At 31.6% G+C, this 57,671-nt stretch carries 50 protein-coding genes (2 of these 50 cut by a window edge); 4 read left to right on the top strand and 46 right to left on the bottom strand.

The window, feature by feature from the left end:
* The 13 genes from speB to AC27L2_RS07985 all read right to left on the bottom strand — a co-directional run.
* Window positions 1–338 carry the 5' end (the start) of an agmatinase gene (gene speB / locus AC27L2_RS08045; RefSeq protein ID WP_487211234.1) on the bottom strand. Its footprint begins 553 nt before the window's first position, so only the first 338 of its 891 coding nucleotides appear in the window; the start codon lies at window positions 336–338; the stop codon falls past the left edge of the window.
* Window positions 339–398: 60 nt separating this feature from the next.
* Complete coding sequence (gene yajC / locus AC27L2_RS08040; protein ID WP_487211233.1) at window positions 399–713, bottom strand: preprotein translocase subunit YajC; 315 nt, start codon at window positions 711–713, stop codon at window positions 399–401.
* A 3-nt stretch (window positions 714–716) separates the two neighbouring features.
* The gene (gene tgt, locus AC27L2_RS08035) at window positions 717–1,865 is read right to left on the bottom strand and encodes a tRNA guanosine(34) transglycosylase Tgt (RefSeq protein ID WP_487211231.1); all 1,149 of its coding nucleotides are present in this window, start codon (window positions 1,863–1,865) and stop codon (window positions 717–719) included.
* A gap of 78 nt (window positions 1,866–1,943) precedes the next feature.
* A complete protein-coding gene (locus AC27L2_RS08030; protein ID WP_487211230.1) occupies window positions 1,944–3,176 on the bottom strand; it encodes a hemolysin family protein in 1,233 nt (410 codons plus the stop codon).
* Window positions 3,173–4,051, bottom strand: coding sequence for a decaprenyl-phosphate phosphoribosyltransferase (locus AC27L2_RS08025; RefSeq protein WP_487211229.1), 879 nt, complete (start codon window positions 4,049–4,051; stop codon window positions 3,173–3,175). The genes AC27L2_RS08030 and AC27L2_RS08025 overlap by 4 nt, the downstream gene beginning before the upstream one ends.
* A 14-nt stretch (window positions 4,052–4,065) precedes the next feature.
* Complete coding sequence (gene mutL / locus AC27L2_RS08020) at window positions 4,066–5,919, bottom strand: DNA mismatch repair endonuclease MutL (RefSeq protein WP_487211227.1); 1,854 nt, start codon at window positions 5,917–5,919, stop codon at window positions 4,066–4,068.
* A gap of 17 nt (window positions 5,920–5,936) precedes the next feature.
* A complete protein-coding gene (locus AC27L2_RS08015) occupies window positions 5,937–6,407 on the bottom strand; it encodes a dihydrofolate reductase (RefSeq protein WP_487211226.1) in 471 nt (156 codons plus the stop codon).
* Between the two features lie 251 nt (window positions 6,408–6,658).
* Window positions 6,659–7,579, bottom strand: a complete 921-nt coding sequence (thyX, locus tag AC27L2_RS08010) for an FAD-dependent thymidylate synthase (RefSeq protein WP_487211225.1) — start codon at window positions 7,577–7,579, stop codon at window positions 6,659–6,661.
* A 14-nt stretch (window positions 7,580–7,593) separates the two neighbouring features.
* Window positions 7,594–8,757, bottom strand: a complete 1,164-nt coding sequence (locus AC27L2_RS08005; protein WP_487211223.1) for a glycerate kinase — start codon at window positions 8,755–8,757, stop codon at window positions 7,594–7,596.
* Window positions 8,750–9,265: an HIT family protein gene (locus AC27L2_RS08000; RefSeq protein ID WP_487211221.1), complete on the bottom strand. Its 516-nt coding sequence runs from the start codon at window positions 9,263–9,265 to the stop codon at window positions 8,750–8,752. Before AC27L2_RS08000 ends, AC27L2_RS08005 begins: the two co-directional genes overlap by 8 nt.
* A gap of 60 nt (window positions 9,266–9,325) precedes the next feature.
* Window positions 9,326–11,422, bottom strand: a complete 2,097-nt coding sequence (gene fusA / locus AC27L2_RS07995; RefSeq protein ID WP_487211219.1) for an elongation factor G — start codon at window positions 11,420–11,422, stop codon at window positions 9,326–9,328.
* Between the two features lie 30 nt (window positions 11,423–11,452).
* A complete protein-coding gene (locus tag AC27L2_RS07990; RefSeq protein WP_487211218.1) occupies window positions 11,453–11,836 on the bottom strand; it encodes a hypothetical protein in 384 nt (127 codons plus the stop codon).
* 3 nt (window positions 11,837–11,839) lie between these two features.
* Window positions 11,840–12,259 (bottom strand): YtxH domain-containing protein, encoded by a 420-nt coding sequence (locus AC27L2_RS07985; protein ID WP_487211217.1) that lies wholly within the window; start codon window positions 12,257–12,259, stop codon window positions 11,840–11,842.
* A 184-nt stretch (window positions 12,260–12,443) separates the two neighbouring features.
* Between AC27L2_RS07985 and AC27L2_RS07980 the strand changes: the two genes are divergently transcribed.
* Together AC27L2_RS07980 and AC27L2_RS07975 are read left to right on the top strand one after the other, a co-directional pair.
* Window positions 12,444–13,484, top strand: coding sequence for an NAD-dependent epimerase/dehydratase family protein (locus AC27L2_RS07980; protein ID WP_487211216.1), 1,041 nt, complete (start codon window positions 12,444–12,446; stop codon window positions 13,482–13,484).
* 78 nt (window positions 13,485–13,562) lie between these two features.
* Complete coding sequence (locus tag AC27L2_RS07975) at window positions 13,563–14,609, top strand: 1,9-bis(guanidino)-5-aza-nonane synthase (RefSeq protein ID WP_487211215.1); 1,047 nt, start codon at window positions 13,563–13,565, stop codon at window positions 14,607–14,609.
* Between the two features lie 101 nt (window positions 14,610–14,710).
* On the opposite strand, the gene mdh is transcribed toward AC27L2_RS07975, so the two are convergent.
* The 6 genes from mdh to AC27L2_RS07945 form a co-directional block, all read right to left on the bottom strand.
* Window positions 14,711–15,676: a malate dehydrogenase gene (gene mdh, locus AC27L2_RS07970; protein ID WP_487211214.1), complete on the bottom strand. Its 966-nt coding sequence runs from the start codon at window positions 15,674–15,676 to the stop codon at window positions 14,711–14,713.
* Between the two features lie 91 nt (window positions 15,677–15,767).
* Complete coding sequence (locus tag AC27L2_RS07965; protein WP_487211213.1) at window positions 15,768–16,181, bottom strand: ATP-binding protein; 414 nt, start codon at window positions 16,179–16,181, stop codon at window positions 15,768–15,770.
* Window positions 16,182–16,239: 58 nt separating this feature from the next.
* Window positions 16,240–18,162 carry a hypothetical protein gene (locus AC27L2_RS07960; protein ID WP_487211212.1) on the bottom strand — a complete coding sequence of 641 codons (1,923 nt, stop codon included), beginning with the start codon at window positions 18,160–18,162 and terminating at the stop codon, window positions 16,240–16,242.
* Between the two features lie 24 nt (window positions 18,163–18,186).
* A complete protein-coding gene (locus tag AC27L2_RS07955; protein ID WP_487211210.1) occupies window positions 18,187–19,167 on the bottom strand; it encodes a fibronectin type III domain-containing protein in 981 nt (326 codons plus the stop codon).
* Window positions 19,154–20,551, bottom strand: coding sequence for an MBL fold metallo-hydrolase RNA specificity domain-containing protein (locus AC27L2_RS07950; protein ID WP_487211209.1), 1,398 nt, complete (start codon window positions 20,549–20,551; stop codon window positions 19,154–19,156). Before AC27L2_RS07950 ends, AC27L2_RS07955 begins: the two co-directional genes overlap by 14 nt.
* 45 nt (window positions 20,552–20,596) lie before the next feature.
* Window positions 20,597–21,652: an AI-2E family transporter gene (locus tag AC27L2_RS07945; RefSeq protein ID WP_487211208.1), complete on the bottom strand. Its 1,056-nt coding sequence runs from the start codon at window positions 21,650–21,652 to the stop codon at window positions 20,597–20,599.
* A 142-nt stretch (window positions 21,653–21,794) separates the two neighbouring features.
* Between AC27L2_RS07945 and pta the strand changes: the two genes are divergently transcribed.
* Window positions 21,795–22,778, top strand: coding sequence for a phosphate acetyltransferase (gene pta, locus AC27L2_RS07940; protein ID WP_487211207.1), 984 nt, complete (start codon window positions 21,795–21,797; stop codon window positions 22,776–22,778).
* A gap of 219 nt (window positions 22,779–22,997) precedes the next feature.
* Here the strand turns inward: pta and AC27L2_RS07935 are convergent, their stop codons facing one another.
* The 8 genes from AC27L2_RS07935 to AC27L2_RS07900 all read right to left on the bottom strand — a co-directional run bounded on the left by AC27L2_RS07935 (window position 22,998) and on the right by AC27L2_RS07900 (window position 31,092).
* On the bottom strand, window positions 22,998–24,320 hold the full coding sequence (locus AC27L2_RS07935; protein ID WP_487211206.1) for an asparagine synthase-related protein: 1,323 nt from the start codon (window positions 24,318–24,320) through the stop codon (window positions 22,998–23,000).
* Window positions 24,321–24,334: 14 nt separating this feature from the next.
* Window positions 24,335–25,969 carry a methionine synthase gene (locus AC27L2_RS07930; protein WP_487211205.1) on the bottom strand — a complete coding sequence of 545 codons (1,635 nt, stop codon included), beginning with the start codon at window positions 25,967–25,969 and terminating at the stop codon, window positions 24,335–24,337.
* The gene (locus AC27L2_RS07925; protein ID WP_487211204.1) at window positions 25,966–27,087 is read right to left on the bottom strand and encodes an NAD/NADP octopine/nopaline dehydrogenase family protein; all 1,122 of its coding nucleotides are present in this window, start codon (window positions 27,085–27,087) and stop codon (window positions 25,966–25,968) included. Before AC27L2_RS07925 ends, AC27L2_RS07930 begins: the two co-directional genes overlap by 4 nt.
* A gap of 187 nt (window positions 27,088–27,274) precedes the next feature.
* Complete coding sequence (gene arsM / locus AC27L2_RS07920) at window positions 27,275–28,102, bottom strand: arsenite methyltransferase (RefSeq protein ID WP_487211203.1); 828 nt, start codon at window positions 28,100–28,102, stop codon at window positions 27,275–27,277.
* Window positions 28,074–28,805, bottom strand: coding sequence for a 23S rRNA (guanosine(2251)-2'-O)-methyltransferase RlmB (rlmB, locus tag AC27L2_RS07915; RefSeq protein ID WP_487211202.1), 732 nt, complete (start codon window positions 28,803–28,805; stop codon window positions 28,074–28,076). Before rlmB ends, arsM begins: the two co-directional genes overlap by 29 nt.
* Before the next feature lie 12 nt (window positions 28,806–28,817).
* Window positions 28,818–29,336, bottom strand: coding sequence for a hypothetical protein (locus tag AC27L2_RS07910; RefSeq protein WP_487211201.1), 519 nt, complete (start codon window positions 29,334–29,336; stop codon window positions 28,818–28,820).
* Window positions 29,337–30,599, bottom strand: coding sequence for a histidine--tRNA ligase (hisS, locus tag AC27L2_RS07905; RefSeq protein ID WP_487211200.1), 1,263 nt, complete (start codon window positions 30,597–30,599; stop codon window positions 29,337–29,339).
* Window positions 30,600–30,618: 19 nt separating this feature from the next.
* Window positions 30,619–31,092 carry a PTS sugar transporter subunit IIA gene (locus tag AC27L2_RS07900; RefSeq protein ID WP_487211199.1) on the bottom strand — a complete coding sequence of 158 codons (474 nt, stop codon included), beginning with the start codon at window positions 31,090–31,092 and terminating at the stop codon, window positions 30,619–30,621.
* A 142-nt stretch (window positions 31,093–31,234) separates the two neighbouring features.
* On the opposite strand from AC27L2_RS07900, the gene AC27L2_RS07895 reads away from it, so the two are divergent.
* A complete protein-coding gene (locus AC27L2_RS07895; protein ID WP_487211198.1) occupies window positions 31,235–32,935 on the top strand; it encodes a short-chain dehydrogenase in 1,701 nt (566 codons plus the stop codon).
* 102 nt (window positions 32,936–33,037) lie between these two features.
* On the opposite strand, the gene AC27L2_RS07890 is transcribed toward AC27L2_RS07895, so the two are convergent.
* The 19 genes from AC27L2_RS07890 to hisC form a co-directional block, all read right to left on the bottom strand.
* The gene (locus AC27L2_RS07890) at window positions 33,038–34,915 is read right to left on the bottom strand and encodes a pectate lyase family protein (protein WP_487211197.1); all 1,878 of its coding nucleotides are present in this window, start codon (window positions 34,913–34,915) and stop codon (window positions 33,038–33,040) included.
* A gap of 75 nt (window positions 34,916–34,990) precedes the next feature.
* Window positions 34,991–36,529 (bottom strand): right-handed parallel beta-helix repeat-containing protein, encoded by a 1,539-nt coding sequence (locus AC27L2_RS07885; protein WP_487211195.1) that lies wholly within the window; start codon window positions 36,527–36,529, stop codon window positions 34,991–34,993.
* Between the two features lie 91 nt (window positions 36,530–36,620).
* Entirely contained in the window at window positions 36,621–37,520 is a 900-nt protein-coding gene (locus tag AC27L2_RS07880; RefSeq protein WP_487211194.1) for a T9SS type A sorting domain-containing protein, read from the bottom strand.
* A gap of 45 nt (window positions 37,521–37,565) precedes the next feature.
* Window positions 37,566–38,600 carry a PorV/PorQ family protein gene (locus AC27L2_RS07875; protein ID WP_487211193.1) on the bottom strand — a complete coding sequence of 345 codons (1,035 nt, stop codon included), beginning with the start codon at window positions 38,598–38,600 and terminating at the stop codon, window positions 37,566–37,568.
* A gap of 20 nt (window positions 38,601–38,620) precedes the next feature.
* Window positions 38,621–40,828: a T9SS type A sorting domain-containing protein gene (locus tag AC27L2_RS07870; protein WP_487211192.1), complete on the bottom strand. Its 2,208-nt coding sequence runs from the start codon at window positions 40,826–40,828 to the stop codon at window positions 38,621–38,623.
* 50 nt (window positions 40,829–40,878) lie between these two features.
* On the bottom strand, window positions 40,879–44,313 hold the full coding sequence (locus AC27L2_RS07865; protein ID WP_487211191.1) for a TonB-dependent receptor domain-containing protein: 3,435 nt from the start codon (window positions 44,311–44,313) through the stop codon (window positions 40,879–40,881).
* Between the two features lie 258 nt (window positions 44,314–44,571).
* Window positions 44,572–45,171 (bottom strand): HAD family hydrolase, encoded by a 600-nt coding sequence (locus AC27L2_RS07860; RefSeq protein WP_487211190.1) that lies wholly within the window; start codon window positions 45,169–45,171, stop codon window positions 44,572–44,574.
* The gene (gene araA / locus AC27L2_RS07855; protein WP_487211188.1) at window positions 45,168–46,664 is read right to left on the bottom strand and encodes an L-arabinose isomerase; all 1,497 of its coding nucleotides are present in this window, start codon (window positions 46,662–46,664) and stop codon (window positions 45,168–45,170) included. Before araA ends, AC27L2_RS07860 begins: the two co-directional genes overlap by 4 nt.
* Window positions 46,657–47,379 (bottom strand): L-ribulose-5-phosphate 4-epimerase, encoded by a 723-nt coding sequence (locus AC27L2_RS07850; protein WP_487211187.1) that lies wholly within the window; start codon window positions 47,377–47,379, stop codon window positions 46,657–46,659. The genes araA and AC27L2_RS07850 overlap by 8 nt, the downstream gene beginning before the upstream one ends.
* 1 nt (window position 47,380) lies before the next feature.
* On the bottom strand, window positions 47,381–49,081 hold the full coding sequence (locus tag AC27L2_RS07845; protein WP_487211185.1) for a ribulokinase: 1,701 nt from the start codon (window positions 49,079–49,081) through the stop codon (window positions 47,381–47,383).
* A gap of 18 nt (window positions 49,082–49,099) precedes the next feature.
* Entirely contained in the window at window positions 49,100–50,854 is a 1,755-nt protein-coding gene (locus tag AC27L2_RS07840; RefSeq protein WP_487211184.1) for a sodium:solute symporter, read from the bottom strand.
* A 26-nt stretch (window positions 50,855–50,880) separates the two neighbouring features.
* On the bottom strand, window positions 50,881–52,014 hold the full coding sequence (locus AC27L2_RS07835) for an aldose epimerase family protein (RefSeq protein ID WP_487211183.1): 1,134 nt from the start codon (window positions 52,012–52,014) through the stop codon (window positions 50,881–50,883).
* Window positions 52,015–52,315: 301 nt separating this feature from the next.
* Window positions 52,316–53,194 carry a sulfurtransferase gene (locus AC27L2_RS07830; protein WP_487211182.1) on the bottom strand — a complete coding sequence of 293 codons (879 nt, stop codon included), beginning with the start codon at window positions 53,192–53,194 and terminating at the stop codon, window positions 52,316–52,318.
* Between the two features lie 62 nt (window positions 53,195–53,256).
* Window positions 53,257–53,883 carry a bifunctional phosphoribosyl-AMP cyclohydrolase/phosphoribosyl-ATP diphosphatase HisIE gene (gene hisIE / locus AC27L2_RS07825; protein WP_487211181.1) on the bottom strand — a complete coding sequence of 209 codons (627 nt, stop codon included), beginning with the start codon at window positions 53,881–53,883 and terminating at the stop codon, window positions 53,257–53,259.
* Window positions 53,880–54,635 (bottom strand): imidazole glycerol phosphate synthase subunit HisF, encoded by a 756-nt coding sequence (gene hisF / locus AC27L2_RS07820; RefSeq protein ID WP_487211180.1) that lies wholly within the window; start codon window positions 54,633–54,635, stop codon window positions 53,880–53,882. The genes hisIE and hisF overlap by 4 nt, the downstream gene beginning before the upstream one ends.
* A complete protein-coding gene (gene hisA, locus AC27L2_RS07815) occupies window positions 54,625–55,344 on the bottom strand; it encodes a 1-(5-phosphoribosyl)-5-[(5-phosphoribosylamino)methylideneamino]imidazole-4-carboxamide isomerase (RefSeq protein WP_487211179.1) in 720 nt (239 codons plus the stop codon). The genes hisF and hisA overlap by 11 nt, the downstream gene beginning before the upstream one ends.
* Entirely contained in the window at window positions 55,338–55,925 is a 588-nt protein-coding gene (gene hisH / locus AC27L2_RS07810) for an imidazole glycerol phosphate synthase subunit HisH (protein WP_487211178.1), read from the bottom strand. The genes hisA and hisH overlap by 7 nt, the downstream gene beginning before the upstream one ends.
* A complete protein-coding gene (hisB, locus tag AC27L2_RS07805; protein WP_487211177.1) occupies window positions 55,922–56,803 on the bottom strand; it encodes an imidazoleglycerol-phosphate dehydratase HisB in 882 nt (293 codons plus the stop codon). The genes hisH and hisB overlap by 4 nt, the downstream gene beginning before the upstream one ends.
* Window positions 56,800–57,671, bottom strand: the 3' portion of a protein-coding gene (gene hisC, locus AC27L2_RS07800) for a histidinol-phosphate transaminase (RefSeq protein WP_487211176.1). It continues 178 nt past the right edge of the window; 872 of the gene's 1,050 nt are visible here — the last part of the coding sequence; its start codon lies beyond the right edge, outside the window; the stop codon is at window positions 56,800–56,802. Before hisC ends, hisB begins: the two co-directional genes overlap by 4 nt.

Raw genomic sequence — 57,671 nt, 5'->3', positions numbered from 1 at the left:
TCGCCGCCGAGTGTTACAACAAATTTTCCTTCATCAATATGTTTTGCAACTTCTTTATGGATTTTTTGCAATGCTTTTTCAATTGATAATTTTTGAAGATTCATAGGTTCAAGCGTACAAATTCCTTTTTCAAAACAAAGTTCTCTTTTCTGTTCTTCATCATAGAATTCAACATAATGAGAAGCTTTTAATATTTCTTCAGGTCCTTTGCTTGTTCCTTTCCCATAGCTTACTGTTTTTTCAAGCGGAACAGGAAGAACAACTATTTGAGAATCATTATAGTTAGAATATTTTTTTTCGATGCCAAGAAAATTTTGTTTTATTCCAAGTTCTTTCATATAACTCCTTTAATTTTTTTAGACTGTCTTAATCAAACTTATGATTAAGACAGTCATTTTTTAATCTTTGAGAATTGTTACAATAGCAGAACGGTCGAATTTCATTTTAACATTATTGCCAACATCAATTAAAACAGTTTTTTCATCAAGCTGGGCTACGGTTCCATAAAGTCCACTGCTTAATATTACTTTATCGCCTTTCTGAACTGAAGCTAAAAGTTTTTCTCTTTCTTTTGCTCTTTTTTGTTGTGGACGAATAATCATAAAATAAAAGATAAAGAATATAGCACCAAACATAATTAAGGTGCTAATTAGACTTCCTGCTCCGCCTCCTTGTCCATTTGGCGGAGGTGCCATTGCTAATAATAAATCCATTTTTTACTCCTCTTTTGATTGAACATTGATTGAAATTATTTTTGTTATTTCATCTTTCCATTCAGAAAATTTACCTTCTTTTATCTTTTCCCGAGCAGTTCTGATTAGATTTAGATAAAAAGTTAAATTATGAATAGTTGCTAACTCCAAAGCTAAGATTTCTTTTGCATTAAATAAATGCCTTAAATATGCTTTTGTAAAATTTTTACATGTATAACAATTGCATTCATCATCAAGTGGGCTGAAATCATCCTTGTAAGCCGCATTTCGAATTGTGACAATTCCTTTTGAAGTAAATAAATATGCATTTCTTGCATTTCGTGTAGGCATCACACAATCAAACATATCAATACCTCGAGCAATTGCTTCAAGAATATTTTCGGGTCTTCCAACTCCCATTAAATATCTTGGCTTATTTTCAGGAAGAAAATCTGTTGTGAAATTTACAATATCATACATTGTTTCTACTGGTTCTCCAACAGCCAAACCGCCAATTGCATAACCATCAAATTCAAGTTTGGTTAAATCTTTTGCCGAAGCTTCACGTAAATCTTTATAAACACTTCCCTGAACAATTCCAAATAAAAATTGTTCATAACCATAAAGAGGATTTGTAGATTCAAATGCTTCTTTGTTTAGGATTGCCCATTTTGATGTTAACTCTTTTGATTTTTTTGCATAATCATATTCACATGGATAAGGAGTACATTCATCAAGAGGCATCATTATATCCGAGCCAATGCTTCTTTGAATTTCTATTACTTTCTTAGGAGTAAAAAAATGAATTGAGCCGTCGAGATGAGAACGGAATTCAACTCCATCATTTTTCAGTTTTCTTAAATCAGATAAGCTGTAAACCTGAAAGCCGCCGCTGTCTGTTAGTATTGGCAAATCCCAATTCATAAATTTATGAAGACCTCCTGCCGCTTCTAAAATTTGTGTGCCTGGTCTTAGGTATAAATGATAAGTATTGGAAAGAATAATTTCTGCTTTTACCTCTTCTTTCAAAATTCTTTGAGTTATTGCTTTCACTGTTCCTTGAGTTCCAACAGGCATAAATATAGGTGTTTGAACAATGCCATGTGCCGTTTGGAATTCTCCTGTTCTTGCTTTTGAATTTTTGTCTTGATAATTGATTTTAAAATTTAACAATCCTTTCCTGCAATTTTTGTTTTCAAAGATAATGATTTTTTAGTTCAACTTATTGTAAGGAATGATATGATGGTTATGTTATTCTCTTGTTTCGAGTTCAACAATAATTTTTAATAAGTCAATTTTAGTTTTGCTCGATTTCAGAATTAAAATTGTAAAGTGGTCAATTTTAAATGATTCTCCTTTAAGTGGAATTCTTCCCAATTTCGTGGTGATATATCCTGCTATTGTTTCATAATCACCTTCTTCAATTCCAAAATTATGTTCTTCATTAAGATAATCAATTTCAACTTTGCCGCTTAAGATATATGTATTGTTATTTATCTTTTTAACAATTTTTTCTTCTACATCATATTCATCTCGTATTTCGCCAAATAATTCTTCAATTAAATCTTCCATTGTAACAATTCCCGCAGTGCCTCCAAATTCATCAACTACAACGGCAATGGAAAATTGTTTATCCAAAAATTCATTCAGCATTTCCAAACTCTTTTTTGTTTCAGGCACAAAAACAACTTCTCTGATTACTGATGAAAGACTTTCCGGCATTTTGAAAAAATCTTTAATCAAAACCATGCCTTTAATGTTATCAAGATTTTCTTCATAGACAATTAATTTAGAATAACCAGATTCAATAAACTTATCAAGAACTTCATCAACGCTGCTTTTTATATCAACGCCAACAATATCAGTCCTTGGCGTCATGGCTTCATAAACTTTTTGTTCTTTTATTTCAATTATTTTATAAATGATATCCGATTGTTCTTCATCAATTTTTTTTGCTTTTGTGCTTTCTTCAATTAAATCCTGAATATCTTCTCTGTCAACAACATTTAGAATTCCTTCTTCTTCCATTTTATTCATGCGGTTAATTACAGAGGATATATTACTTGTGATTTTTGATAATGGATAAATTAGAAACGAAATAATTCTTAATGGTATTGCAGAAATTAAAATCAATAAATCTGCTAATTCAGTACCAATATATTTTGGCATCAATTCACCAAATATTAAAAGCAATGCAGTAGAAATAATAAGTATTTCGAATTCTTCCAGATGTAAATAAGTAAGGAGGTAAAAAGAGATAATCGAAGCAAAAGCAATATTGGTAATATTGTTTGAAATTAAGATTGTAGAGAAAAAAGAATCGGGATTTTTCAGAAAATAATATGCGTTCTTAGCATAGATATTTCCTTTTCTTGCACGAAGCTCAATTTTAATTTTGTTAGCAACAATATAAGCTATTTCAGATGAAGAAAAGAAAGCACTTAAGAAAAGTAAAATTATAAGCAATATTATATCGTTAATCATATTTTCAAATAAATTATTGATAATGTAAAAATTGTATACAATGCCAAATTAAAAATCATTGGTTTATCTGTAAGCAATACTTCAACTATATTTTCTCCTTTATTTTCCTTAAAAGCAAGATACATGTACCTAAAAATTCCAAAAAGCACAAAGATTGTTGTATAAATTAATTTTTCTGTGCCAAATTCTAAAACAGCTCTTGCAGATACAGTATATAGTGCATAAGAAATAACAACTCCAGATGCAGTAACAGAAACCATTTGGTCAATAAAACTAAGTGTGTATTTATCGAGCACTTCTCTTTGTTCGTTAATTTTCTGATAACTCACGAATTCAATTCTTCTTTTCATTATTGCTAAAAATAAAGATAGAAATAAAGTTGTTAATATTAACCAGTTAGAAATATAAACAGAAATTATTAATCCACCGCCAATAACTCTAAGCATAAAGCCAGCAGAAATACAAAATACATCAATGATGACAAAATTTTTCCATCGGATTGAATAAAAAATATTAATCAAAACATAAATTAAAATTACAATTACAAACTCGTTCCATATTAAGAAACAAAGCAAGAAAGTTATTAAGAAGAGAAGAGTTAGAATTAATTTTGCTTCAGAATATGTAATCAAGCCTGCGGCTAATGGTCTGTTTTTCTTTATTGGATGAATTTTATCTCTTTCAATATCCATCAAATCATTAAAAACATAAACCAAGCTCGATGCAAATGAAAATGTTATAAAAGCTACAATAACTTTTGAGAAATAATCATAATCAAATAAATGTTTAGAAAAAACAAGAGGGACAAAAACAAAAACATTTTTCAGCCAGCTTGTTATGCGAATCTGTTTCAGAAATAATTGAATTTTCTTCAAAGAAAAACTCATAATTATGTTCTGCCGAATCTTTTGTCGAATTCTTCTATTGGGATTTTAATTATAATTGGTCTGCCGTGCGGGCAAACATAAGGCATCGAAGTAGCAAAAAGTTTATCAACAAGAATTCTCATTTCTCTTTCATTTAATTTATCGCCGGCTTTTATTGCTGCTTTGCAAGAAAAAGATTTGGCAAGATTATCCTTTACATCCAATCTTTTCTCCTGTTGGTTCTTTCTATACTCATGAAGAATTTCGAGAAGTGTATCAACCTCATGTTCTGCTTTTAAATCTGGTGGTATTCCTGCAATTTCAATTACATTTTTTGATTTGAACTTTATTATGAAGCCAAGATTTGTAAGATAAGGTTCCAAATCTTTTGCAAGCTGATAATCTGCAGGGTCTAATTGAACAGATTGAGGAAAAAGTAATTGTTGAGAAAAAGGAATGTTCGCATCAAATGACTGCAATGCTTGTTCATACAAAATTCTTTCGTGAGCTACATGTGCATCAATTATCATTAATCCACTTTTGATTTGTGAAAGAATATATTTGTTGTGAAGCATCACAATAAAAGGAGTATCAGCTTCTGAATTTTTGACAGAATCAAATTGATGAGTTATTTCAATTTGTTTTGAATCAAATGGATGTTCAACTTCAACTGGGGCAGCAGCTGATTTGATATCGTTATTCAAATCGCCAAATAATCGTTCAATATCTTCTTCATTAAAAATTGGAGTTCTTTTTATTACTTCAGACTGAGCAAATTGTCTGCTGAATGGTCTATCGCTAAAATCTTCTTTCTCAATTGATTTGAAATTTTGAAAACGAAGCGAGGTATCAACTGAACTGCCTCCAAGCTCGATATTGGGAACGAGGTCGTAACTTCCTAAAGTTTTCTTAATAACAGCATGAACAAAAGAATAAATTTCTTTTTCATCATCAAATTTAACTTCCAATTTTGATGGATGAACATTCACATCAACTTTGTGTGGGTCGATTGTCATAAACAATACAAAGAATGGATAATCGCCCTTATCAAGAATGTTTTCGTAAGCTGTGTAAACTGCATGATTAATTATTTTGTTTGTGACATATCTTTTATTCAAAAAGAAGTATTGATCACCTTTGCTTTTTTGTAAATAAGCAGGTTTTGTTATAAAGCCTGTTAAGCTGATATAATCTGTAATTTCTTTTACTTCAAGAACTGCATCAATAATATTTTCTGCAAAAACATTTTTCATTCTGTCATAAATTGAACTTGCAGCAAAATCAAAAATAAGGTCGTCGTCATTATAAAATTTGAAACTAATTTCAGGATGACTCAATGCTGCTCTTTTGAATGCATCCAGAATATGTTTTAATTCAGTTGCATTGCTTTTTAGAAAATTTCTTCTTGCAGGAACATTGTAAAATAAATTTTTTACTGAAACAGAAGTGCCAACTGGGAAAGAATCTTTTTCAACAATTATTTGACCATCATTTTCGATTTTTATGATTGTTCCTAATTCATCTTCTTTTCTTCTGGTTTTTAATTCAAACTGGCTGACAGCAGCAATAGATGCAAGAGCTTCGCCGCGAAATCCAAAAGTTGTAATTGATTCTAAATCTTCTACTGTAGCAATTTTGCTTGTTGCATGTCGTTGAACACAAAGAACCGCATCTTCTTCTGACATTCCGGTTCCATCATCAACAACTTGAATTAAAGTTTTGCCAGCATTTTTTATAATAACATCGATGTTTTTTGCATCGGCATCAATTGAATTTTCAAGAAGTTCTTTAACTACAGATTCAGGACGATTAACAACTTCTCCTGCTGCAATCTTATTGGCAACATTTTCGGGGAGTATTTTAATTTTATTTTTCACTTTTTTCTCACACTTTTTCAATTTGTGATTCTAATATAATGATGAACCGTAAAATCAGTAAACTCTTTTATTGAATTTAATTTCCACTCATTAAGTTCAATTTCAGGGAAAAATGTATCTCCATCAGATGTAAATTTCATTTTGGATAAAATAATTTCATCTGCAATTGAAATTGTTTGTCTAAAAATACTTTCGCCACCAATTATGAAAACTTTATCAAACTTTTTTTCACAATAATTAAATGCTTCTGAAAGCAAGTTAAATGCTAATATGTGAGGATATTTCTTAACATCATGTGTAATGACAATATTAATCCTTTCCTCTAACGGCTTACCAATAGCTTCCCATGTTTTTCTTCCCATTATAATAGGAAAACCTAAAGTAACATTTCGAAAATGAGTTAATTCTTCTTTGCTATGCCATGGTATTTTTCCATTCTTTCCAATAACAAAATTTTCTGAAGCTGCAGCAATAATAATCTTTTTCATTTCATTCTCTTTTCGTCAATAACTAAAATAATTACGATGATAAATTTATAAATAAAGATTCACATTTATTCTGAAGTATCTTAAAATTGCTAATATAATTTTGTTTATGATTTTCAAAACAATTGAAGATTAACATCAAAACTTTGCGATTGATAATTTCATGAAACAGAATGAGGAAATATTTGAAAAGTTATTTCTTGATGATTATAGAATTATTTGCTTAACTTCAATTGAACTAAGAAATAAATTTTTCACCAAGGTTTTTCCAATCCCAATTTAATTAATTTCTCTTCAAATTCTATTCTTTCTCTATTTCTTGCAAGTCGATTTTCAATTTTATTCAGCCAGCCTAAATCTTCAGCAATTTTGAGTGCTTCATCAATTTTATTCTTGATTAATGCATTAATAATTTTTATTTCATATGAAGAGAAAGTAATTGAATTAACTTGATAATCAAGAAAAGCTTCCCATGCTAAAGGACACCATTTAGCAACTATTTCATTTCCTATCACATTTGCATAAGAACGAATTTCAAATTGTGCATGACTATCCATTCTCAATGAAAGAAAATGTAAAAGATTATGCAAATCAATTTTCCAATATGCTTCTGTGTAAGTTGAAAGAGGCAGGTCTTTGCGTGCTTGTTCGCGTGCAACACCTAGTTCTAATCTTTCCTGATAAATTTCTCTTGCAAAATTTTGAAGTTCTTCTTCTCTCTCAGAAAGTTTTTTTCCAATTGATTCATCCAGAAATCCATTGCTTCCCTGCTTATTATCTTTTGCTTGAAGTCTCCACTGATTCGGTTCAGTTTTTTGTGTTGCATCAATAGCAATAGAATATCTTGTTGAATATTCATTCACATTTGCAGTTCTATGACGGATCCATTGCCTCCATGTATCCATAGGAACACGCAGATGAAATTTTATTTCACACATTTCGAATGGTGTTGTATGTCTATTGCGCATTAAATAACGAATTAATCCTCTGTCTTCACTTACTTTTTTTGTTCCTTTTCCATAAGATACTCGAGCTGCCTGAACAATGGATTCATCAGAACCCATGTAATCAATCACGCGAACAAATCCATCATCGAGCACAGGAAATTTTTTACCCAGAATTTCATCAAGTGCAGGCACTCTTACTTTTTCTATCTTTTCAAATTCATTTTGCATTTTTATCCTGTCTGTTAATTTGCTTCAATTAGTTTTAATAGAAATTTGCTTATCTGTTTACATGCAATGTCAATTCCTTTATCAATATTTGCAATAGATTCTTCAGTTGAATCAAAGTATTCAGCAAGTTCTATTAAGTGAATATTTTCATCATCTGGCAAAATTCCTTCTGCTTCGCCACAAACTATATATACTGGAATATTTTTTTGTGCAAATTTATTGGCAATAATCATTGAGCCTTTGTTCATCATACTTTGAAAATCAAATTTTCCTTCGCCAGTAATTATAAGATTATAATCAGAATTTTCTGAATTAATCTCAAGATACTTTTCAATAAAATCTGATGCAAATTTTTCTTCGGCATTAAAAAATATTTTGAATGCTGCTGCTAATCCTCCGCCTGCACCACTTAGTTTAGCAATAAATTCTTCGTCCAATTCAAGTTCATGTAAAATATTTTCAAAACCTTTTTCAAGATGAACAATATCGGATTCTGTTGCACCTTTCTGATGTGCAAAAGACTTACATGCACCTTTTTCTCCAAGCAAAGGATTTACAACATCAATAATGGTTTCCAATTTAAATGGAAAATTAACTTCTGGAACAACTATTTTTTCTACAAGCTCAAAATTTTTTGGAAGAACATCAAGTTTATTGTCATTTTTATCATACAGTTCCAATCCAAAAACTTCCATCATTCCAAGTCCTAAATCATTTGTGCCGGTTCCGCCAATTCCAATTATAACATGTTCAACATCAAGTAATCCATTATCAATTCCATCAAGAATTTGAATAAGAAGTTCACCCATTCCTTTTGAAGAGAGTTCCATCGGTTTACGTTCATCTTCCGGGATTTTTTTTAATCCCAAAACTTCTGCTGATTCAATGAAAAGAATTTTTTTTGATTCCCAGTAACCTACGGGGCATAAAAATTTTTCTTCACTGTAAGGATAAGAAATTTCGAAATGAAGTTTTTCTAAACCGAAGTGATATTTACAAACTTCCAGAAATCCATCGCCGCCATCGGAGATTGGCTTATAGTCAAATTTTATTTTTGACTTTATATTTTTCGGAAGATGTTTATCAAATCCATTTTCAAACAGAGTAACAAGTTCAACTGAATCTGCACATTCTTTAAAACTATTTGGAGCAACAAGAACTTTTATTTGATTATTCATTTTTCTTACTTGTTATTTTATTAAATGCATCAATTAAATTTTTCTTTGTTTGAAGTAAATCCTGTGAAATAACTTTAACTTCTCCAAGAACTGGGATAAAATTTGTGTCACCATTCCATCTTGGTACAATATGGAAATGGATATGTTCATCAATTCCTGCACCCGCAGCTTTACCTAAATTTGCACCAAAGTTATAACCATGCGGCTGCATTGTGTAATCCAAGGCTTCAAGAGTTAATTTTACAATTTGCATCACTTCATTCATTTCTTCTGTAGTCAATTGATTAAAAGATGAAATGTGACGATGCGGGATGACCATTACATGTCCACTGTTGTATGGATAAAGATTCAACATTACATAACACAATTTTCCTTCATAAACCTTAAGACATTTATCATCATTGATATTTTCATTAACTGCATTACAAAAGATGCACTCGTTGTTATCTTTTTTTCTAATAAATGATTCAATATATTGAGAACGCCAAGGTGACCAGAGTCTTTTCATTTTTCTCCTATAAATAAAAAAGGCGGAAATAATTCCGCCTCAAAATTAAATAGAAATAAATTATTCTGCTTCTTCTTCTTTTTGTTTTTGATATTCTTCGATAATTTTTGCTTCGATTTCTTTTGGAACTTCTTCATAATGTGAGAAGCTCATTGTAAACATTCCTCTTCCAGAAGTTAAGCTTCTTAATTGTGTAGAATATTTATGCAGTTCTGCAAGAGGAATTTTAGCTTTAATTATTTGGAAGGGGCTTTCGGAATCCATACCTTGAATTTTGCCTCTTCTGCTCGAAATATCTCCCATTACATCGCCCATAAATTCTTCTGGAATTTTAACTGTTACATCATAAATCGGTTCAAGTATAACTGGTTTTGCTTCAAGGAATCCTTTTTTGAATGCTTGAGATGCAGCAATCTTGAATGAAACTTCGTCTGAATCAACAGGGTGATAGGTTCCATCAAACAGAGTTACTTTGACATCAACAACTTTACTTCCAGTTAAAATTCCTTTAGCCATAATTTCTCTTAAACCTTTTTCAACAGCAGGAACAAATCTTCCTGGAACAACACCTCCAACAATTGCATCAACAAACTCAAAACCTGCACCTCTTGGAAGAGGTTCTAATTTTAAATGAACATGACCATACTGACCGCGTCCACCTGACTGCTTTTTGTGTTTGTATTCTGCATCTTCGCATACACCTTTAATTGTTTCACGATAAGGAATTTTTGGTTCTACCAAATCTACCTCAACACCATAACGGTCTTTTAATAATTTTATTGCAAGGTTCAGTTGAAGTTCACCCTGACCAGAAATTACTGTTTGGGATATTTCTGGGTCATACTTGGCAGTAAGAGTTGGTTCTTCCTCGTGTGCAGTATGAAGAGCAGCAGAAATTTTATCTTCATCCCCTTTTGCTTTTGGCTTAACAGCAAAACGAATTACTGGTTCTGGATAAACAATTTCAGGAAGAACAACTGTAAAGTTTTTGGAACAAAGTGTATCTCCAGTGTGACTATCTTTCAATTTAACTACAGCACCAATATCACCTGCTGAAAGTTTGCTCACTTCTGTTCTGTTTCTTCCATTAAGTATGAATAATTGTCCCAATCTTTCTACTTTATCTTTGTGAGTATTAATTAAATCAATGCCTGGAGTAAGAGTTCCTGAATAAACTTTGAATATAGAAAGTTCTCCAACATGCTGTTCAGAAAGAGATTTGAAAATGAACAATACAGGTTCTCCATTGGGGTCACAATTTATTTTTACTTTTGTGCCGCCATCTTTCATTATTGCTTCGATTGGTTCTCTTTCACTTGGAGCTGGAAAATAATTAACAATAAAATCGAGAAATGTATTTGCACCAACACCTTTTGTTGCTGCAAATGGGAATGCAGGAATTAAACCTCTTTTAATAATTGCAGCTTTTATTCCTTTTCTTAAATCATCTTCGCTGAGTGTCCCTTCTTCAAAAAATTTGTTCATTAATTCTTCATCGGATTCAGCAACTTTTTCAATCAATTCTTCTCTTAATTTTTCAGCTTTCTCTTTTAAATCTGCTGGAATATCAGCTTCACTAATTTTCTTAGTTCCTGCAGCATCATAAGTGACCATTTTCATTTTTGTTAAATCAATAACGGAATTAAAATTAATTCCTTCTTTTACAGGAAATGCAACCACAGTTACATCAGGACTCAATCTGTTCTTTGCCATTTGAACAGTATCAAAAAATTTAGAATGTTCATTATCAACTTTATTAATTAGAACTGCTGCAGGGAGATTATATTTTTTAACATATTCCCATGTTAATTCTGTGCCTACTTCAATACCTTCAGCACTTTTAATAACAGAGACTGCAACATCAGATACATACAGACTTGCAATTACTTGTCCAATAAAATCAGGAAATCCCGGAGTATCAATTAAATTGATTTTTGTATTATTCCATTCCATGTTAAGTGCGGAAGCCGCAATTGAAATTTGTCTTTCAATTTCATTTTGATTGAAGTCGGAAGTTGTGTTTCCTTCTTCAATTTTTCCGATTCTATTAATTTGTCCTGTTGTAAATAACAACAGTTCTGAAATAGAAGTTTTACCGCTTCCGCCGTGACCGATTAATGCTAAGTTTCTAATAGCTTCTGGATTGAACTCTTTCAAGATTGTTTCTCCTTACTTTAGAACAATAGTTTATTTTTTCTTAAATGTTTGCCAAAATGCAGATATGCCTTTCACAAAAGCACGCAGATTTTTGATTAAATCCTTTGCAGGATTTTCATCGTTTTGGAATGTTTTAAGCGAAGTGAAGTTCGCAATTTTTTCTTTAACTCTTTTAATAGAACTATCAACTTCGTCCCAATAATCTTCAATACCACTTACAACTTTTGAAGCACGATTTGATACATCATTTAAATTATCAAGAATAGGCAAAGCTTTTTCAACAAGATTATGAACATCTTTTCTTATTGCTTCTGCTTCTTGTAATAAATTTTTAAGAGTAAAAATCAAATAAATGCAAAGACCTGAAGCAGCAAGAATTAGAATTGCTAAAAGAATATCAATAACAGTAGTCATCTATTAAGCTTCTTTTTCAGTTTTGTATGCCTCAACTCCAGCTTTGATTGCAGATTTAAGTCTATCCCCTTCCTTTTCAACTTTTTCTTTTGTTGACTGCACAGCACTTCCAGCTTTATCTCTTGCTTCGCTCAAAATTTTTTCTGCTTCGCTTAATAGTGCGTCTACTTTTTCTTTAGCTTCTGCAACCAATCGTTCAGATTTTTTTTTACCTTCATTAATTAATTGATTGGCTTTTTCCTTTGCAGTTGTTAGGTAACTTTCCGCATCCTCCATAAAATCCTGAGATTTCTTTTTAATATCTTCTCTTAGTTCTTTTCCAGATTTCGGTGCAAAAAGCAATGCGATAATTGAACCAACTGCTGCCCCGGTTAAAAACCCAATTAACAAACCTTTTCCCAATCCATTATCTTCATTAGCCATGGTAACCTCCGTTTTCTAAGTTTTGTATATTGCCAAAATAATAAGCATAGTTCCTAAAATCAAGAAGTAGAAATAAGTAGTTAAATAGCTTTCTGGTCTGAATTCATTACTAATCAATTTAGATGTGATTAGTTTTTCTTTTATTAAATTAGTATAAACTATTAGAAAATATTAACAAGTTATTATGCATTATCTAATTACAGGTGGAGCCGGTTTCCTTGGAATTAATTTAATTAGATTCTTATTAAAAAATAATGAGAATGAAATTACATCAATTGATATTTCTGAATTTAATTATGATGATGTAAAATCTAAAATAAAAATTATTCAAGGTGACATTAGAAATTCAAGTTTAATAAATGATGTGATGAAAAATGTTGATATTGTAATTCATACCGCAGCAGCATTGCCGCTTTATAGCAAAGATGAAATTTTTTCAATTGACATTGAAGGAACAAAAAATTTGTTAGTTTATGCTGAAAAGTATAAAGTCAAAAAATTTATTCATATTTCATCTACGGCTGTTTATGGAATACCAGAACATCATCCAATTTATGAAGATGATAATCTTTCAGGGGTTGGAAATTATGGAAAAGCTAAAATTGAAGCAGAAAAAATTTGTCTGGAATTCAGAAACAAAGGAATGTGCATCCCAATCTTGAGACCTAAAACTTTTATTGGTCCAGAAAGACTTGGTGTATTTGCTCTTCTTTACGAATGGGCAAACGAAGGGAAAAATTTTCCAATAATCGGCAATGGAAAAAATAAATATCAATTACTTGATGTAGAAGATTTATGCGATGCAATTTATAAATGCTGCATCCTTCCAGCAGAAATAGTGAATGATACTTTTAATATTGGTGCAAAAAATTTTCAAACAATTAAAGAAGATTTCCAAGCTGTACTTGATTATGCTGGATTTGGTAAAAAGGTAGTAACTCTTCCTGTTTTACCTTCAATTATTTTCCTAAAGGCTTTTGAAAAATTGAATATCTCTCCATTATACGAATGGATTTATGAAACAATAAATAGAGATTCATTTGTATCTATTGAAAAGGCAGAAAAGATTTTAGGCTTTAGTCCAAAATATTCTAATAAAGATGCTCTTATAAGAAATTTCGAGTGGTATTTGAATAATATTGATATGATAAAAAATAAAAAAGGAATAAATCATACAAGTGCGTGGGAACAGGGAATCTTAAAATTTGCAAAATATTTTTTCTGAGTTTGGATGGTCAATTCGTATAATTGTTATCAGAATAATTATATTTGCACTCAAAGAATAATTAATAAAGGAAAAAGTATGGCAACAAAACAAGATTATCTTCAAAAAATAATTAAGCATATAGACATTAAAGAACATAATGTTGTAAAATTAGTTGATGCAATGGAACATATGGCTTTCAGTGCAAGAGACTTAAACCGTGCAGCAAGAATTTATGACATGATGCTAAGAGATAACGACTGCACAGTAATTCTCACATTGGCTGGAAGTCTTTTTAGTGCTGGACTTAAAAAAGTCGTTTACGATTTAGTATCAAACAATATGGTAGATGTAATTGTATCTACTGGTGCAATAATGGTAGACCAGGATTTCTTCGAAGCACTTGGTTTTAAGCATTATATTGGAAGTCCATTTGTAGATGATAATGAACTCAGAGAATTACACATCGATAGAATTTATGACACTTTTATTGATGAAGATGAATTAAGAATTTGTGATGAAACAACTGCAAAAATATTTGACAGCTTGGAACCAAAGCCTTATTCATCAAGAGAATTATTATGGCATTTTGGAAAATATCTTGATGAAAACGGTGGTCCAAAAGTAGATGATTCTGTTATTTATGCAGCATACAAAAACAATGTCCCGATTTTTGTACCTGCATTTTCAGATTGCTCTGCAGGATTCGGAATTGTTATGCATCAACATAATAATCCAGAAAAGCATGTTTCATTTGATTCTGGAAAAGATTTTTATGAATTAACTCAGATAAAATTGCAAAGCAAAGAGACTGGAATATTTATGATTGGCGGTGGTGTTCCGAAAAATTTCACTCAGGATATTGTTGTTGCTGCAGATATTCTAAAAGAAAATGCACCAATGCATAAATATGCTATTCAAATTACAGTTGCAGATGTTCGCGATGGTGCTCTTTCAAGTTCAACATTGAAAGAAGCAAGTTCATGGGGTAAAGTTGAAACTACTTATGAACAAATGGTTTATTCAGAAGCTACATTAGCCATGCCTTTAATTGCTGGATATGCATATCATAAAGGTGCATGGAAGAATAGAGCTAAAAGAGAACTTCAAAAGTTATTTTTACAAAAAGAAGTTAGTGTAAAATAAAAAAGCAGGCTGTCTAAAAAGTCAAATTCAAAATCGGTTTTAATTGATTTTGAGTTTTATTTCTTCAAAAGCTTTTACTTTTTAGACAGCCTAATTTTTAATTAAAAACCTAACCTATCCATATCAGCTACAAGAGATTTAACTGCATTAACAGAATTATTAAGCAATGAAGTTTCTTCTTCATTCAATGATAATTCAATAATTCTTTCTACTCCATTTTTTCCTAATACTGCTGGAACACCAACATAGTAACCTTGTATTCCATACTCTCCATTCAAATAAGCACATGTTGGCAAAACTCTATTTTCGTTATTCAAAATTGATTTTGCCATTGCAACAGCCGATGCTGCAGGAGAATAAAATGCCGAGCCTGTTTTAAGCAATTTAACAATTTCGCCTCCAGCCATCTTTGTTCTTTGTACAATTGCATCCATAACTTCTTTTGCTTTTTTAGCATCATTATACTTTCTTTCAAGAAGTTCCATAACAGGAATTCCATTAACATTTGCATATCTTACAAGTGGAACCATAGTATCACCGTGGCCACCAAGAACGATAGCATTCACATTTTTAACCGAAACTCCTAATTCCCATGCAATAAAAGTAGCAAAGCGAGATGAATCAAGCACACCAGATTGCCCCATAACGCGGTAAGTTGGAAATCCACTAATTTTCTGAAAAAGTGTAACCATTGCATCAAGTGGATTTGAAATAACAATCACAATTGAATTTGGTGCATAAGTTTTCACATTCTCTGCGACAGTCTTCATAATGTTTGCATTTGTAACAAGCAAATCATCTCTGCTCATTCCAGGTTTACGCGGTAATCCTGCAGTAATAATCACTAAATCAGCTCCTTCGATATCCTTGTAATCATTAGTTCCTTTTACAGAAACATCAAACAAATCAACACCCGCAGCTTCAGCAACATCAAGAGCTTTACCCTGTGGTAAGTCCTCCACGATATCATAAAGCACTACATCGCCTAATTCTTTTTGTGCAATTAGTTGAGTTAAAACACCGCCAATTTGGCCCCCTCCGATTAAAGCAATTTTTTTTCTTGCCATATTTTACCTCTTTGAATAATTAGATTTTCAGACACAATATATGAAGATAAATCAGAATTTCATAACAGAAGATGATTTACAAAAAATAGATTTATTTCAATGTCATTACTAAAACTGTTTCTGTTCCATCTTCAGAAAAGTGATAATATAAATCATCAAGGAATGACTTCATGATGTGAATGCCTCTGCCGCTGTCCTTAAGTATATTTTCGTCCTTTGTTGGATCTGGAACTGAAGTTAAATCAAATCCTTTTCCTTCATCTTTTATTTTAATTATCATCTTTGAATCATTTACATCAATTCTAATTTTTATTTTTTTATTCGGGTCACATTTATTGCCATGAATTATGCTGTTTGAAAGAGCTTCTGAAAATGATAAAGAAAGATTATTAAATTTTTCTGGGTTCATCCCAGATTTTTTTGCTATATCGATTACAAATTCATCCAGAGTTGGAACTATTTCAGGATTACTTTCTACTTCTTTGTAATATGTTTGAACTGACAATCGATTATCTCCTAACTCTCTGGCAAAAATATAATGAGTTATATTTTATCGCAAACAATTAAAAATTATATGACAGCTTCATATTAAAATTTGCAATTTCTCTTTTGTTATAGTTTTCAGTCATAATAAATTCATACCATCCATAAAATCGAAAATAAACTTCGCTTGAAAGAATATAATTAATCTCCAAAACTGGTCCAATGCTTTGATAATCCGATAATTTATTTTTCTCCATCCCTTTTTTGAAATTATATGTAGATAAAGAAAAATATCTTAAACCTGGTCCCACACTTAAGCTGAAATAATTGAAAATAATTTTTGGCTCAACATATTGCTCACTTAAATAACGAAGTGGTTTGCTTGTAAAACTTGACCATTCAAAATCTCCTTGCTCTGATAATTTGATATAACCATTAATCATAAAAAATAAATTTTTCTTTATCATTATCGAAGAAGAATCCCGAAATATAAACTGTCTGAATGAATAACTCTTGTAATTTGGATTTAACTTTTCATAATCGAATACTGTGTAATTAGCAGAAACTTCGGCACTGTTAGAAGTAACAAAATTCCTGAATTTTATAATTCCACCTGACAACAAACGGATTATTCTTTGAACATTATTATTTGAACTCCGCTCTGAAAAAATATAGACAATTTTATTGAAACTGCCTTCTAAGTTCACAAATGTTTTAAATGATGAAGTGAATTTTTTCTCATATAAAATTCTGCCCATACTCAACAGTTCATCTCTGTCATCATAGTTATCCTGACTCGGAGTATCATATTTTAACTTTCGATGAAAAAGACTAAAAGTTAATCTGTCTTTATCAGTAATTTCCAATACTGAATTGAGAGCAAGATTTGCTGTTTGTGATATGTTATTTTTTAATGCTTCCGATTTTTCTCTTTCATTAAAAATTATTTCGCTTAATCCTTCAATTCTTCTTGGCTGATGTTTTTCTTCTCTTTCTGACAATGAAAATTTCAAAGAGATATTTAGATTATCTAATTTGTATTCAGCAGACGAAATAAAATCAAGTCGTAGTTCTTTAATCTTAGAATCAAAAGAACTGCTTGAAATATTTTTTAAGCTGATATATCTCGTGTTTCTTTCAATATTTCTTAAATAAATTCTCCCCTGCACATCAATGTTTAAGTTAGAATTTTGCGGATTAATTCTAATTCTATCTTGCAATAAATAATTGGTTTCTTCTCGACTTTGAATATTATTTACAATGTTAAATTCTGAAGAAGTTATTTCATCAGCTGTGAAATAAAAATCTTTTCTTTGATTGGCAAGATATAATGAAATAGTATTATTAAAACCTTCTTCAAATTTATTATCCAAATCAATGCTGAAATATCTCAATAAATTTTTTCGCGGAGAAACATCTTCATTCTGATATTTCAAAAAAGAATTAACATTAAAATCGCCAAGAAGAAAATTATTTAGTAATAATTCTGAACCATAAATAAATCCCTTATCTTCTTCCCCAATTTGATTATTATAAGAAACGCCGATGAATGGAGACATTTCAAAATTTTTAACTGGATTGTATTTCAAAAAAAATGAAGTGTTCATCAAAGAAGTTTTATTAATTGCAACCTGACGATTATCTGAATAAAGGTTATTTTTAATAAAAATTCCAGCAGAAAGATTTTCTGCAAAATTATACTGTCCCAATAATCTTAAGAATTGTTCATCTTTTATATTTTTCTGTGCAGCAGAAATAATTGTTGAATTAAAATTTTCGTTTAATCCAACAAAATACTTTGAGCCGTTTAAAAAGTATTTTACCTGAGTATTAAATGAATATGTATTAAGCTGTTTATCAACATTATTATTCCACATTTTAAATAAATAGCTCGAAGAAGAAAGTTCTGAACTATCTCTTTCGATTTGAGAGAAAGCTGTGATATTATAAAAAGTTAAAAGCAGAATAACCCAGATAATTAGATTATTTTTTTTTGATGACATTAAGTTCATCAATGTTCATTAAAATTAATTTGGCACATAAGTAAAAGAAAATAAATCACTGATGCTGTTTGGCACATCCTTTTGTGTAAAAGTTAATATTCTCCAGTAATAAGTATTATACGGTTCCAGATAAATATTCGAAAGATTGATTGTAATCAAGGTATCAGTTTTATCTGAGTTGAAATCATATTCATAAACATTACCATAAACGGGATTACGCTGAATGATTAATTTATAATCAGCAGGCATAGAAACAGCTCTAAACTTAAATACATCAATAGAATGTATTACAGAATTGTTAGCTGGGGAAATTAAAATTGGTTTGTTCAATATTACATCAGAAATAGAATTGGTTGGTTCACTTTTCAGTCCGCCTTTATCTACAGCAATAATTGAATATGAATATTTTTTAAGCAATTTCAATTCTTTTTTATCTATATAATAATTATTTGTTGAAGTGTCAATTAAGTTTTCGGGAATTATTTTCACAGTTGTTGCTGTATCTCGATAAATTTCATAATGGCTGATATCTTTATCAATTGATGGACTCCAGTTCAGTAAAATATATTTTTCGTCATCAATATTTCTTGCATTAATTTTTACGAACTGTGGTCTAAGAGGTTTGTAAATATTTTTTGGTTGAGCAGAAACAATTTGACTGAAATTGCTTTCGCGGTGAAATTTATCTACAGCATTAATCTTGTAATAATAGACTGAATCATAATCAAGATTTGTATCGATAAAATAATTATCTGTAGTTAATTGTATAAAAACAAAATGAAGAGTATCATTAATACTTCTGAAAATTGAATATCCATAAATATCAGGTTCATTGTTGGGCTGCCAGGATAATCCCACTTGTCCATCAAAAGCTGCATATACAATCAACCCTGCTGGAACAGCAGGCGGCAATCCATCATCAGTTGATTCAGTAATTTCATTGCGCGAACAACTTAAAAACACAAGTATTAGGAAAAACAAAAAAATGTTTTTAAAGCTTAACACTTTCTCCTCTTTCCGGTATTAAAACTGATTTAAAGCCAATTGACTGAAGATTCGACTTAAAAATTAACTGCTGTTCTTTTTCACCATGAACCAGAAAGATATTTTGCATTCTGCTTTTATCAAACTTTGAACAATAATCAACTAATTCTTTTGAATCGGCATGTGCACTGTATGAATCCATAACAATTACTTCAGCATTAAGTTTGTATTCATCTCCAAAAATTTTTATTACTTTTTCTTTATTTACAATTCTTCGACCAAGTGTATTTTCTGCCATAAAGCCGACAATTAAAATTATGTTGTTTGGATTTTCAACATTATTTGCAAGATGATGAAGTATTCTGCCAGATTCACACATCCCAGAACTTGAAATGATTATGCATGGACCACTCAAACTGTTTAATTTTTTTGATTCTTCTACTTCAGAGATGTATTTAAGTTTGTTAAAGCCGAATGGGTCTTCTTTTTTCAAAATAAATTCACTTATTTCGAAATCAAAACACTCAGTATGCATTCGATACACATTAGTTGCATTGACAGATAATGGACTGTCAACATAAACAGGAATTTCGGGAGCTCTGTTACTTTCAAATATTTTATGAAGTGAATACACAAGTTCCTGAGTTCTTCCTACGCTAAATGCAGGAATTAAAATTTTGCCTTTTTGATTATAAGCTTTTTGAATCACCTGAGCCAGGTCTTCTTCTGCATCTTTTATATCTTTATGAAATCTTCCCCCATAAGTGCTTTCACAAATAAAAAAATCTACATCAGGAATTTTTTCTGGGTCTCTCAAAATCGGCATATTTACTCTTCCTAAATCTCCAGAAAATCCAAGATTAATTATAGTTCCATTTTCATTTATTTTTAGAAATATTATTGAAGAACCAAGAATGTGTCCTGCATCAAAAAATGTAAGCAAGATACCTGGGGCAACTTCAAATTCACGATGATAATTTATTCCAACAAAATGCTTTAATGTCAGAAGTGCATCTTCCTGAGTATAAAGTGGTTCAAAAGGATTTTGTCCTTTTTTCTTTCTTTTCTTATTTACAAATTCAACATCCTTTACCTGAATATGAGCACTATCCTGAAGCATAATTGATGCAAGGTCGCGTGTAGCAAATGTAGAATAAATTTTCCCTTGAAAACCTTTTTTAATCAGTGATGGCAAATTTCCGGAATGGTCAATATGTGCATGTGAAAGAATTACAAAATCAATTTCTTTCGGGTCAAAAAATTCAAAATTCCTGTTTAGTTCAAAAGCTTCTTTTCTTTTACCCTGAAACAATCCACAGTCAAGCAAAAATTTTTTCCCATTAGCTTTAATTAAATGCATTGAACCTGTAACAGTTTGAGCTGCTCCAGTAAATTGTATTTCCATAATTATCTCCGAATAATTATTGAGGAAAATTTTTTGAAAGGAATTTTATGTTCGAATGATTTTATAATTTTTATAACCATAATAAATTTCTTTAGCTGCAGTTTTAATAACCGTTGCAGCTGGAACTGCAAGCAACATACCAATAACTCCGAGTAACTTTCCACCAATAAGAATTAATATGATTATTAATAATGGGTGCATATCTGTACTTTTCGAAAATACCCGCGGTTGAATGTAACCATTATCAATTATATAAACCAAAGCAAACATAAGAACAATTTTAGGAAGCATAGAAAAATTTCCAAGCTGAATTATTGAAATAATTATTGCAGGAATTCCACCTATTACAGGACCAAAGTAAGGTATTAAATGTCCAATACCTGCAACAAATCCAATTGATGCTGCATTATTAATACCGAGAATAGCAAGTCCAATTCCAGCCAATGTGCCTACAATTGCAGCATCAAGAATCCAGCCGCGAACAAATCTTCCAAGTTGAATTGATATTTTTTTTATTACCCAGTAAGAAACTTCGAAATATTGATTAGGCATAATATTGATAATGCCTTTTATAATTTTTTTATTATCCTTAAGCAAGAAAAAAGTAATAAATGGAACAATAACTAAAAGTGCGAGAACTGAAAAGAGGCTGTATAAAATACTGCTTACATTGTTAATCCATCCAAATAATAGATTCTGAAATTCGAGTGAGATTCTATTAATTATATTTTGTGTATTTAAGAATGGAAAAAGTTTTTTAACAAATATTTCAATGCTGCTGAAAACAGATAATAAACTTTCGGGAGTAATTATCATTGCAAGTGTATTCAATTGACTTAAAACTTTGGGAAGCAGATATGAAAAGACTAATAACAATAATGAACTGCATAAAATAAATACCAAAAGTACAGATACTAATCGATTAAAACCTTGTTTTTCAAAAAAATCTACAACAGGATTTAAAATCATTGCTATCAATAATGAGATTATCAGAACAGCGAGTATATCAGAAAAAAGAATAGATAGAAAAATTAAACACAAAAGTAATAATGAAATCCATAAATATTTACGAATATTGATTTGACCAGCTTTTTGTTTCATATCACATTTTGATTAACATAAAATTCACACAAATATAATCATACATAAATTAAAATATGAGAAAAATATCATGTCAACTAAAAAAACAGATTGAATTAACCTATATTTGTATACTAAAAAAATTAAATTAAGGAAAAATTTTATGGCAGAAATTGAATTATTAAAACAAATCCGTATTAAAGCATCTCAAAAAAAAAGAACTATAATTTTACCAGAATCACATGATGAAAGAGTATTGCGTGCAGCAGAAATTTTGACAAAAGAAAATATTGCATCAATTATTACTCTTGGCAATGAAGAAAAAATTAGAAGCGATGCAAAAAAACTTAATATCGATTTGCAGGGAATTAGAATTATTGACCCTGAAAAATCTGATAGGCTAAGTGATTTTGCCAACATCTTTTTTAACTTACGAAAACACAAAGGTGTAACAATTGAGCAAGCAAGAGAAACAGTAAAAAGAGATATTTTTTTTGCAGGAATGATGGTTCGTGAAGGGATGGCACATGGAAGTGTATCAGGCTCAATTGCAACAACAGCAGATGTTACACGCGCAGCAATTTTTTGTGTTGGATTAAAGGAAGGTATTTCAATTCTTTCAAGCTTCTTTCTTATGGTCTATCCTGATAAAGTTTACAGCTTTGCAGATTGTGCAGTAAATCCAAATCCAGATGCAAGTCAGTTAGCTGATATTGCTATTTCTACTGCTGATAATCATAAAAAATTAACAGGCGAAGAACCTTACATTGCCATGCTTTCATTTTCCACAAAAGGAAGCGCAGAACATGAAATGGTTGATAAAGTTCGTCAAGCTACAAATTTTGTAAAAGAAAGAAGACCAGATTTAAATGTTGATGGTGAACTTCAATTTGATGCTGCAATTGTAGAATCAGTTGGGAAGAAAAAAGCTCCTGGAAGTCCTGTGGCAGGAAGAGCAAATGTTCTAATTTTCCCAGATTTAAATTCTGGAAATATAGGATATAAAATTGCACAACGACTTGGTAAAGCCGAAGCAATTGGACCAATTAATCAGGGTTTGAAACACCCATTTTTCGATTTATCGCGCGGCTGCAGTGTTGATGACATTGTCAATACAGCTGCAATTGCATGCTTAATGGCTGAATAAAAAAATTATGATGTATTGACGAATGTTTAAATATTTTCATGGAACAAATCAGCTTAATTTGTGAAACTTGCAAGTAATTTAATTAAACTCTGTGGCTCTCCGTGAATTCTCCGAGTGCCTCCGCGTAACTATAAATTTACACAGAGAGCCATTGAGCTGAAATATATTGTTAATTGATATTAAAAAAGACGTCCACTAACAATATTAAATTTCTTTCGATTAAATTTTTGTTCGTCCCATCCAGTCAAGGTTTTCTAATTCGCCAAAATGTTCCTTAAATATTTTGTAGTACAACAATTCCTCTTTAGACCTTAAAAGCCAACCATTTTTTAATTTTTTTTCTTTATTAAAATCATAATCAGAAATTTTTTGATTTGCATATTCAGAAAGTAATTCACTTACACCAGCTCCTTCCCAAAATTTTGCTTTTTTTCTGTTAAACACTTCTTCAGGCAAAATGCCTTTCATCGATTGTCTCAAAATCCATTTTTCAATTCCGTTATAAATTTTATATTCAGCTGGAATTTGTAATGCAAATTCTACAACTTCTGAATCAAGAAAAGGAACATAAGCAAAAACACCAAATGCAGAAGAACATCTATCAACTCTTTGCAATGCAGTATTGTGTAATCTGTTAGTAATATCAATTAGTTCATCATCAAGATTTTCCTTAGGAATACTTTTCAAATATTCATAACCTGCAAATAATTCATCCCCTCCTTCTCCTGAAAAAACTTTATCAACATAATTTGAAGATTCCCTGCCTGCAAAAAAATTTGTAATACTTGATCTCACAAGTAATGCATCAAAAGATTCAAGATGATAAATTACTTCAGGTAAAACTTTTAACATATCTTCGAATGAAACAACAACTTCATGATGTTCAGAATTCAGATAATCAGCCATGTCTCTTGCATATTTCAGGTCAGGTGCATTTTTAATTCCTGCAGAAAATGTAAATAACCTTTTAACATTTTGTCTTGCTAAAGATGCAATAACACTTGAATCTAAGCCGCCTGATAACCAGCAACCTGCTTCATTGTTTTGAATTCTTTTTTCAACTGCAGTTTTTAATAAATTAAAAAGTTTTGCAGCGATAGAATTTAAGTCATCTTTGATTTTATCTTTTTTCTCGAGAGAATAATATTGTTCAATTTGATTATTAATTAGATTGCATCCAGGTTTAAGTTCAAGAATATTTTTTGTAAATCCAATTAGTGCTTTAACTTCTGAAGCAAAATAAAGTGTATCATCAATAAATCCATAATACAATGGAGCAATACCAAGTTTATCTCTCTTAAGGACTAATAAATTTTCTAATTCTTTTGCTTCTGCTAATCTATCGAAACCATCGCTGTCCTTAATAATTTTTTCTGACTTAAATTTCTCAATTAATTTTTCATCATCAGTTATAATTCCAAGAGTTGATTTATCAGTTGAAAATATTTCTTTGAGACATTTCCCCCGATGAGAAAGTTTTTTGAGCATTTTATTTACAGAATCAATTTTATCAGGTTTGTTAATTCCTGCAATGGCTGCCATAATATTTATTATTGTTATAAGTAATCTTTTAATCTTTCTTTTTCAGATAAAATTTTTCCTGTACTTTCATCAATAGCATACCATGCCCCATCAATTAAATTTGTTTTAATTTTACCACACAGATGAGGATTGCCGATAAAATGTGGTGTATCCAGAATTCCAATTTTTATTGCAGAAGCCAGTGTTTTAGCATCAGACCATGGATCATCGCTTAAGTTTTTACCATAATTTTTTAATGCCTGTAGCAAATATTTTGCTTCTTCTTTAAGTTCATTTTTTCTCTTTATAATTATTTCATCCTTTTCAAAATCTGGATAACCATACAAAGAATTTTGGATAACTCCATGAACTATTTTGCAGCTTTCAATTAATTCTTCTGGGTAAACAGCATGGTCTCCTTCACAATAAGCTACAACATGAAGTATATGCGGTTTGAGTGCTAAACTGATAAAAGCTGAAGCAGCAAGTTGACCTTTGGCAATATGTGGGTCAGGTGAAAAATGTGCAATTCCAGCTCTAACTTCTCGAATGATATTAAAATTATCATCTCTTAATTCTTCAATCAATTCATTCTTAGCCATCATTTTTGCAATATCCATTTGCGGAGAAGTTCCTGGTGGTGTATTAAACATGAACTGAGAAACATAATTTTTAACACCAACTTTTTTGGCATTATATGCAGCTAAGAAGGCCATAGCAACAGCAAGGGAATCGTGTGCATCTCTTAAACTCCACTGATGAGATTCATTGACTTCAACTGGAATGCTATGTTCTGCATACCATTTCATTGCTTTTTGATTTTCTTCAATAGAAATTTCAAGAGGTCTTTTTGACCTGCCATCCATCACACTATACCATGTCAAAGGAATTGCAGCCCATGCATTATGAATTGTCTCAACACTCATTTCTGCCCATTTAATTAAATCATTTGTTCCACTGTAACATCGCATCAGTGGGAAATTGCCGCATCGAGAAGCTTCGTATAAAGCAATCAAATCTTCTTTTTTTCTTACTGGAACACCTCCTGCCCCATCTAATTCTGGTTTCATAAGTTCTGGAGTAAAAAAGAACTCTTGTGCATTCTGATCAGTACCAATCGAAATTACATCTAAAACCTGAGCTTCCGAAATCTTCTTTATTCCCTCGATTGTTTCTTTCAAAGTTGGTCTTCCGAAATGGTGTCTAATTATTGGATATGGATATTTCTGCTCAATTCTTTCCAGGAGTGTTTGAGGATAAATTTCATGAATATTTTTTTTATGAATTCCTTTTAGATAAGATTTGACTTCATCAATGCTTTCTGTTCCATCAAAAATTTTTTCAAAAATATTTTTCTTTCTTGCAACTTCTGCAACCGAAGGAGTTCCGCCAAAAATAAATTTTATGTTGTTCAAAGATTTTTCATCAATTCTTTTTTTCAATTCATCAAAAAGATTTTCTGCAACTTCAGGGGTCAATCGATAACTTATCGCAACAATATTTGGAGAATATTTTTCTATTTCATTAAATAATCGTTCAAGAGGAACAGCAGACCCAAGTGAATATGTTTTATAACCTTCAAGTTCTGCAAGTCTAAGAAAATGATTTAATCCACCGATATGAACACAATTCCCAATAGCACAACCAAGAATAATTTTTTTTGATTTCATTTTTGTTCCCTTTCTAATTGTTCTCCAATTGCAAGCAATCTTAATTCTTTTAACGACATATCTTTGATATTCAGTCTTTCAACGGTTCTTCCTTCTTTCCAGTAATCTGTATTTGTTAATATAGATGCAAGATGAATAATTGCATCAATTGTTGGAGTTGAAACGCCAAATTTTTTACCTACAGAAGAAATTGGGACAAGACTTGTTGGAACATCTTCTGTTATATATCGCATATTTAATCTGTTAGGAGCTTTAATTCCACGATAACCTGGATTTGCTTTCATAGCTTCATTAAGATTTTCACCAACAGCATTATAAGCAAGATAAAGCCATTCACGGGCTGTCATTGCTCTAATTCCAAGTGATTCTGCAACTTTAACTCTTTCTTCATCAATTTTCTCAAGGACTTTAGCCACTGATGGTGTAGCTCCCTGATAATAAAATTGGAATTCTGCATCATCTTCTATCCAGCCAGCATTTAATACACACAAAGCCGGATGAAATACTGCCCCAATGTTATCAAAGCTTGTCTTGAAAATATTATCCCCAGGAACAAATTGAGGATAAGCAACACGAACTTTTTTGAGTACTTCTGGAATTAAGTGAGCACGAATTGAAGCAAGCGGTATTGAATTTTTAATTCTGAAAATATGTGCTTGCCCTGGATTAACTGCTCTCGAAGCGTAAATAAAAGTTTGAGCTTCAGCAATTATCACATCAGTTTTGACATTCAATGAATTTAGAACCTGTTTGAATTCTAATGCGCCAAAAGTTCTTCCAGGATTTAAAATTACTATTTGACCATCTTTTAAGAATGGAGCTGAAATTTCTGCAATATAACGATGTGCAGTTGCTGGAACTACTACCATAATAATATCGACATCATCAATTGCTTCTGCAATATTTGTTGTTGCTGTATTCAATATCCCAAAGCCTTCGAGACCAAAATCGCTTTCAATTCTAATTCCCCCTGTAGAATGAATAGCCCAGAGCCTTTCTTCAGAGCGGTTATAAAGATTCACATGAAATCCCATCAAAGCTAAATGGCCTGCCATAGCTAAACCGCCATGCCCCGCACCAATTACTGCAAATTTTGGTTTGTAATCTGCATTTCCCATAAAGCCTCCTTCTATTTTTTGCGGGTAAAAGAATAATCGAATCTGCATGATTGAACAATGAGTGAGTATTAAGATGAATTATGAGTATAAACTTCTATTATAATCAGTTTTCTTTTTTGTTAATAATAAAATTTTCACCCAATGGCTAATTAGCAATATCTGAAATATTTTATTTCTAATTACTTAATTACTTTTCACCATAAATTGTAATACTTATAATTCCAGAGCTGCTATTTAAGAATTGAAGAAATTCTTCTTCTGATAAAAATTTTTTTAAGAGTGATTCGGGGAGTGAAATTTTCTTTTCTCTTTTTATAACAATGTTCTTAAAATTTTTTTCTAAAATTATTTTTAAATATTCATCTTTTTGCAAAGCCCCTGCAACGCAGCCTACATACAACTCAGCAGATTTTTTTAATTCTGCTGGTAATTCACCTTCAACAACTATATCTGATAAACAGAAATGACCGGATTTTTTTAGCACACGATAGATTTCTGAAAATGCTTTTTTCTTATCAGGAACAAGATTCAATACACAATTACTTATTACTACATCTATGGTTTCATTCTCAACCGGAAGATTTTCAATTTCACCAAGTCTAAATTCAACATTTTGAAAACCTAATTTTTCTTTGTTGAAATTTGCTTTTTGAATCATTTCTTTTGTCATATCGATGCCGATAACTTTGCCAGTTTCCCCAACAAAATTTCGAGCAATAAAAACATCGTTGCCTGCACCACAACCTAAATCAAGAACAACATCCCCCATTTTTATATTTGCAAATTCTGTTGGTATGCCGCAACCTAATCCTAAATCAGCTTCCTGAACATAACCTTCGATATTTTTGTACTCATCTCCAATCATTGAATATTGAATGTCTGAACCGCAACAAGAAGATTTTGGTCCACAGCATCCTTGATTTGTTGATTTTGCAATTTGGCTATATTTCTCCTGAACTATTTTTTTAATATTATCTTCCATAAAATTAACTTTCTCTTCTTTTAATAATTTCAAAAAGCAGAACACCTGCAGCAACCGAAACATTCAATGAATTAATTTTTCCCATCAGAGGAATTTTTACAAGGAAATCACAATTATCTGCAACAAGTTTGTGTATCCCTTTTTCTTCATTACCAACGACAAGTGCTATCGGCAGTTTGTAATCTAATTCTGTGTAATTTTTTGATTTATCTGATAAATATGAACCTACAATCCAGAAACCTTCGTCTTTAAGAATTTGAATTGCACGATTGAGATTGTTTACTTTAGAAATTTTTACATGAGAAAGAGCGCCAGCAGAAGATTTTTCTACTGTTTCATTAATTGGGGCAGTATTATTTGTTGTTATAATTATTCCATCAACACCAGCACATTCTGCGGTTCTAATAAGTGCCCCAAGATTATGAGTATCCTGAATAGAATCAAGAAGAAGCAACAATGGATATTTTGATTTTTTTGATTGTTCGATTAATTCATCAAGTTCATAGAATTTATAATTTCTTATTATTGCTGCAACTCCTTGAGTGTTCTGTCCCTGAAAAAGTTTTTCAAATTTTTCTTTTGATAGCTGAGTTATTTTAATACCGTGGCTTTTTGCTGCAGCAAAAATTTGATTGATAATTTCACCATGCTGTCCATAAGCAAGATAAATTACTTCAATATCAATATCAGAATTAATTGCCTCAAGAACCGGCTTGCGACCAAATATTTTTTTCAATTATAACTCCAATTAAAAAGATTCGGGGAAAGTGAATTCTTCTTTTGCTACTTCAAATTTACAAAAGAATCGGTTGTTTTTCTTTTTAGGAATGAATTCTTTAATTAACTTAATTTCTTTATTGAAGATATTAAAATGAAACTCTGCAGAATTGATTGCCCCATCTTGTTTTACAACATTAATTGTGTAATCTCCTGTTAAAGTATCGAGAAGAATTTCTTTTCTCGCTGGTGCAATTTGAGGAACAATATCCATTCTCACTATTAAACCAGTAATTACAAAGTAAAGAACATTTTTTTCATGAATTGTTTCGACAGAAATTTCATAAGTAAAATTTGTAAATTCTACATTAGTTTCAATCAGAAAAGCTGTGAATTGTTTTTTAAGTTTTTGGTCATACTTAAAATATGCTTTGCAAATAAATTCGAGTTTATCTGGTTTTTTCAGAGGAACAGACGCAATAATAGCCTCAGGTTTTTTCTTCCTTGTCTTAGGAATTTTAGGAATCTCTTTTAGTTTTCTTAGAGGCAATTATTTCTCCTTTAGAATAGATAATAATTTATTTATATCATCAATAGGAATATTGACTTGTTCACCATTTGACATATTCTTCAATACAAGAAAACCATTTTGATATTCTTCACCGCCTGCAATCAATGTAAATCGTGAATTTAATTTATTTGCCTCGCGCATTTGAGCTTTCAAACTTCTTTCGAGATAATCTAATTCAACTGTTAAATTTGATTCTCTTAATTTAACTGCAAGATTGAAAGCAAATTCAGAAAGATTTTTTTCAATTGTAACAATATATAAATCTATTGTTTCTTCATTGGCATTCAAGGTTTTTTCATTTTCACAAGCAAGCAAAATTCTTTCAATACCTGCAGCAAAACCAACTCCGGGCAAATCTGGTCCTTCGAGTTCTTTTGAAAGTCCATTATATCTTCCACCGCCGCAAAGTGCACTTTGAGCCCCAACACTTGAACTTATAATTTCAAATGTAGTATGAGTGTAATAATCAAGTCCGCGAACCAACTTTGCATCTATTTCGAATGGAACATTAGCATTAAGAAGAGCTCTTTTAACTTTTTCAAAATGTTCAAGACTTTCATCATCGAGATATTCAATCAACAATGGAGCATTAGCCATAATTTTCTGGTCTTGTTCTTCTTTGCTGTCAAAAATTCTTAAAATGTTTGTTTCAAATCTTTTCTTGCTGTCGTTCGATAATTCATTAAAATAATTGCTGAGATAATCTTTTAATATTTTTTTATAATTTTCTCTCGACTGCGGAATGCCAAGTGAATTTATTTTTACACTTAGATTTTTTAATCCAAGTTTTTTCAAAATATTGAATGCAATAATTATCATCTCTGCATCGAGCAAAGGATTGTTGCTTCCAATAGCTTCTGCTCCAAATTGATGAAACTGACGCAATCTTCCTGCTTGAGGTCTTTCCTGTCGAAACATTGGAGATATGTAAAAAAATTTGTTCAGACTTTGCTTTTTGAAAAGTGAATGTTCAATCAATGCACGAACAACCGAAGCAGTCATTTCTGGCTTAAGAGTTATGCTCGTTCCGCTTCTATCAAGAAAAGTATACATTTCTTTACTAACAATATCTGTTGCTTCGCCAATTCCTCTTGCAAAAAGTTTTGTCTCTTCAAAAATTGGTGTGCGAATTTCTTTGTAATTATATTTTGCAAAAGTTGCTATTACAATCTCTTCTAAGTATCTCCATTTATAAATTTCTTCAGGAAGAATATCTTTTGTTCCGGTTATAGCTTTAATCATCAGGCAGGATTCCAAGTTATTAACTTATTTCAAAATATTGTTTTTCTTCATTGTCGAAGAGTTCATAAATTTCATCAGCTGTTTGAGCTTTAGCAAGGCTTTCTCTGAATTCATCTCTATTCATCATTCTTGATATACGACTCAAAAGTTTAATATGCGGACCAACAAGATTTTCTCTTCCTACAAGAAGAAAAATTAAATTAACTGGCTGACCATCAAGCGCTTGGAAATCAACTGGTTCGTCAAGTTTTCCAAATGCAGCAATTATATCATTAACACTGTTAGATTTTGCATGTGGAATTGCAAAACCTTTTCCTACACCAGTTGACATTATTTTTTCTCTTTCAATTACAGATTGACGCATACCTTCTAAATCTATCACACGTTCGTCATCTTTAAATAAATCAACAAGTTCATTAATTAAATCAAATTTTGTTTTCCCTTTCATCGAAGGAATAATTTTATCCTTTTTAAGAATATCACATATCTTCATGATTCTACCATTTATTGATTTTTCAAATGCAAATTTAAGAAAGGGTATCCCCTTAAGCAATTAAATTAAAATTCTTATTTTCTTGCAGTGCGCTCTCACAAAGAGTAATTTTCACTACAAAAAAAAAGTAAATGGAGTTTTTATGGACATTCAAAACAAAATTGTTTTGGTTTTAGGTGGATGGGGATTAGTAGGCAATGCTGTAATTCGAAAACTTATCCCCGAAAAACCCAAACAAATAATTGTAACATCTCTCAAAAAAGAGGAAGCTGAAGAAGAAGTAGAAAAACTAAAGAAAGAATTTCCAAATCTGCCCGATAATTTTTTAATCCCATGGTGGGGAAATATTTTCGTTCGATATGATTACAAAGACAGCGACAGAATGGAATTACTTGATAATCCTGTGTCAAGAAAAATTATAATGCAAGATATTATGGAAGAATTGAATGATGAGATTTTACAGAGTTCATCAATTTATCATCTTCTTATGGAATTCAAACCAGAGATAATTATTGATTGCGTCAACTCTGCCACTGGAATAGCATATCAGGATGTTTATTCACGTTATTACAGAATCAAAAAACTGCTCGAACAAAAACCATCTGCAGAAATTTTAGCAGAAGAAACAGAAAAAATATTTTGCACGGAATATGTCCCTCAATTAATTCGACATGTTCAAATACTTTACAATTCAATGAACAAAGCAGGGACAAAAATTTATATTAAAATTGGAACTAGCGGAACTGGAGGAATGGGATTAAACATTCCATACACACACAGCGAAGAAAAACCTTCTCGTGTTCTATTGAGTAAATCTGCAGTTGCAGGAGCTCATACTTTGCTTCTTTTCTTAATGGGAAGAACTCCAGAAGGACCAATCACAAAAGAAATTAAACCAACAGCTGCAATTGCATGGAAAAGAATTGATTATGGTGAAATCAAAAAAAGAGGTAAACCAATTGAACTTCTCGATATTTCTATGGACGAAGCTATTCCTCTAAATGGTAAATTAAAATTAACTGAAGACAAAAAATTTAGAACTACAGGTGATTATCTTAAATCTGTTTTCATAGATACAGGTGAAAATGGAACATTTTCTTTGGGAGAATTCGAATCAATTACAACACAGGGACAAATGGAATACGTAACACCTGAAGAAATTGCTGACGATGTGATTTATGAAATTAAAGGTGGAAATACAGGTCACGATATCATTAATGCACTCGACCATGCAACTTTAGAACCAACATATAGAGCTGGATTCATGCAGCATTCTGCTATTGAAAAATTAAAAGAGCTTGAAAGAATTCACAATGTAAACAGTGTTGCATTCGAATTGCTTGGACCACCTCGTTTATCAAAACTTCTTCATGAAATTAATTTATTAAGATTAATCTGTGGCACAATGAAAAAAATTCTTGAAGAAACTCCTGAAAGTTTATCACAAAAATCATATGAATACTTAAAGCAGAATTCAAAATTGAGAAATGAAATTTTATCAATAGGGATACCAATTTTAATGCCTGATGGAAAATCAATTTTAAGAGGAAATGAAATTAAAATTCCGCCTTATCGTGGAGAAAATGAACTTGAAATTACTCCAGAGAAAATTGATTTATGGGCTCATGATGGTTGGGTTGATTTAAGAAAAGAAAGCATGCAATTGTGGCAGCTCAGGATTAAAAAAATAATGGAAGAAGCTGAATCAATTCCGCCGGATGATACAAGTTCAATGTTCGTTAGAACAAAAAAATACTGGAATAATTTCGAACAAATTGATATTGGAAAAGTTGTTGGCTGGATTTTCAGCAAAGAAGAAAAGGGTGAAAGAATGAAAGCTTAATTGCTTCAGCTGAATATTTTTGTAATAATAAAAAAGGCGGCTCAAGTGAGCCGTCTTAAATTTAAAACTGAGTTTATAAAAAATATTTTTAATCTCATCACTTTATTTTACCAAAATCATTTTATTGACCAATAAATTATTTCCTGTCTGCAATGTGTAAAAATATATTCCGCTTGAAAGTTTTGATGCATTGAATTCGATTTTATATCTGCCCGGTTCTTTAACTTCATCAATCAATGTTGAAATTTTTCTTCCAAGTATATCATAAACACTTATTGAGACTTTACTTAAAACTGGTATCTGATAATTTATAATTGTAGTAGCATTAAATGGATTAGGATAGTTTGAAATAGAAAATTTTTCGGGCAAAATATTATTTTCTTTCAAATCTGTTTTTATCCCAGCCGTAATAATTTCAGGAATTTTTTCAGGTTCATCTAAAAAATATTTATATGGAACTTCTAATCTGCATCCTTCAACAGCATAAATATTGCTGCTTATTAAATAATTGTTCAATAAAAATCCTGCACCTGGGATTGAACTGTAATCTGAAAAAACAGCTTTACCTACATTTTCGAAGTAATTATTTTCTACTCTAACACAAGCTCCCATTCTTGTATTGACTGCAGTATTACAATTTTTATAATAATTATTAAAAATGTGTGCTTTACCAAATCGTATGCTGGGCAATCTTGATTCACAGTTATAAAAATAGTTATGATGAAAAGTGACACGAATTACAGTATCCGCAAATTGTTCATCTCCGGAACTTATTAAAATTGATTTATAATGGTCATGGAAAGAAGACCATGAAATAGTTATAAATGAAGATTCATTTTTAATATCAAGTAAACCATCGTAATAATCTGTTCCATGTTCTCTGTCTGAGAAAAATTCACAATGGTCAATCCATATATTTTTTGATTTGCCGTTAATTTCAATTGCATCTTGAGGGGTTACATGAGAAATTGTAATATTTTTAATGATTACATTTCGTGCATTATTAATTGAAAGTTCAATCCCTTTTAAGTATGCAACATTTCCAACTCCCAACAAAGTTTTATCTGATTTTACAGTTATAACATCATTGCCTTCAATTTTGCCGGAAAATTTTATTACATATGGTTTATCGCTGCCAAGATAAAATTTAAGTTCTTCGAGTGAATTTGCTAAAACAGTATCACCAAGTGCACCACCAATAACAGTGTACCGAGTTCCTTTATCATCTTGAACTGTAGCATATCCAATTAAATTAGTATCAGCTTTTGTTCCTAAAGGTAAAAATCTTGCAATAGCATTAACATTCCTTTTTATAGCAAAAGTAAAAATTGAATCTGAGCTTGTTTCTTCGCCTGTCCAGCTTTCAAAGAAATAACCTGCTTTTGGATGAGCTTTTAATGTAATTAAAGTTCCTTCATCATAATAATTTTGAACAGGGAAATATTCTACAATTCCCCAATCTTCATTATTACTTTTGACTGTTAAAGTATAAGAAGGTGTGCATTGCGCAGCTTCTACACCATCACCAATCACTTTGAAATAATCATAATTGCCCAAACCATTTGGTGAATAAGCTTCAATTCTAATTTTATGATAGCCTTTTGTTAAAAAGACCCGCGCAGGATTTGATTCAGTCCATGAATCCCATTTATCACCAGTTCTTGGGAAATAAATCGTATCGATAGCAACATTTCCATCAATCAATAATTTTGCATTGCGTTCCTGTGTGCTACCGCTTACGGCATATCTCCATACAAATGAAAAATATCCAGAATTAATAACATTAATTTCCCAGCTTATGCTTTTACCAACTCCTAAATCTGTATCGGCATAACCTTTACCTGTGTAGCCAGCAACACTTGTTGCTATTGTTCCATCAACAGAACAAAAGCCTAATTCATTTTCCTGAATTATAATTTCCTGTTGAGCAAGTAATAATGTATTTAATATCAAAAACAATGTTAATATATTCTGTTTCATATTTTTTACTATAAAAATTTCTGTGTAAATCCAATTAATCTGTGTAATCTGTGTTCTTCCTTTTACAGCATAAATTTATTTCAAATATACTGCTTTAATAATTTTCGATTTATTATCATAATCTATCTTAACAAAATAGACTCCAGAATTTAAGTTTATTTCAGAAGCATTCCAGTTTATTGAGTATGTTCCTTCTGTTAAAAAAGAATTTAATAATTCATCTACCTGCTTTCCTGTTAAATCATATACTCTAATTCTTACATTATTGCTTTTAGGAATATAAAATTTTATTGCTGTTGAAGGATTAAATGGATTAGGAAAATTTTGATAAAGTTGAAAATCTTTTTTTACAAATTCTGATTCAACAGAATTAATTATATAACTACTTTCAAATGCTCCCAAATCTGGTGCAGTTCCATTAAAAAGTAATCCAACATCTACACCTGCATCAATAAACTGACTGTTCGAACTAAGATGCATAAATTTAATGTCGGGTAAGCTTCCATCCTCTTTTCTTGGACCAAAAGCTTCTGTGGGGTCAAGACTAATAAAGTCATTTTCTGAAATCTGGAAAGGACTTAACCAGCTGTTCTTCTCCTGAATTGCAAAACTTCCAAGTTCAACAGAGCCATTTAGTGAAATACAATTTTTTACAATTAAATTTTGTCCAGCATTCAACTGACGTGTGATTCGATAATTTGCACTTTTATTTCCAAAAGCTGTACAGTTTAATAAAGTCATTGAGCCAGCATTATTGTTCTGGTCAAATCCTTTTACCTTGTTATTAAATGCAAGACAATTTTTAAGTATAAAATGATGCATCAAGTTTAGACTATTGCTGTTATCGCCTCCGCCCATTTTGAAGCCATTTCCATTTCCTTTACTTGTGCTTCCATCTTTACGATATCCGTTATTAAATGTCCAGCAATTCTCAAGAATTGTAGTAATATTATTTGCCCCTCTTAAATAGCCATCCCAGCCGTCATCAGAATTTTGCCATGCTCTGCAGCCATAAAAATAATTATTATTTCCAACAGTTAATTTTGGTGCAAATCCATCAGCATCTCCTTCATCATCTGGGTCAAGATTATAATATGAATCGCAATTAATAATTTTATTATTTGAAGCACCATTACTCAACTGCAAGCCTGAATCTTTGTTTTCATAAAAAGAACAAAATTCAATAATATTGTAAGAACCGCCATTAATTTCCATTCCATTATCACCTGCACCTTTTACATCAAAACCCTTAATATGCCAGTAATTTGCTCTTAAACTTATACCTCTGTTGCTTCCGCTGAAACTCATTGAAGAAAAATCAAGAACGGGTCTTTCGTTTTTATAAGCAAATAAATAGTACATTTTTTCGGCTGTGCCAGATTTTGAAGAACCAATACTAATAGTTGAAGAAAGAGAATAAATTCCACCACGAACATAGATTGTATCACCGGGTTGAGCAATACTAATAGCCTTAGTTATTGTTTTATACGGTTGAGTAAAAGTCCCTGGATTATTATCATCACCATTAACTGCTACATAAATTTGAGCATTAATATTTGATATAAAAAATGATGAAAGAAAAATTATTTTCAAAAAATTCAGATAATGTTTCATTGTTCTCCCAATTCATGATTAAATAAAAAATAGACCAGCTTCTGTCAAAGTAATTAACAAAAGCTGGTCGTAAGAAATTTTAAGTAGGAAATTATTTAGCAAGAATCATCTTTTTTACGCCGACATAATTTTCTGTTTCAAGTTTATAGAAGTAAACACCGGAAGTAAGATTGGAAGCATCGAGAAGAACTGAATGATAACCTGCATCCATTTCTCTTGAAATTAATGTGGCTACTTTTTCTCCTAATGAATTATAAACCGACAAGTTCACATAACTAGATTTAGGAATTGTAAATGAAATTGTTGTAGCTGGATTAAATGGGTTCGGATAATTTTGTTCTAATTTAAATTCAACTGGTAGATTGCTTTCTTCGTCAACAGAAACTGCTGTTTCAGTTTTTCCAATTACTTCAACATAATTCAAACAGAAGTATTTTGTTGTTCCACCAGTTGTAGAATACCATGGATAAATTCTCATTATGAATGACTGACCATCAAGAATTTTTTCCCCAATCTTATGAACACGAACATAAGCAGCACTATCTCGAATGTCATTAAGAGGAGCGGAAGTTGTATCAATTATTTTCTTATTTGCAAATGATGGGTCTCTATCCCAATAAACATTAGCATGCATATAAGCACGAGTTCCATACGAGCCCATTCCATATTTAACAGTATCTACAATTAAATTATTACCGGGTTTCGGTGATACCTTAAATTCTACATACTTATCCCAAGCAGGAGCTGTTTCATTGGGCCATTCAGCACCATCTTTATACCATAGTCTTATAGCAGGGCCAAAACTTGAGCCATTAAAATCACGAACTGTTAAACCTCCCTGAAGACTAACATCAGTGGCTGTAACCTCACCTTTTAAAGTTGTGACTGATAAGTCTACCGTAAGCTCCCACATAACATATGCACGTTGTGCAAATAAATTTTGTATAAACAATAAACTTATAAAAAGTAGAATAGTTATGAGCTTTTTCATATTTCCTCCTATTTGTTAAATGTTATTTCTGATTTTTCATTTCTATTAAAAAGCTACACTTAAAGAAAATCTATTTACACCATCAAAATACTCAGTTGCTGAATACGAATAATTGATATCGAACTTAATTCCTCCAATTGATTGAGTAATGCCAAGACCACCGGACCAGCTAAAGATATCATGATTACTTTCATATCCAGCGCGCAATGAAATCATGTTCATGTAAGTATATTCAACTCCTGCATTTACTCTATCTGTATAATTATTTGGATGTAAAAATTCTGTTGATACAAGAATTGAATGGTCTTGAGAGATATTCTTGTTAATTAAATCCATAATATTCATTCCAAGTCCAACTGCAAATGTAATTGGAAGAGGAGAACTAAAGCTTTGATATCTAACAAAAGTCGAAAAATTTCGCATTGACATTCCTAATCTTAAAGATTCAATACCTGGGAAATATTTAATTCCCATATCAAATACCCACTTATTTGCGTTATTATCACTAACATTCCCTGCAGCATCAACAAACTGACCTAATTGTTGACCAACATATTTTGCAGTTCCGCCAATTGAAAATTTTGGACTTATTTGTTTTACATAAGTCAATCCAAATGCATAAGCTCCAACATTTTTTACATCACCTGTAAGGATATAGTTATCTGGACTTGTGCTTGCAGCATCAACGAGTGCAGTTCCTCTAATTGTTCCATAATCAACTATTAAAAAACTTAAAGCTACAGAACCATAACTTTCACCATTCCAAGCAACAGCACCAGCAAGATATTTTATATCAGCAAACCATTGAGTTGATGATACAAAAGCCTGATATTTTGAATCCATTTCGGTTAAACCAGCTGGATTTGAAAAAACACTTTCAACACCTTTGCTCAAAGCCGTATAAGAATTTCCAATGCCAGCTGCTTTAGGAGATACTGCAATTTGCAAAAAGTTCATAGTAGTTTGACCTGTCTGCTTCAGGTTAACACCACCCTGTCCAGTAGTTTTCATATCAACTTGAGCTTTGATACTCAAGCTGATGAAAGAAATTAGTACTAAGATTTTTATTAAACTTTTCATTAATAAATTCTCCTCTTTTATTAACGAACTACAACAAGTTTCTGATACGATACATTTCCATCTGGCGTTTGAAATACAACAATGTAAACACCACTGGCAATAGTTTGACCACGTTCATTTGTCATATTCCATTTATCAAATCCACTGTCCTGATTATGCTCAATAGTTTTAACAAGGTCTCCTGTTTCAGTAAATATTTTAATTGTAACTGTTTTTGGTAATTCATAAAAAGATATCTGCATGTTAGAAGGATTAGTCCATCCATAGCCTCGTATCTTCGGATCATTGTAATTATATGGATTTGGAACTATAACAATTTTATCAAGCTCATTACCAAGTCGTGCTTCTCCTTTAACTGGTGTATTGTTATAGAAATAAACTCTGCCACTGTAAATTGTTTTACCTCTTTCAGTAGGATGAGCATTTGGGTCATTAGGAGAAATTTTTGCTGCTGCCTGAACATAGTAGAAGAGATTAGCCCCTACACGAATTTGTGTATCTGTAAATGAATGAACAGCTTTTTTATCCGTTGCGTTTGATCTGTAAACTTCCTGATAGTAAGTAGTATCTCTGTCGGATACTTTTTTCATTATTCTGTAACCATCAAAACTGCTTAAAGCTTCTGCTTGTGGATCAGACCACTCAATTGTCACACCTGAACTTGTACCCGTGATCGATACATAAGTTGGTGGAGGTGGAGTCATTGGTGCATTATAATTATGCAAGAAATTATATTTAGCTCTACTTACTGTTTTATGAACTGAATCTATTCCTGTGCTAAACCATCTATCTTTTTTCTTATCTGTTTCTGTTGCACCTGCTGGAAAAACAAAATTACTTGGGAAATACCCTGTAACAGGATTTGGTAAATTTGGAGGGTCTTCTAATGTATTTGTTTGATTCTTTGTATCATTTAACCATTTCTTCCCAACTTCAACTGCTTTCTCTCTGCTAATTCCTGCAATACCTGTTACTTTTACAATTCTAATTTTTTGTCCAGGTGCGAATGTATAAGGTCCATAACATTTAATCATGCTTTCAAAAGTATTTGCTTGAGCACTTATACCTGTTTCACCTCCAGGAGCTTCTTTACCAAGTTCATCCAGATTTTTTCTATGATGACCTGGTCTAACATCTGGACCTGTCATATCTTCACTCTGTAACAATGTTCCATTAATTAAATTATAATAAGAAGCTCCATCAACAACTGGATCATAAGTAGGAGTAAACAATGGTAAGTTGAGATTATTCTGCATATTAGCTACACTTGTAACCATTGGTTGATTCATGTCATCCTGGTCATTGGGGTCAATAGGTCCAGTATAATTTGGTGTTGGATAATATGGTTGTTTTGATGCATGAATTGTTGCCATGAAAGTAAAATCTTTATCTAACAATCTTCCTCCTTGTTGAGTAAGAGGTTGACCTATTCTATCACCTTGAACTTCTGGGTCATCAGATGAATAGCAATAATATACACGCAATGAATCTGTTACTTTAGCTCCATAATAATGATACCATTTTCTTGGTGAATTATTATTTGCATATTGGTCTATTGTAGCAATAGCAGGATTTGTTCCATCTGCTCTTTGCAATTGATACTCACCATCATGAAGAAAGATATAAAAATTGGTAAATGTAATATTTGTATCGTTAGAAAAAGTATAATCAATTACAACATAATTATCATGATATTGCTGAGACCAAGCTAATACTTTTTTCTCAACAGTAACTCCGCAAGAATATTTATTAGTTACTGTTACAGTTTGGTCACTTGTCCCAATACATTTTGAAGGGTCAATAATAACATTACCAAGGTCATTTTGTGGAGGAGTTGTAGTAGAACCTTGAGAAGCAATAGTATAAGTTGGATTTGCATAACGTGCATAATTTTTAAGTGGAACTACAATCTTACCATTAGGTTGGTCTTTACCAATAGGGGAAAATACAGCAGGTTTTCCGTTCCAGTTATCTGTTGCTATAGCAGCAAATCCACCAAAATATCCTTCAGTTCCCTGAAAGCGGCAGCCATAAGCGCTATAATCTGCAAACAGATTTAGATTAGATGAGCCGTAAGTAATTCCTTTGTTACCTCCATTTGCAGCTACAGCACCCCAGATTCTGTTTACACGCACCAAAGCATCGGTTTGTGAATAAACATAATTTGTAAATAATAAACTGATAAGGAATATTATAATCATCCTTTTAGTAATAATTATATTATTCATTTTCACTCCCAATTTTTTAATGTTATTGTTTGACATCTTTTAATTTCCTTTTAGAAGTCAAACCTAATTCCAAACCAGATAGACCTTGCATAGCCATAAGTGAAGATGTCCACATTGGGGTCATTAATCCAGGGTTTGTCTTTTGACCTCATATCACCAATATGGTCTTCCTGAACAACTTCTCCCTTTTTATGCTGAATACCCCATTGGTCAACTACATCCTGAGTATATACATATCCGGGATATAAATAATTACCTTTTGTTTCATCACGTATTGGGTCCCAATATGGATTAGCATATTCTTTAAGATGTAAAGATGCCATATAAGCTTCAAAGTCGGAACCAGAAGCAGAACCATTGCCACCATAAAATGCATAATTATACATAAAGATTTTGTTGTTGAATAAATTATTAACATCAAGATATGCAGTAGCTTTAATAAAACCGATATTAAATGTTTTACTTAATCTCAAATTAACCATCCAGAAGTTAGGCCATCTGAATTCATTGTTTACACCTTCGACATTACGCGGATTATATCTGAAAATTTGTCCAAGTCGCCAGTGAGGTAAAATGCTCAGATTCCAATCACCAAGATAGTAACCCCACTTTGATGGAGAACGCAAATTGATATTTGCTTTAATTTCTGGTACAGGGTCTGGTCTTGAAGGATTTGCATATGCAAAAGCACTTGGGGCATTATTCGATGAAGGGTCTTCAAAGACAGCATTTCTTCCTGTATTACCTCCACTTGCATATGTGTATTGCATGTTCAACCAGCCTGTTAAATATTCACCAACAGATTTTGTAATCTGTAATTCTAAGCCTTGAATGGTTCTATATCTATCGTTTGTTCTAAATCTGTATGTTGGAATCCCAGTTGTTGTTGGTGTATAAGTAAGAACTCTTACTTCGCCTGTAACATCCTTATAGTATCCTGCGATATGAATTAAATATTGATCGAGCAAATTATAATCAACACCTAATTCATACTGAACAGTTTTTGTTGGTTCAAGATTAGGATTGCCTAATTGATAGAGTCCCCCTTTCTTATCATCATATCTAAAGTCATACATAAATAATTCACTTAATGGGGGCAGACTTCTAAAGTGTCCATAGTTAAAATAAAACTTAGCTCGTTCTGTAATTGGGAAAGCAATTCCAAATCTTGGGCTAAATACAAGATGGTCATCTACGGGTTCAAGTAATGGCTTTTTCCCTTCAGCAATCAATTTATTATTTACTTCATTCCATCTTTCCCAAATTATTGACCTGCCTGAGCGGAGTATTTCTAAATAATTTTGTGGTGTCCAGTTAGGAGCTGCAAAAGCATCTGCATTCCATGGGTCACCTGTTGGCCATTTCAAATCTCCAAAGCCATAATAATCCATACGAATACCAATATTAGCAACCATATCTTCGAATGTTATTTCATCCTGTATATATGCTCCAAATGTTCGAGGTTCAACTTTGAAATTATATTCGTACATACTGAGTGGACCTTGATTAGGCCAGTATGACCATCTATCGTTTTTCAAATTAATGTAATTAAATTCTAACCCAGCCTTGATAAAATGCATTTTTGTTATCTGACTTCCGAAATTAAATTTCATTCTTAATTGTCGAGTAAGTGAATTATCATAAAAGCATCCGCCTTTACTGTCAAATCTTTCTGCTAACCCCGGAACTGAATAATATTGGTCAAAAATGAAACCGTCAATTGTATCTTGAGATTGTCCAACATTCAAAATTCTTCTTCCATATGGCATTTCTGTTACAGGAATAGGTCCTAAATGTGTGACAACTGATAAATCTCTTGTTTGAGTTGCATTAATATCTTCTTTAGTTGATTGATAGCTAATTGTAAAATCATAAAATGTTTTTGAACTTATTGCGTGAGTAAGATTTGCACCAATCAAATAATTTTTCTGAATCCATGGCTGCAGCATTGTTGGATACCAGTAATAAATAGGTCCATAGTTTGATCCATAAGCAACAAATAATGGAATATTATTCTCAGGCATTAATGCCCCACGGTCAAGCCCTTGATAAACTGAAGAACCCAAGTCATTAGCTGTTGCTAAATTAGGAATTTCACTATCAGCTCCTCTTGCTGGGTTCATCCCTTTTTGATATGTATAAACACCAGTTAGTTTTAGAGTGATTGCATTAGTAATATTAGATTTTAATGCCAGCATTGTTGAACTGCTAAAATCAAAATCTAATTCGAGCGGCTCGATATAAGATTGTCTTTTAGTTACATTAGAAAGATAAAAAGTTGCATTACCTAATGCTTTGCCAATTAGTGGAACAGGTCCACCAAATCCTCCATCAAAATTAAAATCCCCATATTTACCTTCTTTGTTAGCATGACGTGCAAATAAGTTCATTAAATTCTGGTCAGTAACTTCATTACCTACATTCAGACCTTGAGCATTAAGTTCTCGAATAACTTTGTTTAATTTTTCAAAATCGGGCATTACCATGTGCATCCATGCATCATAGAGATAAAGGTCCACAGGAGTAATTCCTTTATTTTTCCATGCAGCTGGAAGAGATTTGTTGTTAATCTGAATCCATCCTGCAAAAGATGGGTATTGAGTAAATTGCTGCTTTTGATAATTATCAATTATTCCTCTATTTACTGCTTCATTCACACCTATAAATGCAATTTCAGGGTCTAAGTGTGGACGCAAGTAATTATTCATTGGATCGTAAAGTGAAGGACCAAATCTTTTAAGATGAGCAGGTGAACGAGTAAAACTAAATGTTCCATGATATCCATCTGATGTTCCATATTTTGTTGCTACATTAATAACCCCGGAACGAAAATCTCCATACTCTGCACTCATACCTCCAGCTTTGAGAGAGACTTGTTCAACTGCACTTGTAGGTATTAATGATTCTGTTTTCCCTACTCTTGCATTAACGAAAGTCAATCCATTAATAACAGTTCCAGTTTCTGAGGGTCTTCCCTCTCTAATATTTAAATAATCTGATCCAGTAATTCCTGCTTGAGTAGAAATAAAATCCTGTAATGTTCTAACACCAGCAGCTTCACTTAATTGTTTGTTATCAATAACAATCTGAGTACTTGAAACTTCCTTGTGGAGAATATCTCTTTTAGCAGTAACAACAACTTCTTCGCCAACTATTGCTGTCTGCTCGAGTTGAAAATCAACTCGTGTTGTTTGATTTTGTGATACAATGACATTCGTTTGAGTAACTTTATTTGTCCCAACCATCGAAGCTTGAATTGAATATGTCCCTACTGGAACATTTACAATTATATACTCACCATTTTCATCTGTAGCAGCACCCATATGAGTTCCCAAAATAACAACATTAACACCTAAAAGGGGTTCACCGTTACTTTTGTCAGTCACTTTTCCAACAATTTTACCTTGAGCATACATTAAACCAGTAAACATGAACAAAAACAGTATGCTAAAGGTAAATAAATTACCTCGTAGATTTTTAGTCATATTTACTCCTCTATTGTTATTTCAAAGAGTTATTTATTAATGAATGACAAATAACAGATTTATTAATTAAGTGAAAAACTGAAGTATTTATAATTTATGGAACGACAAGTAAATATTGCCTCAAGAAGATGGTTCACAATTAAAATAAATATTAGAGTAGACAGAATCATGTATTATCAATAAAGTAAATGTTTACTTAATTGCTGACTTAACTTGCCAAAATTTGTAATAAATGTCAAGTTATTTTTATATGCTCGATTATTTTGTGTTATTGCTTACATAATTTCTTACATCTGTAACAAACATCTTGGCATTCAAAGCTGCTTGAATGCCAAGTTCCCCATCTTCAAATACTTGACAATTTTCTGGAGGAACATTTAGAATTTGAGATGCATGAATGAATAAATCCGGGGATGGCTTGGGTTTTATGTCATCATCAGCTGTTAGGATTACCTTAAAAAATTTATCTATTCCTATGATTTTCAATTCTTCCAAAACAAGTTTTTTAACACCACCTGATACAACTGCCATTGGTAAAATATCTTTATAGTTATATACAATTTCTACGACTTCTTCAATTGGTTTAACGTGATGAATGTTTTTCAAAAAGTAATCATGTTTTAATCTCACTACTGCTTCTGTATCCAATTTAATATTTTTTTCTTTGTTCAATATTTCGACAATATCACTTTCTCTCATTCCTTTTCTTGAAAAGAAAAAGTCATAATCAAAATCGATATTCAACTTATTCATTGCATACTGCCACGACTTCATGTGCAAAGGCATGGAATCAACAAGAGTTCCATCGCAATCAAAAATTAATGCTTTAGTTTCTGGATAAATTGGAATCTTTTTCATAAGCGGGAAAAATATGAATCGTTCCAGCGCAGTTCTTTCTTAAATTCCGATAAATTTGTTTTATCGTTTATTAGCAAGAATTCAATCCCAGCAATTTCAGAGAAATCTTCAAGATATTCTGAAGTTATTGCTTTTGAAAAAGCTGTATGATGGGCTCCCCCTGCTAATATCCATGCAGTTGCAGAAGTTTCCAAATCTGGTTTTGGTATCCACAAAGCACGAGCTACTGGCAATTTTGGTAATTGCTTTGGTGGATTAATTACTTTTACTTCGTTAACTATCATTCTAAATCTATTACCCAAATCAATAATTGAAGCATTCAAAGCTTCGCCTTCAGCAACATCAAAAACTAATCTTGGTGGGTCATCTTTCCCACCAATTGAAAGTGGATGAATTTCTAATTTTGGTTTTTGACCTGCAAGTGAACTGCAAACTTCAAGCATGTGAGCACCAAGAACCATCATATTATCAGGTTCTAAATGATAAGTATAATCTTCCATAAATGAAGTTCCACCTTCAAGTCCAGCAGACATTACTTTAACAGCTCTAACGAGTGCTGCCGTTTTCCAATCACCTTCTGCACCAAAACCATAACCTTCTTCCATCAATCTCTGAACTGCAAGGCCGGGTAATTGTTTTAATCCATGAAGATTCTCAAAAGTTGTTGTGAAAGCTTTGTAATTGCCATCGACTAAAAAATTTCTTAAGCCAATTTCAATTTTTGCAGCTTCTTTCAGATTGGAAAATTTTTCACCATCTTTTTTCAAACTATTTGCAACTTCATATTTATCAAAATATTCTTTCAATAAATTATCAATTTCATTTTCGGAAACTTTATTTACATATTGAACAAGGTCGCCAAGACCATATCCATTTACAGAATAACCAAATTTAATTTGAGCTTCTACTTTATCGCCTTCAGTTACGGCAACATCTCTCATGTTATCACCAAATCGAACAATTTTAGCTCCCTGTGCATCCTGCCATGCTGCAGCAGCTCTAAGCCATATTGATAATTTATTCTGAACTTCATCGTTCTGCCAGTGTCCAGTAATTACTTTTCTTGATTTCCTCATTCTTGAGCAAATAAATCCAAATTCTCTATCACCATGAGCAGATTGATTAAGATTCATGAAATTCATATCAATAGAATCCCATGGAATATCACGATTAAATTGTGTATGAAGATGAACAAAAGGTTTAGTAAGTATATTTAATCCTTGAATCCACATTTTTGCAGGAGAAAAAGTGTGCATCCATAAAATTAATCCAACACAATTTTTATTTGTATTTGCTTCGAGACATAAATTAAAAATTGATTCCGGAGTTGTAAGAACAGGCTTAAAAACAATTTTGATTGGCAGTTTACCTGACTTGTTTAATCCTTCAACTATAGCTTGAGAATTCTGTGCAACCTGTTTTAATGTTTCATCTCCATATAAATGTTGGCTGCCGGTTACAAACCAGGCTTCATAATTTTTTATATCAATCATTGTTCATACCTACTTTTTTGTTATAATTTTTTTGTCCATAATATGCATTTGGACCATGTTTTCTTTCATAATGTTTTTTAATAATATGTTTTGGAAGAACTTTGATTTCAGGATTGATTATTAGAGTTCCAAATGCCAATTGTGCTACATATTCAAGTATCTGAGCATTTTTCACTGAATCAAATGCATCTTTCCCCCATGCAAAAGGTGCATGACCTGCAACTAAAATTCCTGGTGTTTCCGTAACATCTAATTTTTTGAATCTTTCAATAATTACTTTGCCCGTATTTTTTTCATAATCATTTTCAACTTCTTCTTTCTTTAAAAATCTTGTTACAGGAATATTTCCAAAAAAAGTATCAGCATGAGTTGTTCCAAGGCATGGAATTTCTGTGCATGCCTGAGCAAACATTGTAGCATAAACACTGTGAGTGTGAGTAATTCCACCAATTGAAGGAAAAGCTTTATATAATTCAACATGAGTAGGAGTATCGGACGAAGGACGTCTGTTGCCTTCTACAATTTTACCTTCTAAATCCACAACAACCATATCATTGAGTTTCATTTTATTGTAATCAATGCCGCTTGGTTTTATCACAACAAGATTTTCATTACGGTCTATACCACTGACATTGCCAAATGATTGAATTACCAATCCTGATTTGTACAATTCAAGATTGGCTTCGAGAACTATTTCTTTTAATTCTTTGAGCATATTAATTTTTTAATCTAATTTCATCGCGAATATTTAATAAATCTTTCATGACATTATAAAGTGAACCATGCCATTCTGAGGTTCCAAATGCATCATGCAGCTGACAATATAATGCATATAATTTTTTATAAGTTTTATGATACTCTTCATTAGGATGATAAATTTTACTTATACCCGTCATAGCTGCTTGAGCTTCTTTAATGCTATCGTATCCGCCATTTTTTTTGCCAGCTGCAACAGAAGCAAAAATAGCAGCACCTAATGCAGGAGTTTGTTCGCTTCGAGAAATTTTCATTGGTCTGCCAATTACATCTGCATAGATTTGCATCATCAAAGAATTCTTTACTGCAAGTCCACCGCAATTAATTACATCTTTAATCTTTACACCATATTCTTCAATTCTATCAATAATTTTTAGTGCCCCAAAAGCTGTTGCTTCAATTAATGCTCTGTAAATTTCATGCGGTGTTGTATGCAAAGTTTGGCCAATCAATAAACCAGCTAAACGAACATCAACAAGTATCGTTCTATTTCCGTTGTTCCAGTCTAATGCTAATAATCCAGATTCACCTGGAATTAATTCTGATGCAGCTTTTTCAAGATTAGAAAATTTATCTTCAAGAGTTGAACCATATTTTTCTGGTGTAAGATAATTAACAAACCATAACAAAATATCTCCGACTGCAGATTGTCCTGCTTCAATTCCATAATATTCATTCATTACAGAGCCATCAACAATACCGCAAACACCTTTGATATCGTTAAGAGGCTTTTGATTTTGCCAAATCATAATATCGCAGGTGCTGGTCCCAATAATTTTTACCATTGTCTCTTCTGTAATTCCAGCTCCAACTGCTCCCATATGAGCATCAAAAGCTCCAACTGCAATAGCTACGTTTTCAGAAAGTCCAAGTTTTTCTGACCATTCTTTAGATAAATATCCTGCTAAATTTTCTGCACTGTAAGCTTTTTCATATAATCTATCACGTAGTTTTCCCAAACCATTAGACACAGTTTCTAAAAATTCTTTATCGGGCAATCCGCCCCATTGTGAATTATAAATTGCTTTATGACCAGCTGCACAAACACTTCTTTTAATTTCTTCTGGTTTTGTTTTTCCAATTAGAACTGCAGGTATCCAATCACAAATTTCAACCCAGCTGTATGTTTCATCATAAAGTTCAGGGTCAATATTTTTGCAGTGAAGAATTTTACTCCAGAACCACTCAGAAGAATATTTCCCTCCAATTTTAGACAAATATTGTGGACGAATTTTTTCTGCTATTTCAGTAATAAGTTCAGCTTCTTTAAAACTTGTGTGGTCTTTCCAAAGCCATACCATTGCATTTGGATTATTTTTATATTTTTCTTTGAAGCACATTGGAAGACCATTTTCATCAACAGGCATCGGACTACTTCCTGTTGTGTCGATTCCGATGCCTATTACATTTTCATTACTAAAATCTGAATCAACACTTTTTGCTTTTGCCAGAGCATCTTTGATTGTGTACTCAATTCCCAATAAATAATCAGCTGGATTTTGTCTTGCAAGATTTGGATTTTCTGAATCAATTATTACTCCATCAGTTCCTGATGGATATGCAAATACAGAACTTGCTAATTCCTTGCCGTCTGAAACTCGAACAATTAGTGAACGGCATGAATTAGTTCCAAAATCCAAACCAATTACATACTTATTCATAATGACACCTTTTAATTATCAGCCTGTAAAATAGAGATAAGCAAAAAGAATACATAAGAGAACTATTGCTGAAGCTATTACATCCCATTTATTCCAGCTTGCTCTTGATTCTTTACGATGTTCTTCTGTTACAGTTCCATAAGTTAATCCTTGCAACTGTTCGTATGAAGGTTCTTCAGTTGCATAACTTACTACCACCATAACAATGAGACTGATTACAAAAATTAATAAGCTGTAATATTGGAAGAAAATATTATTAATAATCCACAGAATAGAACCTTCGGGATAATGAAATCCCTTAATTAATTTTACAGGTGTATCAATTGCAAGACGAGCGATACCCAAAGCAAAACCTGTGTAGAGAGCAGCAAGACAACCTTTTGCATTTAATCTTTTATGAAATATTCCTGCAAAAAATACTACAAAGATTGGAGGAGCCAGATAAGCTTGAACACCTTGAAGATAATCATAAAGTCCTTTACCACCACGAATCACAGGAATCCATAATAATCCAATTAAAACCATAACTGCTGTAGCAACTCTACCAACCCATACCAACCTTTCCTGAGATACGTTTGGATGAAGTCGAGAATAAAAATCCATTGTAAACAAAGTAGAACTTGCATTGAAAGCACCGGCTAAAGAACTCATCAAAGCAGCTAATAATCCCGCCACAACAATTCCTCTTACACCAATTGGCAAAACATTAGCCACCATCAAAGGGAATGCTTGTTGAGCATTATCTCGAATTATATTTCCATTTGCATCTAATAATGTTTGTTGAATTGCAGGAACTTTTCCACTTATTGCAAGACCATAAGCAATTATTCCAGGAATAATAAAAATGAATACAGGCAATAATTTAAAGAATGCAGCAGCAATGGTTCCACGACGAGCCTCAGTTTCATTTGGAGCTGCAAGTACTCTTTGAACGATATATTGGTCAGTTGTCCAATACCAAAGACCAATAATTGGTGCACAGAAAAGCATTCCAACCCATGGATAGTTATCATTAAAATACCAAGCCATTCTGCCTGCTTCTTTTACTGGTGCCCATGTTCCCTCAACACCATGTGGAACGAGTGGTTTCCATAAATTAAACATTTCAGGTCCAACAATTGCTTTCAGCTCGCTCCAACCTCCAATTGCTTGCAATCCAAAAAAAGTAACAAGAGCAGAACCAATAATCAAAATAATTGTTTGAAGTGCTTCTGTATAAGCAACTGCACTCATTCCACCAAGAATTGTATAAATTCCTGTTATAACAATTACAAGAATTGAACCTACCCAAAAGCTATCCATTCCCATAAAATTAATATCTGGAAGGAGTACAGAGAAAACTACTCCACCAGCAAAAACACCAACAGCAATTTTAGTTAATATATATGCAACGAGAGAGATTCCTGATAAAACAACACGAGCTCTAGGAGAAAATCTCTTTTCAAGAAATTCAGGCATTGTAAAAACTTTTGACCTCAAATAAAAAGGAACCATAACCCAGCCCAGAACAAGCAGGCACCAAGCATGAAGTTCATAATGTGCCATTGCAACACCATCAGTTGCACCAGAGCCAGCTAATCCAACAAGATGTTCTGAACCGATATTGGAAGCAAAAATTGAAGCTCCTACAATAAACCAACCCAAACTTCTTCCAGCTAAAAAGTATCCATCAGAAGTTTTTTTCTGTCGTTTGATTACCCACCAGGCTAATCCAAGAATTATTAGAAAATATGCGGCTATGGCTAGCCAGTCAATTGTGCTGAGTACTCCCATAATTTCCTCTCACTTTATTTTTGAGATTATTTGACTATAAAATGATAAATAGTTTTTTGAGTGTATTTCTCTCCTGGTCTTAATACTACTGATGGAAAATTTGAATGATTGGGAGAATCAGGGAAATGCTGAGTTTCAAGACATAAACCAGTTCTATAATCATAAACAGTACCATTTTTGCCTTTGATAGAACTATTCAAAAAATTACCAGAATAAAATTGAATTCCAGGCTGGTCAGTCAATACTTCCATTGCTCTTCCACTGGATGAATCATATAATTCAGCTACTTTTCTTACTTGTCCATTATAATTATTCAAAACCCAATTATGGTCGTAACCTTTTCCAAAAATTAATTGTTCATGTTTTTCATTTATTCTTTCACCAATTTTGTGAAAAGTTCTGAAATCGAATGGAGTTCCTTCAACTTTCATTAATTCCCCAGTTGGAATTAATTTATCATTTATAGGAGTTATATAATCAGCATCAATAAATAATTCATGATTTAGAATTGTGTTATTAAATGAACCACTTAGATTGAAATATGAATGATGTGTTGGATTTATAATTGTTGGTTTGTCAGTTTCTGCTGAATAATCAATAATTAATTCATTATTATTATTTAATGAATAAATTACCTGTATTGTTAAATTTCCTGGATAGCCTTGTTCACCATCTTTACTTTGATAAGTTAATTTTAGTGATTGAGATGAATCACTTACAACAGGTTCTGCATTCCAAAGAACTTTATTAAATCCAATTGTTCCGCCATGTAAATGATTTTCTCCATCGTTAATTGTTAGTTGATATTCTTTTCCATCAAGTGTGAATTTGCCTTTTGCAATTCTATTACCAAATCTTCCAACAATGCAGCCAAAATATGAACTTCCATTAATATAATCTTCTAAATTGTCGTAGCCCATAACAACATCGTCGAACTTGTTATTTTTATCAGGCACTTTTAATGAAATAATAGTAGCACCATAATTAATAATTTTTACTTCCATTCCATTCTTATTAGTCAATGTGTAAATAAAAACTTTTGCGCCTGATGGAAGCGTTCCAAAAACTTCTTGATTAATCATTTTTTCCCTCGAATTATTTGTTTTACATGATGAAAATAATAACGCAATCAAAACTGCTGCAAAAATTTTATTCTTCATTTTAGCATCCCCCAAAATTTTTTGGGAATCATTATTATGAATAAATTAATTATCCATACAAGAATTTTTAATAATTAATTTACAAAATTATTAATAAACATAAATCAGATTTTTTCAAAAAATTCTTAATAAAAATTTGAGAAATGGTAAATAATATGAAGCTGCCAAAATTAATTATAGAACTTAACTAAGAATTCTTAAAAATTACTGAGAATTAGATTCATTTCATTCATCATCTTCAATAAAAATTTGATGGGTCAAAAATTGTGATGATTTTTCTAATCGATTTTTTTCAACTAATTCAAAACAGAAACTTTGGTTTTGGATAACCTTTTTCGATTGGTAATGAAAAATCTCTTGACCATTCGTTCCATGAAGCAAAATAATTCCGCACTTTGTTTATTCCAGCAAGTTTCAATGCAATATACATATTTGAAGTTCGTGCCCCCTTGAAGCAATAAACATAAACTTCACTGTTTTCAGTTATCCCATAGCTGTTAAACATTTTTTTTAATTCATCCGGCTCTTTAAAAAAAGTAATATAATTTTTTTGACACATAGTTTTATACCACTCAATCCAAATTGCACCAGGAATTCTTCCCTTTCTTGGTGTAAACTCTGGTCCATAAGGCGATGAACTTACTCCAACCCATTCTGCATGGTCGCGGCAGTCGAGCTTAATTATATCTGAGTTGGATAATGAGTTCAACATTTCATTTTTTGTAAGAATTATTGAGCTATCAACTTTTGCATTAAATATTTTCTTTTGAACATCGGGAATTTTTCTTGTCACAGGAAGATTTTTTGAAATCCAAGCTTGATATCCACCATGAAGAACTCTAACATTTTTATGACCAAGATAAGTCAACAAAAAATATCCTCTGCAAGATCTTCCATAACCATTATCCATTGCATCTTCATACACAACAACAGTTTCATTTCCCTCAATTCCGGCATTGCCAAAAATTTCAGAAAAATTTTTTATCAAAGCTTTATAACCGCCATTTTCTTGAGTAGCGAGATAAGTAAAAATATCATAAACATTTACTGCCCCTGGAATATGGTCGATTAGATAATCTTCCGGCTCTCTTGTATCAATTATAACTAAATCTTTGCTGTCTAATATTTCAAATAATTCTTCAACTTCAATTAAATATTTTTTCTTGATATCTAATTCCAAAATAAACTCTCAAATAATGATGAGTATTTTTAATAAAATTATCGGAAGTTCAATTGAAGATTTTAATCGGGATTATTTTTTGTTTTTTGATAATGCCTGTCAATTAAATTATTCAAAACTTCCTGCAGTTCAATATTCTCTTGTGCAAGCATTACAAAGAGATGATAAATTAAATCCGAAACTTCATTAATAATTTCATTTTTATCTTCATTCTTTGCAGCAATAATTGTTTCAACAGCTTCTTCACCTACTTTTTGAATTATTCTGTTTAACCCACTCTGAAATAATTTTGTTGTGTATGAACCTTCTGGTAATTTTTCTTTTCTTTCTTTGATTAATTCAAAAAGATAGTCAAGAAATTTTGTATTTGATTTTTCATTTCCAAAGCATGAATAATTTCCAAGATGACATGTTGGTCCATCTGGTTTTGCAATTATTAAAAGTGTATCGTTGTCGCAGTCTGTTTTAATATCAACAAGATGCAAATAATTTTTTGATGTTTCTCCTTTTGTCCATAATGTTTTTCTTGTTCTGCTGTAAAATGTAACAAGTTTTGTATCAATTGTTTTTTGAAGTGCTTCCTGATTCATAAAGCCGAGCATTAAAACTTGTCCAGTAAAATTATCAACAACAATAGCAGGAACAAGTCCAGAATTTTTTGAGAAGTCAATAGCGTTTAAGTCTATCATGGTCTTATATTAACATTATTTTCTTTTAGAAATTTTTTTAGTTCATTAATTCTTAATTCGCCATAATGGAATAAGCCAGCAGCAAGGCATGCATCAACATTAGCAATTTTGAATGCATCAAGAAAATGTTCTTTTGAACCGGCACCTCCACTTGCAATAACAGGAATTGTGACAGCATCAACTACTTTTTTTAAGAATTCAATATCATAACCTTTGCGTGTTCCATCGTGGTCCATTGATGTCAATAAAATTTCACCTGCTCCAAGTTCATTTACTCTTTTGCACCATTGAAAACCTTCAAGTTCTGTTTCTTCTTTGCCGCCTTTAATGAAAACTTTTTTTATTCCATTGACAACTTTCACATCAATAGCAGCTACAACTGCCTGCGAACCAAATTGTTTAGCTGCTTGAGTAATTAAATCTGGATTCCTTACAATTGAAGAGTTGAGAGAAACTTTATCAGCTCCTGCTTTCAATAATTCTTCAATATTCTCTAAAGAAGAAATTCCTCCGCCGACTGTAAAAGGGATTCTCAAAACTTTTGCAACATCTTTGACAAGTTCTATCAAAGTTTTTCTTTTTTCTTCGGTAGCAGTTATATCAAGAAATACAAGTTCATCAGCACCTTCTTCATAATATCTTTGAGATAATTCAACTGCAGAACCTGCATCTTTTAGGTTAACAAAATTTACTCCTTTTACAACTCTACCGTTTTTAACATCAAGGCATGGTATGATGCGTTTAGCTACCAATTTTAATTAAATCCTCCAGTTTAATTTTGTTTTCGTAAATTGCTTTTCCTACAATTACTGCAAAGAGATTAATTTGTGAGAGCATTAAAATATCATGAATTGAACCAATTCCACCCGATGCAATTAAATTTATATCCGGAAATTGATTTATTATTTTCTCATAAAGTTCCTTATTGGAGCCGCTTAAAGTTCCATCACGACTTACATCTGTGCACAAAAATGTATCGATACCAAGTTCAGAACAATATTTAATATGTTCATAAATTGAAATGCTGCTTTGTTGAGTCCATCCTTTTATAAGAATTTTTTCTTTGTTTGAATCTATTGCAGCAATAAATTTTTCTTTACCAAATTTATCGATAATTTTTTCGAATTGTGTCCTATTGGTAATTGCAAGAGAACCAATTATAATTTTATCAACTCCTGCTTCAATCAATTTTTTAACCTGTTCCTGATTTCTTATTCCTCCGCCAAATTCAATTTTCAATTTTGTTTTTTCTTTTATCTGTTGAATGATTGAAAGTGTGCTGATATTTCCATCAACAGAAGCTGCAAGGTCAACTATATGAACCCATTTGAAACCAGAAGAATTATATCTTTCAGCAACTTCCAAAGGTGTTGTGTCGTAGTAAGTTGCCTGATTAAAATCACCTTTTCGCAATCTTACAACTTTATTATTTAATATGTCAATTGCAGGAATGATTAACATTTTTCTATAAAATTCCTTAATACTTTTAATCCATTGCTTCCAGATTTTTCTGGGTGAAATTGAATTCCGTAAAAATTATCTTTTTCACATGCAGCTGAAAAATCAATATCATAATTTGATTTTGCTATTGTGTAATCATTTAATGGGACATAATATGAATGAGCAAAATAAAAGTAAGAGTTGTTTTCAATGCCATCAAACAATTTGCTTTGTTTGATTATTTCAACTTTGTTCCAGCCCATGTGCGGAACTTTAACTTTCTTTGTATCGAACATTTCTGTAGTTGTATTTATTATGCCAAGACAAGTTACATTCCCTTCAATTGATTTATCGCACAGTATTTGCATGCCAAGACAAATTCCCAGCAAAGGTTTTTTAATTATTCTAAGCATAGTAAACAAATTTAGAAGGTGCAATTTTTTTACAGCAAATGATGCTTCGCCTACACCAGGAAAAATAATTTTTTCACATTTCAGCAAATCACTTTCTTTGTTTGTAACAATGAAATCTGTTGTTATATCGCTTATTGCATTAACCACAGATTGAATATTGCCGGCGCCATAATCAATTACTGCAATCATAATTTCCCTTTAGTTGATGGTAAAAATCCTTTTGCTCTAAAATCTATTCTACAGGCTTCGTTTAATGCTTTTGCAAATGCTTTAAATATCGATTCAATTTTATGATGGTCATTCTTTCCTTCTGCTTTAATGTAGATATTTGCCATTAATCCAATTGTAAGTCCACGAAAAAATTCTTCTGTTAGTTCTGTTGGAAATTCTCCAACCTTTTCTCTTTGAAATTTGCAATTAAAATTGAGATAACTTCTTCCACTCAAATCAATCGCACATTGAGCAATTGAATCATCCATTGGAAGCATGTATCCAAATCTTTTAATTCCTTTTTTATCCCCAAGTGCTTTTCTTAATGCTTCTCCAAGTGCAATTCCTGTGTCTTCAACTGTATGATGTTCATCAATATTTAAATCTCCTTTTACCTGTATTGTCAAATTCAAATTTGCATGTCTAGCAATTTGTTCAAGCATGTGATTGAAAAAACCAATTCCTGTTTCTATTTCAGCTTTTCCTTCACCATCAAGTTCAAGTTTTATAGTAATATCAGTTTCTTTTGTCTTTCTGATAACTTCTGCTGCACGCAAATTTTTAATAATCTTTTCAACTGCTTCTTCGATATTTTTTATTTTATTTTTTGAAATAACAATTTTTTTATCAGAAGGTTTTCCATCAACTCCAATTTCGAGTAAATCAATTTTGTTTTTCACAGAATTAATTTTAATTCCTTCCAGTTTCAAAACATTAAGAACTACCGGATCAATTTCTTCTTTATCTGCAAAGATTTGATACGAATATTCTGATAATTTCTTTAATGAACTTATCAAACCTTTTGCTTTTTTACTTGCGGGATTAAATAACTCTGAATCAATAAAAACTTTTTTCATAAAATCTCATTCAGTTTTTCAAGAAATAAATTGTTTTCTTCGGGAGTTCCAATTGTAACTCTTAAATAACCAGCAAAGTTAAATTGATTACTTCTATCGCGAATAATTATTTTATTTTTTTCGAGATAACTATAAACCTCTTTTGGATTTTCTACCTTAAAAGAAATAAAATTTGAATCAGAAGGCAATACATTTAATATTTTTTTGTTCGATTTTAATGATGCATAAACTCTTTCTCTTTCTTGTAAAATCATTTTAATGTATTGATTTCTTTTTTCGATATTTTGAAGTGCTTTGGCAACAGCTTGTGCAGTAAGTTTACTGATATTGTAAGGCAATTTTATCTTGAAAAAAATATTAATGATTTCTTTTGATGCTGCACAAAAACCGCATCTAACTCCAGCCATTCCCCATGCCTTTGAAAATGTTCTCATTACAATCAGATTTGGCAGTTCAGTTGTGTATTTTATTAAACCTTCATCCTGAGCAAAATCAATATAAGCTTCGTCAACAAGCACAATGAGATTTAATTTTTTTGTTAGCTCAAGAATTTTTTCTTTATCAAGCAAATTAGCCGTTGGATTATTAGGAGAACATAAAAATAAAATTTTTGTATTCTTATTTACTGCTTTTTCAATTGCATTTGAATCAACATTAAAATCGTTTGTAAGAGGAACATTTATCACATCAACATCATTAATATCACATGCAACTTTGTACATTCCGTAAGTTGGTTCACAAACAATAACATTATCAATTGAAGGTTGACAAAAAATTCTTATGGTTAAATCAATTATTTCATCTGAACCAACGCCAAAAAATAAATTTTCAACTGGAATATTTAATAACTTGCTTACACCTTCTCTCA

This window comes from Rosettibacter sp. KY25, from assembly GCF_057554405.1.
This window is presented reverse-complemented; position numbering and strand designations above follow the sequence as displayed.

Coding starts and splice junctions, on each gene's coding strand:
- araA (WP_487211188.1), bottom strand. CDS start 46,664: ATGATTGATATAAAAAATTATGAAGCCTGGTTTGTAACCGGCAGCCAA.
- hisA (WP_487211179.1), bottom strand. CDS start 55,344: ATGTTAATCATTCCTGCAATTGACATATTAAATAATAAAGTTGTAAGA.
- AC27L2_RS08015 (WP_487211226.1), bottom strand. CDS start 6,407: ATGAAAAAGATTATTATTGCTGCAGCTTCAGAAAATTTTGTTATTGGA.
- AC27L2_RS07850 (WP_487211187.1), bottom strand. CDS start 47,379: ATGCTCAAAGAATTAAAAGAAATAGTTCTCGAAGCCAATCTTGAATTG.
- AC27L2_RS07980 (WP_487211216.1), top strand. CDS start 12,444: ATGCATTATCTAATTACAGGTGGAGCCGGTTTCCTTGGAATTAATTTA.
- AC27L2_RS07890 (WP_487211197.1), bottom strand. CDS start 34,915: ATGAAACAGAATATATTAACATTGTTTTTGATATTAAATACATTATTA.
- AC27L2_RS07935 (WP_487211206.1), bottom strand. CDS start 24,320: ATGGCAGCCATTGCAGGAATTAACAAACCTGATAAAATTGATTCTGTA.
- pta (WP_487211207.1), top strand. CDS start 21,795: ATGGCAGAAATTGAATTATTAAAACAAATCCGTATTAAAGCATCTCAA.
- AC27L2_RS07845 (WP_487211185.1), bottom strand. CDS start 49,081: ATGAATAAGTATGTAATTGGTTTGGATTTTGGAACTAATTCATGCCGT.
- AC27L2_RS07925 (WP_487211204.1), bottom strand. CDS start 27,087: ATGGGAAATGCAGATTACAAACCAAAATTTGCAGTAATTGGTGCGGGG.
- AC27L2_RS07950 (WP_487211209.1), bottom strand. CDS start 20,551: ATGGAAATACAATTTACTGGAGCAGCTCAAACTGTTACAGGTTCAATG.
- AC27L2_RS07900 (WP_487211199.1), bottom strand. CDS start 31,092: ATGAAGATATGTGATATTCTTAAAAAGGATAAAATTATTCCTTCGATG.
- hisH (WP_487211178.1), bottom strand. CDS start 55,925: ATGATTGCAGTAATTGATTATGGCGCCGGCAATATTCAATCTGTGGTT.
- AC27L2_RS07840 (WP_487211184.1), bottom strand. CDS start 50,854: ATGGGAGTACTCAGCACAATTGACTGGCTAGCCATAGCCGCATATTTT.
- hisS (WP_487211200.1), bottom strand. CDS start 30,599: ATGATTAAAGCTATAACCGGAACAAAAGATATTCTTCCTGAAGAAATT.
- AC27L2_RS07895 (WP_487211198.1), top strand. CDS start 31,235: ATGGACATTCAAAACAAAATTGTTTTGGTTTTAGGTGGATGGGGATTA.
- thyX (WP_487211225.1), bottom strand. CDS start 7,579: ATGCAAAATGAATTTGAAAAGATAGAAAAAGTAAGAGTGCCTGCACTT.
- AC27L2_RS07835 (WP_487211183.1), bottom strand. CDS start 52,014: ATGAAGAATAAAATTTTTGCAGCAGTTTTGATTGCGTTATTATTTTCA.
- AC27L2_RS07945 (WP_487211208.1), bottom strand. CDS start 21,652: ATGAAACAAAAAGCTGGTCAAATCAATATTCGTAAATATTTATGGATT.
- AC27L2_RS07985 (WP_487211217.1), bottom strand. CDS start 12,259: ATGGCTAATGAAGATAATGGATTGGGAAAAGGTTTGTTAATTGGGTTT.
- hisIE (WP_487211181.1), bottom strand. CDS start 53,883: ATGATAGACTTAAACGCTATTGACTTCTCAAAAAATTCTGGACTTGTT.
- AC27L2_RS07865 (WP_487211191.1), bottom strand. CDS start 44,313: ATGACTAAAAATCTACGAGGTAATTTATTTACCTTTAGCATACTGTTT.
- AC27L2_RS07870 (WP_487211192.1), bottom strand. CDS start 40,828: ATGAATAATATAATTATTACTAAAAGGATGATTATAATATTCCTTATC.
- AC27L2_RS07885 (WP_487211195.1), bottom strand. CDS start 36,529: ATGAAACATTATCTGAATTTTTTGAAAATAATTTTTCTTTCATCATTT.
- mdh (WP_487211214.1), bottom strand. CDS start 15,676: ATGGCAAGAAAAAAAATTGCTTTAATCGGAGGGGGCCAAATTGGCGGT.
- AC27L2_RS07930 (WP_487211205.1), bottom strand. CDS start 25,969: ATGAAATCAAAAAAAATTATTCTTGGTTGTGCTATTGGGAATTGTGTT.
- AC27L2_RS07990 (WP_487211218.1), bottom strand. CDS start 11,836: ATGACTACTGTTATTGATATTCTTTTAGCAATTCTAATTCTTGCTGCT.
- AC27L2_RS07975 (WP_487211215.1), top strand. CDS start 13,563: ATGGCAACAAAACAAGATTATCTTCAAAAAATAATTAAGCATATAGAC.
- AC27L2_RS07880 (WP_487211194.1), bottom strand. CDS start 37,520: ATGAAAAAGCTCATAACTATTCTACTTTTTATAAGTTTATTGTTTATA.
- AC27L2_RS07875 (WP_487211193.1), bottom strand. CDS start 38,600: ATGAAAAGTTTAATAAAAATCTTAGTACTAATTTCTTTCATCAGCTTG.
- hisB (WP_487211177.1), bottom strand. CDS start 56,803: ATGAAAAAAGTTTTTATTGATTCAGAGTTATTTAATCCCGCAAGTAAA.
- yajC (WP_487211233.1), bottom strand. CDS start 713: ATGGATTTATTATTAGCAATGGCACCTCCGCCAAATGGACAAGGAGGC.
- AC27L2_RS07860 (WP_487211190.1), bottom strand. CDS start 45,171: ATGAAAAAGATTCCAATTTATCCAGAAACTAAAGCATTAATTTTTGAT.
- AC27L2_RS08005 (WP_487211223.1), bottom strand. CDS start 8,757: ATGAATAATCAAATAAAAGTTCTTGTTGCTCCAAATAGTTTTAAAGAA.
- AC27L2_RS08000 (WP_487211221.1), bottom strand. CDS start 9,265: ATGAAAAGACTCTGGTCACCTTGGCGTTCTCAATATATTGAATCATTT.
- AC27L2_RS08030 (WP_487211230.1), bottom strand. CDS start 3,176: ATGATTAACGATATAATATTGCTTATAATTTTACTTTTCTTAAGTGCT.
- AC27L2_RS07960 (WP_487211212.1), bottom strand. CDS start 18,162: ATGTCATCAAAAAAAAATAATCTAATTATCTGGGTTATTCTGCTTTTA.